The organism is Mesorhizobium sp. CA4, assembly GCF_020165075.1.
In the GTDB taxonomy this organism is placed as follows: domain Bacteria; phylum Pseudomonadota; class Alphaproteobacteria; order Rhizobiales; family Rhizobiaceae; genus Mesorhizobium.
The window spans coordinates 224,898-280,963 of record NZ_JAIUHK010000001.1 but is presented as its reverse complement, the minus strand read 5'-3'; the positions used below and the strand labels follow the sequence as shown (position 1 = coordinate 280,963).

General features: G+C 63.6%; 56 protein-coding genes (2 of these 56 cut by a window edge). 30 read left to right on the top strand and 26 right to left on the bottom strand.

The features are described from left to right. A protein-coding gene (locus LB528_RS01400; protein WP_224713573.1) for a P1 family peptidase crosses the window boundary here: on the top strand, positions 1-162 show its end. It extends 855 nt beyond the left edge of the window; only the last 162 of its 1,017 coding nucleotides appear in the window; its start codon lies beyond the left edge, outside the window; it ends in the stop codon at positions 160-162. An 8-nt stretch (positions 163-170) separates the two neighbouring features. Here the strand turns inward: LB528_RS01400 and LB528_RS01395 are convergent, their stop codons facing one another. Next, positions 171-428 (bottom strand): DUF2171 domain-containing protein, encoded by a 258-nt coding sequence (locus tag LB528_RS01395; RefSeq protein ID WP_224713572.1) that lies wholly within the window; start codon positions 426-428, stop codon positions 171-173. Positions 429-703: 275 nt separating this feature from the next. On the opposite strand from LB528_RS01395, the gene purB reads away from it, so the two are divergent. Further along, positions 704-2,011 (top strand): adenylosuccinate lyase, encoded by a 1,308-nt coding sequence (gene purB, locus LB528_RS01390; protein WP_224713571.1) that lies wholly within the window; start codon positions 704-706, stop codon positions 2,009-2,011. A gap of 248 nt (positions 2,012-2,259) precedes the next feature. Here purB and LB528_RS01385 read toward each other — a convergent pair whose 3' ends face one another. Then, complete coding sequence (locus LB528_RS01385) at positions 2,260-3,072, bottom strand: VOC family protein (RefSeq protein WP_224713570.1); 813 nt, start codon at positions 3,070-3,072, stop codon at positions 2,260-2,262. Positions 3,073-3,261: 189 nt separating this feature from the next. On the opposite strand from LB528_RS01385, the gene LB528_RS01380 reads away from it, so the two are divergent. Continuing rightward, complete coding sequence (locus LB528_RS01380; protein WP_224512121.1) at positions 3,262-3,819, top strand: RBBP9/YdeN family alpha/beta hydrolase; 558 nt, start codon at positions 3,262-3,264, stop codon at positions 3,817-3,819. Between the two features lie 8 nt (positions 3,820-3,827). Here the strand turns inward: LB528_RS01380 and LB528_RS01375 are convergent, their stop codons facing one another. After that, on the bottom strand, positions 3,828-4,601 hold the full coding sequence (locus LB528_RS01375) for an HpcH/HpaI aldolase family protein (protein ID WP_224713569.1): 774 nt from the start codon (positions 4,599-4,601) through the stop codon (positions 3,828-3,830). A 218-nt stretch (positions 4,602-4,819) separates the two neighbouring features. Then, positions 4,820-5,140: a DUF1476 domain-containing protein gene (locus LB528_RS01370; RefSeq protein ID WP_217577192.1), complete on the bottom strand. Its 321-nt coding sequence runs from the start codon at positions 5,138-5,140 to the stop codon at positions 4,820-4,822. Between the two features lie 274 nt (positions 5,141-5,414). Here LB528_RS01370 and purC point away from each other — a divergent pair, with 274 nt between their 5' ends. The 5 genes from purC (at position 5,415) to LB528_RS01345 (ending at position 8,289) form a co-directional block, all read left to right on the top strand. Continuing rightward, on the top strand, positions 5,415-6,209 hold the full coding sequence (gene purC / locus LB528_RS01365; RefSeq protein WP_040995384.1) for a phosphoribosylaminoimidazolesuccinocarboxamide synthase: 795 nt from the start codon (positions 5,415-5,417) through the stop codon (positions 6,207-6,209). Positions 6,210-6,272: 63 nt separating this feature from the next. After that, positions 6,273-6,512, top strand: a complete 240-nt coding sequence (gene purS, locus LB528_RS01360; protein ID WP_224512124.1) for a phosphoribosylformylglycinamidine synthase subunit PurS — start codon at positions 6,273-6,275, stop codon at positions 6,510-6,512. Positions 6,513-6,514: 2 nt separating this feature from the next. Continuing rightward, positions 6,515-7,183 carry a phosphoribosylformylglycinamidine synthase subunit PurQ gene (gene purQ / locus LB528_RS01355; RefSeq protein ID WP_224512125.1) on the top strand — a complete coding sequence of 223 codons (669 nt, stop codon included), beginning with the start codon at positions 6,515-6,517 and terminating at the stop codon, positions 7,181-7,183. 39 nt (positions 7,184-7,222) lie between these two features. Continuing rightward, complete coding sequence (locus LB528_RS01350) at positions 7,223-7,633, top strand: hypothetical protein (RefSeq protein WP_224512126.1); 411 nt, start codon at positions 7,223-7,225, stop codon at positions 7,631-7,633. Positions 7,634-7,641: 8 nt separating this feature from the next. Beyond that, positions 7,642-8,289 (top strand): Pr6Pr family membrane protein, encoded by a 648-nt coding sequence (locus LB528_RS01345; protein ID WP_224713568.1) that lies wholly within the window; start codon positions 7,642-7,644, stop codon positions 8,287-8,289. A gap of 18 nt (positions 8,290-8,307) precedes the next feature. Here LB528_RS01345 and LB528_RS01340 read toward each other — a convergent pair whose 3' ends face one another. Further along, positions 8,308-8,649: a DUF1127 domain-containing protein gene (locus LB528_RS01340; protein WP_318012256.1), complete on the bottom strand. Its 342-nt coding sequence runs from the start codon at positions 8,647-8,649 to the stop codon at positions 8,308-8,310. Here LB528_RS01340 and LB528_RS01335 point away from each other — a divergent pair. From LB528_RS01335 to LB528_RS01310, 6 genes are all read left to right on the top strand, one after another. Then, on the top strand, positions 8,648-10,057 hold the full coding sequence (locus LB528_RS01335) for a PLP-dependent aminotransferase family protein (protein ID WP_224713567.1): 1,410 nt from the start codon (positions 8,648-8,650) through the stop codon (positions 10,055-10,057). The two genes, LB528_RS01340 and LB528_RS01335, sit on opposite strands and share 2 nt — an antisense overlap. A gap of 148 nt (positions 10,058-10,205) precedes the next feature. Further along, positions 10,206-12,437 (top strand): phosphoribosylformylglycinamidine synthase subunit PurL, encoded by a 2,232-nt coding sequence (gene purL, locus LB528_RS01330; RefSeq protein WP_224713566.1) that lies wholly within the window; start codon positions 10,206-10,208, stop codon positions 12,435-12,437. Next, positions 12,434-12,958 (top strand): hypothetical protein, encoded by a 525-nt coding sequence (locus LB528_RS01325; RefSeq protein WP_224713565.1) that lies wholly within the window; start codon positions 12,434-12,436, stop codon positions 12,956-12,958. The genes purL and LB528_RS01325 overlap by 4 nt, the downstream gene beginning before the upstream one ends. Positions 12,959-13,057: 99 nt before the next feature. Next, complete coding sequence (locus LB528_RS01320; protein ID WP_040995401.1) at positions 13,058-13,291, top strand: BolA/IbaG family iron-sulfur metabolism protein; 234 nt, start codon at positions 13,058-13,060, stop codon at positions 13,289-13,291. Between the two features lie 151 nt (positions 13,292-13,442). Next, on the top strand, positions 13,443-13,778 hold the full coding sequence (grxD, locus tag LB528_RS01315) for a Grx4 family monothiol glutaredoxin (RefSeq protein ID WP_040981263.1): 336 nt from the start codon (positions 13,443-13,445) through the stop codon (positions 13,776-13,778). A 188-nt stretch (positions 13,779-13,966) separates the two neighbouring features. Beyond that, positions 13,967-15,187: a multidrug effflux MFS transporter gene (locus LB528_RS01310; RefSeq protein WP_224713611.1), complete on the top strand. Its 1,221-nt coding sequence runs from the start codon at positions 13,967-13,969 to the stop codon at positions 15,185-15,187. 51 nt (positions 15,188-15,238) lie between these two features. Here the strand turns inward: LB528_RS01310 and LB528_RS01305 are convergent, their stop codons facing one another. From LB528_RS01305 to rpsD, 3 genes are all read right to left on the bottom strand, one after another. Further along, positions 15,239-16,066, bottom strand: coding sequence for an inositol monophosphatase family protein (locus tag LB528_RS01305; RefSeq protein WP_224713564.1), 828 nt, complete (start codon positions 16,064-16,066; stop codon positions 15,239-15,241). A 76-nt stretch (positions 16,067-16,142) separates the two neighbouring features. Beyond that, entirely contained in the window at positions 16,143-17,057 is a 915-nt protein-coding gene (gene ttcA, locus LB528_RS01300) for a tRNA 2-thiocytidine(32) synthetase TtcA (protein WP_411962082.1), read from the bottom strand. 160 nt (positions 17,058-17,217) lie between these two features. After that, on the bottom strand, positions 17,218-17,835 hold the full coding sequence (gene rpsD, locus LB528_RS01295) for a 30S ribosomal protein S4 (protein WP_126093607.1): 618 nt from the start codon (positions 17,833-17,835) through the stop codon (positions 17,218-17,220). A 367-nt stretch (positions 17,836-18,202) separates the two neighbouring features. Between rpsD and LB528_RS01290 the strand changes: the two genes are divergently transcribed. Continuing rightward, positions 18,203-18,406 (top strand): hypothetical protein, encoded by a 204-nt coding sequence (locus tag LB528_RS01290; protein WP_224713563.1) that lies wholly within the window; start codon positions 18,203-18,205, stop codon positions 18,404-18,406. A gap of 70 nt (positions 18,407-18,476) precedes the next feature. Here the strand turns inward: LB528_RS01290 and LB528_RS01285 are convergent, their stop codons facing one another. Next, positions 18,477-18,659, bottom strand: a complete 183-nt coding sequence (locus LB528_RS01285) for a DUF3008 family protein (RefSeq protein ID WP_224713562.1) — start codon at positions 18,657-18,659, stop codon at positions 18,477-18,479. Positions 18,660-18,803: 144 nt separating this feature from the next. Here LB528_RS01285 and LB528_RS01280 point away from each other — a divergent pair, with 144 nt between their 5' ends. Then, positions 18,804-20,195, top strand: a complete 1,392-nt coding sequence (locus tag LB528_RS01280) for an RNB domain-containing ribonuclease (RefSeq protein ID WP_224713561.1) — start codon at positions 18,804-18,806, stop codon at positions 20,193-20,195. 3 nt (positions 20,196-20,198) lie between these two features. On the opposite strand, the gene murI is transcribed toward LB528_RS01280, so the two are convergent. The 3 genes from murI to LB528_RS01265 all read right to left on the bottom strand — a co-directional run bounded on the left by murI (position 20,199) and on the right by LB528_RS01265 (position 22,662). Further along, positions 20,199-20,999, bottom strand: a complete 801-nt coding sequence (gene murI, locus LB528_RS01275) for a glutamate racemase (protein WP_224512136.1) — start codon at positions 20,997-20,999, stop codon at positions 20,199-20,201. 390 nt (positions 21,000-21,389) lie between these two features. Continuing rightward, complete coding sequence (locus tag LB528_RS01270) at positions 21,390-21,539, bottom strand: hypothetical protein (RefSeq protein WP_224512138.1); 150 nt, start codon at positions 21,537-21,539, stop codon at positions 21,390-21,392. 274 nt (positions 21,540-21,813) lie between these two features. After that, positions 21,814-22,662: an RNA methyltransferase gene (locus LB528_RS01265; RefSeq protein WP_224713560.1), complete on the bottom strand. Its 849-nt coding sequence runs from the start codon at positions 22,660-22,662 to the stop codon at positions 21,814-21,816. Between the two features lie 207 nt (positions 22,663-22,869). On the opposite strand from LB528_RS01265, the gene LB528_RS01260 reads away from it, so the two are divergent. Then, positions 22,870-24,081, top strand: coding sequence for an NADP-dependent isocitrate dehydrogenase (locus LB528_RS01260; protein ID WP_224512142.1), 1,212 nt, complete (start codon positions 22,870-22,872; stop codon positions 24,079-24,081). Between the two features lie 86 nt (positions 24,082-24,167). Then, positions 24,168-24,794 (top strand): glutathione S-transferase family protein, encoded by a 627-nt coding sequence (locus tag LB528_RS01255; protein ID WP_224713559.1) that lies wholly within the window; start codon positions 24,168-24,170, stop codon positions 24,792-24,794. A gap of 218 nt (positions 24,795-25,012) precedes the next feature. Here LB528_RS01255 and alaS read toward each other — a convergent pair whose 3' ends face one another. After that, positions 25,013-27,682 carry an alanine--tRNA ligase gene (gene alaS, locus LB528_RS01250; protein ID WP_224713558.1) on the bottom strand — a complete coding sequence of 890 codons (2,670 nt, stop codon included), beginning with the start codon at positions 27,680-27,682 and terminating at the stop codon, positions 25,013-25,015. A gap of 439 nt (positions 27,683-28,121) precedes the next feature. After that, on the bottom strand, positions 28,122-29,219 hold the full coding sequence (recA, locus tag LB528_RS01245) for a recombinase RecA (protein ID WP_224512150.1): 1,098 nt from the start codon (positions 29,217-29,219) through the stop codon (positions 28,122-28,124). A 384-nt stretch (positions 29,220-29,603) separates the two neighbouring features. Here recA and LB528_RS01240 point away from each other — a divergent pair, with 384 nt between their 5' ends. After that, a complete protein-coding gene (locus LB528_RS01240) occupies positions 29,604-30,542 on the top strand; it encodes a carbohydrate kinase family protein (RefSeq protein WP_224713557.1) in 939 nt (312 codons plus the stop codon). A gap of 39 nt (positions 30,543-30,581) precedes the next feature. After that, the gene (locus LB528_RS01235; protein WP_224713556.1) at positions 30,582-31,499 is read left to right on the top strand and encodes a pseudouridine-5'-phosphate glycosidase; all 918 of its coding nucleotides are present in this window, start codon (positions 30,582-30,584) and stop codon (positions 31,497-31,499) included. A gap of 207 nt (positions 31,500-31,706) precedes the next feature. Here the strand turns inward: LB528_RS01235 and LB528_RS01230 are convergent, their stop codons facing one another. Beyond that, complete coding sequence (locus LB528_RS01230; RefSeq protein WP_224713555.1) at positions 31,707-32,030, bottom strand: TfoX/Sxy family protein; 324 nt, start codon at positions 32,028-32,030, stop codon at positions 31,707-31,709. A gap of 89 nt (positions 32,031-32,119) precedes the next feature. Between LB528_RS01230 and LB528_RS01225 the strand changes: the two genes are divergently transcribed. Both LB528_RS01225 and LB528_RS01220 read left to right on the top strand, forming a co-directional pair. Then, on the top strand, positions 32,120-32,617 hold the full coding sequence (locus tag LB528_RS01225; RefSeq protein ID WP_224713554.1) for a GFA family protein: 498 nt from the start codon (positions 32,120-32,122) through the stop codon (positions 32,615-32,617). 76 nt (positions 32,618-32,693) lie between these two features. Continuing rightward, the gene (locus tag LB528_RS01220) at positions 32,694-33,077 is read left to right on the top strand and encodes a RidA family protein (protein WP_224713553.1); all 384 of its coding nucleotides are present in this window, start codon (positions 32,694-32,696) and stop codon (positions 33,075-33,077) included. Between the two features lie 91 nt (positions 33,078-33,168). Here the strand turns inward: LB528_RS01220 and sufA are convergent, their stop codons facing one another. The 7 genes from sufA to LB528_RS01185 form a co-directional block, all read right to left on the bottom strand. Then, positions 33,169-33,549, bottom strand: a complete 381-nt coding sequence (gene sufA, locus LB528_RS01215) for a Fe-S cluster assembly scaffold SufA (RefSeq protein ID WP_224713552.1) — start codon at positions 33,547-33,549, stop codon at positions 33,169-33,171. A gap of 146 nt (positions 33,550-33,695) precedes the next feature. Next, the gene (locus LB528_RS01210) at positions 33,696-34,088 is read right to left on the bottom strand and encodes an SUF system Fe-S cluster assembly protein (RefSeq protein ID WP_224587068.1); all 393 of its coding nucleotides are present in this window, start codon (positions 34,086-34,088) and stop codon (positions 33,696-33,698) included. 5 nt (positions 34,089-34,093) lie between these two features. Further along, entirely contained in the window at positions 34,094-35,335 is a 1,242-nt protein-coding gene (locus LB528_RS01205) for a cysteine desulfurase (protein WP_224713551.1), read from the bottom strand. Positions 35,336-35,424: 89 nt separating this feature from the next. Beyond that, positions 35,425-36,696: a Fe-S cluster assembly protein SufD gene (sufD, locus tag LB528_RS01200; RefSeq protein ID WP_224713550.1), complete on the bottom strand. Its 1,272-nt coding sequence runs from the start codon at positions 36,694-36,696 to the stop codon at positions 35,425-35,427. 25 nt (positions 36,697-36,721) lie between these two features. Then, positions 36,722-37,477, bottom strand: a complete 756-nt coding sequence (sufC, locus tag LB528_RS01195; protein ID WP_224713549.1) for a Fe-S cluster assembly ATPase SufC — start codon at positions 37,475-37,477, stop codon at positions 36,722-36,724. Positions 37,478-37,503: 26 nt separating this feature from the next. Next, positions 37,504-39,027, bottom strand: coding sequence for a Fe-S cluster assembly protein SufB (gene sufB, locus LB528_RS01190; protein WP_224713548.1), 1,524 nt, complete (start codon positions 39,025-39,027; stop codon positions 37,504-37,506). A 239-nt stretch (positions 39,028-39,266) separates the two neighbouring features. After that, positions 39,267-40,427 (bottom strand): cysteine desulfurase family protein, encoded by a 1,161-nt coding sequence (locus LB528_RS01185; RefSeq protein ID WP_224713547.1) that lies wholly within the window; start codon positions 40,425-40,427, stop codon positions 39,267-39,269. Positions 40,428-40,692: 265 nt separating this feature from the next. On the opposite strand from LB528_RS01185, the gene LB528_RS01180 reads away from it, so the two are divergent. Next, a complete protein-coding gene (locus LB528_RS01180) occupies positions 40,693-41,367 on the top strand; it encodes an alpha/beta hydrolase (protein ID WP_027166430.1) in 675 nt (224 codons plus the stop codon). A gap of 42 nt (positions 41,368-41,409) precedes the next feature. On the opposite strand, the gene LB528_RS01175 is transcribed toward LB528_RS01180, so the two are convergent. Together LB528_RS01175 and LB528_RS01170 are read right to left on the bottom strand one after the other, a co-directional pair. Continuing rightward, a complete protein-coding gene (locus LB528_RS01175; RefSeq protein WP_224713546.1) occupies positions 41,410-42,264 on the bottom strand; it encodes a phosphatase PAP2 family protein in 855 nt (284 codons plus the stop codon). A gap of 47 nt (positions 42,265-42,311) precedes the next feature. Further along, positions 42,312-43,955 (bottom strand): ArnT family glycosyltransferase, encoded by a 1,644-nt coding sequence (locus LB528_RS01170; RefSeq protein WP_224713545.1) that lies wholly within the window; start codon positions 43,953-43,955, stop codon positions 42,312-42,314. A 284-nt stretch (positions 43,956-44,239) separates the two neighbouring features. On the opposite strand from LB528_RS01170, the gene tyrS reads away from it, so the two are divergent. Continuing rightward, positions 44,240-45,493 (top strand): tyrosine--tRNA ligase, encoded by a 1,254-nt coding sequence (tyrS, locus tag LB528_RS01165; RefSeq protein ID WP_224713544.1) that lies wholly within the window; start codon positions 44,240-44,242, stop codon positions 45,491-45,493. Between the two features lie 11 nt (positions 45,494-45,504). Here tyrS and LB528_RS01160 read toward each other — a convergent pair whose 3' ends face one another. Then, positions 45,505-48,930: a DUF3971 domain-containing protein gene (locus LB528_RS01160; protein ID WP_224713543.1), complete on the bottom strand. Its 3,426-nt coding sequence runs from the start codon at positions 48,928-48,930 to the stop codon at positions 45,505-45,507. 95 nt (positions 48,931-49,025) lie between these two features. On the opposite strand from LB528_RS01160, the gene LB528_RS01155 reads away from it, so the two are divergent. Together LB528_RS01155 and LB528_RS01150 are read left to right on the top strand one after the other, a co-directional pair. Further along, positions 49,026-49,493, top strand: coding sequence for a peroxiredoxin (locus tag LB528_RS01155; RefSeq protein WP_224713542.1), 468 nt, complete (start codon positions 49,026-49,028; stop codon positions 49,491-49,493). A 174-nt stretch (positions 49,494-49,667) separates the two neighbouring features. Beyond that, positions 49,668-50,948, top strand: a complete 1,281-nt coding sequence (locus LB528_RS01150) for a peptidoglycan DD-metalloendopeptidase family protein (RefSeq protein ID WP_224713541.1) — start codon at positions 49,668-49,670, stop codon at positions 50,946-50,948. Between the two features lie 171 nt (positions 50,949-51,119). Here LB528_RS01150 and LB528_RS01145 read toward each other — a convergent pair whose 3' ends face one another. After that, positions 51,120-52,298: a M24 family metallopeptidase gene (locus LB528_RS01145; protein WP_224713540.1), complete on the bottom strand. Its 1,179-nt coding sequence runs from the start codon at positions 52,296-52,298 to the stop codon at positions 51,120-51,122. A 225-nt stretch (positions 52,299-52,523) separates the two neighbouring features. On the opposite strand from LB528_RS01145, the gene LB528_RS01140 reads away from it, so the two are divergent. The 4 genes from LB528_RS01140 to LB528_RS01125 all read left to right on the top strand — a co-directional run. Then, a complete protein-coding gene (locus LB528_RS01140; protein ID WP_224713539.1) occupies positions 52,524-53,690 on the top strand; it encodes an ROK family transcriptional regulator in 1,167 nt (388 codons plus the stop codon). Next, complete coding sequence (locus LB528_RS01135) at positions 53,687-54,451, top strand: ATP-binding cassette domain-containing protein (RefSeq protein WP_224713538.1); 765 nt, start codon at positions 53,687-53,689, stop codon at positions 54,449-54,451. The genes LB528_RS01140 and LB528_RS01135 overlap by 4 nt, the downstream gene beginning before the upstream one ends. A gap of 38 nt (positions 54,452-54,489) precedes the next feature. After that, a complete protein-coding gene (locus tag LB528_RS01130) occupies positions 54,490-55,530 on the top strand; it encodes a sugar ABC transporter substrate-binding protein (protein WP_128257290.1) in 1,041 nt (346 codons plus the stop codon). Positions 55,531-55,631: 101 nt separating this feature from the next. Beyond that, positions 55,632-56,066, top strand: partial view of an ABC transporter permease gene (locus LB528_RS01125; RefSeq protein WP_224713537.1) — the beginning only. Its footprint extends 561 nt past the window's final position; the window shows 435 of its 996 coding nt (coding positions 1-435); its start codon is at positions 55,632-55,634; its stop codon lies beyond the right edge, outside the window.

Sequence of the window (56,066 nt, the reverse complement as noted above, 5' to 3'; positions counted from 1 at the left end):
TTTGCCCTGGCGACCGGCAGGAGCGGCATCGAGCTCGGTGCAGATGCCGCGGTCGACCTGTTCGCAGCGGCCGGCGCGACCATGGCGCGCGCGATCAGCCGCGGCGTCCATGCAGCGACGCCCGCCGATGGTGATCTGTTCCCGGTCTGGTCGTCGCGCTGATCGGCTAATCAGGTCGGATCGGACTTTTCTTCCTCGAAGGTGACGGCGACATCGGAGTTCGCGGAGAGCCATACCTTCTGCCCATCGATTTCCGCGACCAGGGCGAGCGAAATATAATGGTGATGGCCCTTATGTGAGCCCATGCCGCTGTCGGCCTTGGTCAGCTTGATCCGGTCACCCTCGACCTTGTCGACGGTGCCGATATGAACGCCATCGGCGCCGATCACTTCCATATGTCCGCGTATCTTGCTGATGTCGGTCCTCATGCTGGTTCTCCGCTGGATGGCGATGTGCCCTTTCGGATGCGAGACGGCCGACAATAACAAATGAACGCCGGATTGGATGCATCGCACGGCACGTCTCGTTCACCATGACGTGATAGACATGACGCCCATGAGACAGATGACGAACCGACGGCGCCTTCGGTTTTGCGGCACTTGTCGGGGTCAGCATCTGGTTTGCGCGGCAGCGGCGTTGAGCATTGGGCCTGCCTCTGTTAGGACGCGGCCGACGCTTCTCCCAGGCAGGACTTAGAAAACGGATGATCCCTCGCTATTCCCGGCCGGAAATGGTCGCCATCTGGTCGCCCGAAACCCGCTTCCGCATCTGGTTCGAGATCGAGGCGCATGCCTGCGATGCGCTGGCCGAACTCGGCGTCATTCCGAAGGAAGCGGCGAGGACAATCTGGGAAAAAGGCGGCGCAGCCAAATTCGACGTCGCCAAGATCGACGAGATCGAGCGTGTGACCAAGCATGACGTCATCGCTTTCCTGACCCATCTCGCGGAATTCGTCGGACCGGATGCCCGCTTCATCCACCAGGGCATGACCTCGTCGGACGTGCTCGACACCTGCCTTGCCGTGCAGCTGACGCGCGCCAGCGACATTCTGCTTGCCGATATCGACGCCTTGCTTGCGGCGCTGAAGCGCCGCTCCTTCGAGCACAAGGACACCGTCACCATCGGCCGCAGCCATGGCATCCATGCCGAACCGACCACCTTCGGCGTCAAGCTGGCGCAGGCCTATGCCGAGTTCTCGCGCTGCCGCGAGCGGCTGCTGCACGCGCGCGAAGACATCGCCACCTGCGCCATTTCCGGCGCGGTCGGCACCTTCGCCAACATCGAGCCTTATGTCGAAGAGCATGTGGCGGCAAAGCTCGGCCTGAAGCCGGAGCCGGTGTCGACCCAGGTCATCCCGCGCGACCGGCATGCCATGTTCTTTGCCACGCTCGGCGTGATCGCCTCGTCGGTCGAACGCCTCGCCATCGAGATCCGCCATCTGCAGCGCACCGAAGTGCTGGAAGCGGAAGAATATTTCTCGCCGGGCCAGAAGGGCTCGTCGGCGATGCCGCACAAGCGCAACCCGGTGCTGACCGAAAACCTCACCGGCCTTGCCCGCATGGTGCGCGCCTACGTCATGCCGGCAATGGAGGATGTGGCGCTCTGGCATGAGCGCGACATTTCGCACTCCTCGGTCGAGCGCATGATCGGGCCGGACGCGACGGTGACGCTGGATTTCGCGCTGGCGCGCCTGACCGGCGTCGTCGACAAGCTGCTGGTCTACCCCGAGAACATGGAGAAGAACCTCAACAAGTTCCGCGGCCTGGTCCATTCGCAGCGTGTGCTGCTGGCACTGACGCAGGCCGGCCTGTCACGTGAGGACGCCTATCGGCTGGTGCAGCGCAACGCCATGAAAGTCTGGGAACACGGCGCCGATTTTCTCGAGGAACTGCTTGCCGACAAAGACGTGACGGCAGCGCTGCCCGAAGCCGATATCCGCGAGAAATTCGACCTCGGTTATCATACGAAGCATGTCGACACGATCTTCAAGCGGGTGTTTGGGGAGGCTTGAGGCCCAACAAAGGCGCGCGCTGGCGCCCAGCTGGAACACCCCTCATCCGTCTTGTCGCTCCGCGACAAGCCACCTTCTCCCACAACAAGGGGAGCGGGAATTTGGCGCCCGCGCCTCAGCTAATCACCGATGCCGCGATTGGCAGTGGCGCCGGCGCGGTCTTCCCTTCTCCCCCTTGTGGGAGAAGGTGGATCGGCGCGCTAGCGCCGAGACGGATGAGGGGTGCTCCAGCTTGACGCAGCCGTCGCTCAAGCCTTCCCTGGCACGGTCCTGATCACCGTGCCCCACGGGTCCTCTCTGCTCGTCTCTGCCTTGACATTGTCCGAGCGCATCTCGACCCAGGCGAGGCCCGAACGGGACGGATCGCGGCGGCCGGCGCCGGCGCTCTGCCAGGCATTGGCGCCGATATGGTGGTGGTAATGGCCGGACGACAGGAACACTGCCTGGCCGCCATATTTGGCGACGGTGTCGAAGCCGAACTGGTCATGCCACCAGGCCTCCGCGTCCTCCGGCCGGCCGACACGCAAATGCACATGGCCGACAATGGTGTTTTCCGGCGCGCCCTGCCAGCCGGCATCGCCCGCCGGCACGCTTCTCACCACCGCCGGCAGGTTTAGCCGCTCGGTCGCCATGGCGATCTTGTCGCCATTCCATTTCCAGTCCTGCGGGGGGCGGTCGGCATAGATTTCAATGCCGTTGCCCTCCGGGTCGGTGAGATAGAGCGCCTCGCTGACCAGATGGTCGGAAGCGCCCTCGATACTGATGCGATTGGCGGCGGCGTGGCTGATCCAGCGGCCAAGGTCGGCGCGCGACGGCAAGAGAAAAGCGGTGTGGAAAAGCCCGGCGCTGCGCGGGTCCTCCGGCTTGGCCGAAGAATCCTGTTCAAGCACGAGCAGCGGCCGGTTGGCGGCGCCAAGCGTGATCGCGCCGTCGGCGCGGCTCAATTCCTGCAGGCCGACGACGGCGCGATAATAGGCCGCCAGGCTTTCGGCATCGCGCGCCTTAAGCCCGACACGCGACACGCTGACCGGGGTGGTCGCGGCAAAAGGCAGTTCGCTCATCAAACTCTCCATTCGGCGACGCTTCCCAATATGGGACTTTCCAGGCCGCAGCTCTTGCTCCTTCTCCAAATCGTCGATCGCGATCGTTCACACAAGGCGGCAGTTGTCGAACAAGTTGTTCACAATGGTGATCACACCGATATTGGCGACAGGGTTGCGGGCAAGAAGGCCGCTCGCTACATCGGCGCCATGAAAGTCAAAGACGCAGATATTCTGATCGTGCCGGGCTACACCAATTCCGGCCCAGAGCACTGGCAAACCCGTTGGCAGTCGAAACTGTCGACGGCGCGCCGGGTCGAGCAGGCGGAATGGACCAAGCCCGTCCGCGAGGACTGGACGGCGAGCGTGGCCAACGCCGTCAACGAGGCGGAGCGGCCTGTGGTTTTCGTTGCGCACTCGCTTGGCGTCGCGGCGGCGGTGCAGGCCATCCCGCAATTCAGGAAGCCGGTCGCGGGCGCCTTTTTCGTGGCGCCGCCGGACGTCTCCAATCCGGAAATCAGGCCAAGGCATCTGATGACCTTCGGCCCTTATTCGCGCGAACCCCTACCCTTCCCGTCCATCGTGATCGCAAGCCGCAACGATCCGTTCTGCGCCTTCGCGGTCGCCGAGGATATTGCCGCCGCCTGGGGATCGCTCTTCATCGATGCCGGCGAGGCCGGCCATCTCAACCACGACGCCGGCTTCGGCCCGTGGCCGGAGGGTTCGATGACTTTCGCCAAATTCCTGACGGAGTTGAAGGAGCCGTAACGCCGGCGTCAGGAACCGATCGAATCCCGCATGCTCTTCAGCAGCGTCTTTGCGCCGAGCGAGATCAGCGTGTGATCCGAGCCCATGGCGAGCAGCCGGAAGCCCATCGACACGACGCGCCCGGCGATCGCCGGTTCGATGACATAGATCGCCGCATGCTTGCCGGCCTTGCGCGTCCGCTCGGCGATCGACGCAACCGTTTCCATCATGCTTTCCAGCGTCGAGCTGACAGTGGCGCCGTTCGACCACGCGATCGAGAAATCGGACGGGCCGACGAAGATGCCGTCGATGCCGGGCGTATCCAAAATACCGTCCAGCGCCTTGAGGGCCGCCCGCGTCTCGACCATGGCGAAAGCCATGGTGCGCTGGTTCGTATCGCGCAGCCATTCGGCATGGTCGCCCTTGCCGTGACGCGGGAAGGCATAGGTTGGGCCCCAGGAGCGCTCGCCCAGCGGCGGATATTTCATCGAGGCGGCGAACTGCCTTGCATCGGCCACGGAATTCACCATCGGCGCGATCACCGCCTCGGCGCCGAAATCGAGCGCGCGGCTCGCCATGTCGAAGCGCCCGACCGGAATGCGCACCAGCGCCGGCTTGTTGGCCGCCAGCACCGGCACCAGGCCGCGCAGCACGCTGTCTTCGTGGTGTCCGCCATGCTGCATGTCCAGGGTGACCGCATCGAAACCCTGTTTGGCGATGATCTCGACCGTCAGCGCGTCCGGCACGCCCGACCATGCGGTGAAAAGCGTTTCGTCGGCGGCCAGGCGGGATTTGAGGGACATCGGAACTTTCCTTGCTAACAATCCGCAGTTTGGCCGGAAACGATGTGAAGGCAAAGAAAAACCGCCCGGTTTAGCCGGGCGGTCGATTGGTCCAGTCAGAGCAATTCCCGGAAAAGTATGGAACGGTTTTCCGCCCGGAATTGCGTAAAAACAAAGGGATAAAGCACGATGCCGAAAAGCGTGAAGCGGTTTTCGGGAGGCATCATGCCCATACAGGCTCAGCTGTTCTTGATCTGCTCGATCGCCTGCGCCATCAACTCGTCCATGGTGCGGCGAATCTGGTGATCGGACTGGTTGACGCCGGCGGCGTCGAAATCCTTGCGGATCTTGCGGAAGACGTCGTGATCGCCTGCTTCCTCGATATCGGACACCACCACTTCCTTGGCATAGGCTTCGGCATCGGCGCCGGATTTGCCGAGCTTCTCGGCGGCCCAGAGGCCAAGCGCCTTGTTGCGGCGCGCCGAGGCCTTGAAGCGAAGTTCCTCGTCGAAGGCGAATTTGCGCTCAAAACCCTCTTCGCGGTCTTTCATGCTGCTCATTACGTCCCTCCGATCAATCCGATTCGCTTGGCGGTGAATATGTGTGATGGGCAAGCACAAACCAAAAGGCCGCGAGCCGGTCAATATGCTTCGTCGCATGCTGCGCTGCGGCATTTCGGTCCCGAAAGCGGTTGATTCGCGGGATTTGCGGATTGAGCAAACAAGGCGATTGCGATAACACCGGCATTGAACGCCGCCTTCGCCCTACTAATTTAGGCAGACGGGCAGGAACCGGTCACTTGCCGCCTGCCCGCAGATCCAGAGAAAAAATCAAATGAAAAATCGCCGCCGCATTTATGAAGGCAAGGCCAAGATCCTCTATGAGGGGCCTGAGCCGGGGACGCTGATCCAGTTTTTCAAGGACGATGCCACGGCCTTCAATAAGAAGAAGCACGAAGTGGTCGATGGCAAGGGCGTGCTCAACAACCGCATTTCCGAGCACATTTTCAACCACTTGAACCGCATGGGCATCCCGACCCATTTCATCCGCCGGCTGAACATGCGCGAGCAGCTGATCAAGGAAGTCGAGATCATTCCGCTCGAGGTCGTCGTGCGCAATGTCGCCGCCGGCTCGCTGTCCAAGCGCCTCGGCATCGAGGAAGGCACGGTGCTGCCGCGCTCGATCATCGAATTCTACTACAAGGCCGACGCGCTCGACGATCCGATGGTGTCTGAAGAGCACATCACCGCCTTCGGCTGGGCCAGCCCGCAGGAAATCGACGACATCATGGCCCTGGCCATCCGCGTCAACGACTTCCTGTCCGGCCTGTTCCTCGGCGTCGGCATCCAGCTGGTCGACTTCAAGATCGAATGCGGCCGCCTGTTCGAGGGCGACATGATGCGCATCGTCGTCGCCGACGAGATCTCGCCGGATTCCTGCCGGCTGTGGGACGTCGCCACCCAGGACAAGCTCGACAAGGACCGTTTCCGCCGCGACATGGGCGGCCTTGTCGAAGCCTATCAGGAAGTTGCCCGCCGTCTCGGCATCATCAACGAGAACGAGCCGCCGCGCCCCACAGGTCCGGTACTCGTCGCCTCTTCCGAGGCGCCCAAGGGCCTGAAGCACTAATTACTGACGGGCCTGCTCAGGCAGGCCCTTTTTCCTAAAACGACCGTCTGCCCAGGAGTATCGATGAAAGCCCGTATCACCGTGACCCTCAAGAACGGCGTCCTCGACCCGCAGGGCAAGGCGATCGAGCACGCGCTCTCCGGGCTGGGCTTCGATGGCGTCGGCCAGGTGCGGCAGGGCAAGGTGTTCGACATCGAGCTCGCCGAAACCGACAAGGCCAAGGCCGAAGCCGATCTCAAGGCCATGTGCGACAAGCTTCTGGCGAACACGGTGATTGAAAATTACGCGGTGGAGATAGCCTGACAATGAAATCAGCCGTCGTCCTCCTGCCTGGCCTCAACCGCGACCGCGACATGATCGCGGCGCTGACCAAGATTTCCGGCCAGGCGCCGGCGACCGTCTGGCAGACCGACACTGAAATCCCCGATGTCGATCTGATCGCCATCCCCGGCGGCTTCTCCTTCGGCGACTATCTGCGCTGCGGCGCCATAGCGGCACGCATGCCGGTGATGCGGGCGGTTGCCGAAAAGGCAGCCAAGGGCGTGACCGTCATCGGCGTCTGCAACGGTTTTCAGATCCTGGTCGAGGCGGGGCTGCTCCCTGGCGTCCTGATGCGCAATGCCTCGCTGAAATTCGTCTGCCGGCAGGTGAAGCTTGAGATCGCCAACGCCAACACCATGTTCACCCGCCGCTACCAGCCGGGACAGATCATCCGCTCGCCCGTGGCGCATCATGACGGCAATTATTTCGCCGATGCCGAGACGCTTGCCCGGATAGAAGGCGAAGGCCAGGTGGTGTTCCGCTATGCAGACGGCACCAATCCCAACGGCTCGATCAACGACATTGCCGGTATCGTCAACGATAAAGGCAATGTGCTCGGCCTGATGCCGCATCCCGAAAACCTGATCGAAGCGGCGCATGGCGGCAATGATGGCCGGGCGCTGTTCGAGAGCGCGCTCGGCGTCGCGGCTTGATCCTTTAACATCCTATCGGAACGCGGGGGCGGACTGACCATGAGACTGACGATCGCTCGCCTTGCTCTCCTGGCCGCGGCCGGGCTCGCCTTGGTTTCCTGCCAATCCAGCCCCAAGACCACGCCGGTGCCCTCGGGTAAGAGCGCCTCGCTGCTTGCGATGGAACAGGTTGCCATCTCAGCGCACAAGTGCTGGATCGCCAGCAAGGACCCGGCCTTCAAGTCCTACCAGATGGCCAATGAGCTCAATTCCTACAGCGGCACGCCGCGTTTCCTGCTGGTACCCGCCAAGCATTATGGCGGCAAGCCGCTGCTGGTGGTGCAGGCGCAGGGCAATTCCAGCCGCGTCGACGCCTTTGGCCCGCTGATGAATGAGCCGCTCGGCGCGCGCATCAGTTCCGATATCGCCCGCTGGCAGGCCGGCAATCCGTCCTGCGCGGCTGCCGCCTGAAAATTGTCATGGCCCGGTTCCTGCAGACCGCGGGACTGGCTGTCGGGCTGATTGCGCTTGTCCTGCAATTCGCCATCACCATACCGGCGTCGATGGCGGCGGGACGCAGCCTGCTCGGCTCGATCGTCTTCTATTTCAGCTTCTTCACCATCCTCACCAACACCGCGGCGGTGATGGTGCATGCTTCATTGCTGTCACCCACCGGCTATGCCTGGTTTCCGGCCTTTGCCGGACAGCGAATGCGCGCCGGCGTCGCGGTCGCCATGACGCTGGTCTTCATCGTCTATGCGACCGTGCTGGCAGGGCTTTGGCAACCGCAGGGCCTGTTCCTGCTTTGCGACATCCTGCTCCACTACGTCACGCCATTCATCTTCGTCGCGTGGTGGCTCACCGCAGGCGCCGACGGCAGCACGCGCTGGCGCGATATCTCCTGGTGGATGATCTATCCGCTGGCGTATCTCGCCTACGCGCTGATACGCGCGCGCTTCGCCGGCGAAGTGCCCTATCCGTTCCTTGATGTCGCCAAGGACGGCGCGGCCAGCGTCGCCGTTTCGGCCCTGGGCGTCACAGCCCTGTTCATCGGATTGGCCGTGCTTGCGGTGCTTGTCGATCATGGCATCGGCCGGTTGCGGGCAAAGCCCGCAACCCGCGTCTAATCGAGCCGCCGATAGGCATCACTCCCAGAACCCCTTGATGCTTTCGCGATGGGCGTCGCAGCGCGAGATACCGATATCCTTCAACTGATCGTCCGTCATCTCCATGAGCGCGAGACGGCCGCGCCGGCGCTCCAGCATGCGGTCGATCTGCCTGGCGATGGAACGGAGCACAACCGCGATGCGGCCGACGAAGCTGCGATTGGCCATGGGCTCGGCCTGCGCGCCAAAAGCCAGGCGAGTATAGCGAATTGTCTCGATTGTATCCATTGTCATTCTGCCTTGTTCCGATTGTACCTTATCAATCGCGAGATCGATATGAATTGACTCATCGCGCGGTGCAATATAGAAAATTGTCACCATGACAAACTGGCTCCCCGATCTTTCCTCCGGCTCTGGTCCGCTCTACCAGCGTCTTGCTGACAGCATTGAGTCAGATATCGACAAGGGCGTCATCGACGCCGGTGCAAAACTGCCCCCGCAGCGCGACCTCGCCTATGACATCGGCACGACCGTCGGCACCATCGGCAGGGCTTATCAGCTGCTGCGCGAGCGCGGTCTGGTGAGCGGCGAAGTCGGCCGCGGCACCTATGTGCTCGGCCAGCGCACCGCAGACCCGAAACCGGATTTGGAACTTGCTATCCAGGGCACGCGCCCCATCGACGCACCAAGCGGCAAGCTGCGCTTCGACAGCACCGCCGCGCCCGATGTCGGCCAGGGCGCGGTGATCGTCGACATGCTGGCACGCACCGCGCAGGAGCATCCGCACGACATTTCGAGCTATACGCGGGATTTTCCCGAACGCTGGTACGAAGCCGGAAGCCGCTGGCTGGCACGCAATGCCTTCCGCCCCTCGCTCGATTCGATCGTGCCGACGCTGGGCACCCATGCCGCGGTCATGGCGGCGATCGCAGCGCTGACCATGCCCGGCGACTACGTGGTCTTCGAGCATCTCACCTATTCGCAGATCGCGCGCAGCGCCGGGCTGATCGGCCGCCGCACGGCGCTGGTTTCGACTGACGAGGATGGCATCGACCCGGACGATTTCGAGCGCGTCTGCGCGCAGAAACATCCAAAGCTGATGTTCCTGATGCCGACCGCTAAGAACCCGACGCTTGTGACGCTGTCGGCGGAGCGGCGGCAGGCGATCGCCAGGATCGCGCGCGAGTACAATGTTGCGCTGATCGAGGACGATCTTTACGGCGAACTCACCGACGACCCGACACCGCTGCTGGCCGAATATGCGCCCGAGCGCACGATCGTCGCCGGCGGCCTGTCGAAGTCGGTCGCGGCGGGCGTGCGCGGCGGGTGGCTTTCCTGCCCGCCGGCCTACCGCCACCGCATCCGTGTCGCGCACAAGATGATGACCGGCGGCCTGCCCTTCCTGCTGGCCGAGGTCGGCACGCGGCTGGTGATGTCGGGGCAGGCGGGCGAGATCCGCAAGCGCTGCATTGGCGAAATCCAGGCGCGCCTCGCCATCGTGCGCGACGTGCTGGCGGGCTTTGATTTCAAGGCGCGGGACAACGTGCCCTTCGTCTGGCTGACCCTGCCGGACCCGTGGCTATCCGGCACCTTCAAGAACGCCTGCCTGGCGCAAGGCGTGCTCATCGACGACGAGGACGAGTTCAAGGCCGGCCGCTCCGAGCAGGTCTTTCACGGCGTGCGCTTTGGCGTGTCGCAGCCGCGGCAAAGCACGGATGTCGCCGGCGGCGTCGCCGTCATCCGCCGCCTGCTCGACGAAGGCCGCGCCGGCTACGACAGTTTTTCCTGATCAAGCTGGCGAGCTCTAGGCCCCGACCTCCGCCGGCAGGGGCAGTTTCCGGCTTTTTTCGTCATCCGATGGGGTGTATCACGCAAAAGCTTGCGATAAGAGGAGACTCAAAGAAACTCCCCTCTCCCACGGACAAAAATCGCCGCTCATGACCATTCCGAATTCCGTGCCGATCACTCCCGAGCTCGTCGCCGCGCATGGGCTGAAGCCCGACGAATACCAGCGCATCCTCGATCTGGTCGGGCGCGAGCCAAGCTTCACCGAGCTCGGCATCTTCTCGGCGATGTGGAACGAGCACTGCTCCTACAAATCCTCCAAGAAATGGCTGCGCACGCTGCCGACCAGCGGTCCGCAGGTCATCCAGGGTCCAGGCGAGAATGCCGGCGTGGTCGACATCGGCGACGGCGACTGTGTCGTCTTCAAGATGGAAAGCCACAATCACCCGTCCTACATCGAACCTTATCAGGGTGCGGCGACCGGCGTCGGCGGCATCCTGCGCGACGTCTTCACCATGGGCGCGCGGCCTGTAGCGGCGATGAACGCGCTGCGCTTCGGCGCGCCGGATCATCCCAAGACCCGGCACCTTGTCGCGGGCGTGGTTTCGGGCGTTGGCGGCTACGGCAATTCCTTCGGCGTGCCGACCGTTGGCGGCGAGGTCAATTTCGATGCGCGCTACAACGGCAACATTCTGGTCAACGCCTTCGCGGCGGGTCTTGCCAAAACCGACGCCATCTTCCTGTCCCAGGCCAAGGGGGTCGGCCTGCCAGTGGTCTATCTCGGCGCCAAGACCGGGCGCGACGGCGTCGGCGGCGCCACCATGGCCTCGGCCGAATTCGACGACAAGATCGAGGAGAAGCGCCCGACCGTGCAGGTCGGCGATCCCTTCACCGAAAAATGCCTGCTGGAGGCCTGCCTCGAGCTGATGGCGTCGGGCGCCGTCATCGCCATCCAGGACATGGGGGCGGCCGGCCTGACCTGCTCTGCCGTCGAGATGGGCGCCAAGGGCGACCTCGGTATCGAGCTCGATCTCGACAAGGTGCCGGTGCGCGAGGAGCGCATGAGCGCCTATGAGATGATGCTGTCGGAAAGCCAGGAGCGCATGCTGATGGTGCTGCGCCCGGAAAAGGAAGAGGAGGCCGAGGCGATCTTCCGCAAATGGGGGCTCGACTTCGCCATCGTCGGCAAGACCACCGACGACCTGCGCTTCCGCGTCATCCATCAGGGTGACGAGGTCGCCAATTTGCCGATCAAGGAACTGGGCGACCAGGCGCCGGAATATGACCGCCCTTGGGTCGAGGCGAAGAAGCCAGCGCCGCTTGCCGCAAACGACGCGCCGAAGGCCGATGTCGCCGACGCGCTGCTGAAAATGCTTGGCGGACCGGACCTCTCCTCGCGCCGCTGGGTGTGGGAGCAGTACGACACGCTGATCCAGGGCAATTCGCTGCAGCTTCCCGGCGGCGATGCCGGCGTGGTGCGCGTCGAAGGCCACCCTACCAAGGCGCTCGCCTTCTCCTCCGACGTCACGCCGCGCTACTGCGAGGCCGATCCCTACGAAGGCGGCAAGCAGGCCGTCGCCGAATGCTGGCGCAACCTGACGGCAACGGGCGCCCTGCCGCTTGCTGCCACCGACAACCTCAATTTCGGGAATCCGGAGCGGCCCGAGATCATGGGCCAGCTCGTGGGCGCCATCAAAGGCATCGGCGATGCCTGCCGCGCGCTCGGCTTCCCGATCGTCTCCGGCAATGTCTCGCTCTACAATGAAACCAATGGCCGCGGCATCCTGCCGACGCCGACCATCGGCGGCGTCGGCCTGATCGCCGACTGGTCGAAGATGGCGCGCATTGGCTTTGCCGCCGAGGGCCAGATGATCGTGCTGGTCGGCGCGCCGCCGAGTTGGGGAAGCCATCTCGGCCAGTCCGTCTATATGCGCGACATCCATGGCCGAGCCGACGGACCGCCGCCGCCGGTCGACCTCGCGCATGAGAAGCGCGTCGGCGACCATGTGCGCTCGCTGATTGCTTCCGGCATCGTGACCGCCGCGCATGATGTCTCGGACGGCGGCCTAGCGATAGCGCTAGCCGAGATGGCGATGGCCTCCGGCATCGGCGCCACCATCCCGGGCCTCACCGGCACCGACCCGATTCCGGTCTGGTTCGGCGAGGACCAGGGCCGCTATCTGCTGACGCTGTCGATCGACCCGCAAAGCGGCGAATGGGACAGGATCCGCGAGGAGCAGGGCAAGCTCGGCGTCTTCGCGCCTTGGATCGGCACCACCGGCGGGCATGAATTGAAACTGGGTGACGCACGACCGATCCCGGTCAGTGAATTGACCACCGCCCATGAGGGCTGGTTCCCGCGCTTCATGGATCAGGCCAGTTGACGAGGCTGACCGCCAGGGCGCTGGTTGCAGTCGTTTTCTGGCCGTCTTTGTTTTTCTTCTGGTTTCTCGGGCCGTTCGTGCTTTTCCTGCTGTCGACGACCTCGAGCGAGGTCTGCCCGCGGCTGGAAACCCGCGCCGAGTTCCTGGCGGCGGCGAACGGCACGCTGCCGATGCTTATCATGCAGACCCTGATCTACGCGGTTCCGGTCGTCTGCCTCGTGCTGTGGAACAGGCTTTCTCCTGAGCCGGCGCAGGCAAGGCATATCGCGATCTGCATCAAGCTCTTCGCCGTCGCAGCGGTGATCGGGGCGGTTTGGGACTATGGCTCGTCCTTGATCTGCGACGGCTACGGCCAGGCCTTCTTCTCAACCGCATGGCGGATGACGAGCTATCTTCCCATCTTCAGCCTGTTGGTCAACATCCCGCTCTACGTGCTGGTCTTCAGCCTCGGCCGCGCTTATTCGACGCGCGATGACGTCACCGAAGACGGCGTGATTCATCCGAGCCGGGACAATTCCTAGGCTTCATCATCCGACGGAACGGCTTCAACCCGGACCGGAAAGGCTTTAGGCTCACCCGAGTCACATACGTAGCGTGCCCGTTTGAAACAGGATTTTGCCATGGCAATGGATGCCCACGACATCGAAAAGCTGATCAAGGAAGGCATCCCGGACGCCAAGGTGACGATCCGCGACCTGGCCGGCGACGGCGACCATTACGCGGCCGAGGTCGTTGCGGAGAGTTTCCGGGGCAAAAGCCGCGTGCAGCAGCACCAGATGGTCTATGATGCGCTGAAGGGCAAGATGGGCGGCGTGCTGCATGCTCTGGCGCTGCAGACCAGCGTCCCGGACTGAGCGCTGCCGGCCGTCAGGCCTTGGCCCAAATCACGTTATCCCTTGCGCCATTCAAGTAGCGTCACGGCTAACGTCTTGTTTCAGCCACCCTATGGGTTTATTTGAAGGACATGCTTCGAGCCTGACTCCCACAGGCATGAAAGGATTGTCCATGACCGGCATCAGCGACTACATCGACAATGAAGTGAAGAGCAACGACGTCGTGCTCTTCATGAAGGGCACGCCCGGCTTCCCGCAATGCGGGTTCTCTGGCCAGGTGGTGCAGATCCTCGACTACATCGGGGCCGACTACAAAGGCGTCAACGTGCTCGACTCGGCCGAATTGCGGCAGGGCATCAAGGATTATTCGAACTGGCCGACCATCCCGCAGCTCTACGTGAAGGGTGAATTCGTCGGCGGTTGCGACATCGTGCGCGAGATGTTCCAGGCCGGCGAGTTGCAGGACTTCCTCGTCGAAAAGGGCGTCAGCGTCAAAGGCGCCGCCTGATCGGATTGCGTCGGCGACCGGCCGGCGGACACTCGCTTCCGGGGCCGCCCCCACCTCGGCATTGTAGTTCTCGGATCTGAGAACGAGACGAATGGATGCGCCGGTAATCCGGCGCATGTTCGTTTGAAGAATCGGATTTCGCGGTGGACAAGCAGGCAGCAGCGCAGCAATCGGCAACAAGCTTGCCCATTCTGCGCTGGGAATTCATTGCGCTCTGCGCGGCGCTCATGGCGCTCAATTCCTTGGCCATCGACATCATGCTGCCGGCGCTGCAGCAGATCGGCGCCTCGCTCGGCGTCGAGAGCGAGAACCACCGCCAATATGTCATCACCGCCTATATGCTCGGCTTCGGCGGCGGACAGCTTTTGTTCGGGCCCATTTCGGATCGCTTCGGACGCCGCGCGCCACTGGTCATTGGCCTTGTCGTCTATGTGGCTGCGGCTGCCGCCGCCATAGCTCCCAGTTTCGCCCTGTTGCTGACCTGCCGTCTGATCCAGGGCATCGGCGCGGCCGCAACCCGCGTCATCGCCGTCTCGATCGTGCGCGACACGTTCGAAGGCCGGCGTATGGCCGAGGTGATGTCGCTGATCTTCATGGTGTTCATGGCCATCCCGGTCATCGCGCCCGGCATCGGTCAGTTCGTCATGCTGTTCGCCAGTTGGCACTGGATTTTCGTGACCATGGCCGTCGGCGCGTTGATCGTTTCGACCTGGGCTCTGCTGCGCCTGCCCGAGACGCTGCATCCCGAATATCGCCGCCCGCTCACGGTAGCGTCCGTACTCGGCGGCTTCCGCATCGTGCTCACCAACCGGCTCACGCTTTGCTACGCCTTTGCCAGCACGTTCATCTTCGCCGCCATGTTCGGCTTCATCAGTTCGGCGCAGCAGATCTACATCGACATATTCCATGTCGGCGAATTGTTCCCGCTGATCTTTGCCGGCGTCGCCGGCGTGCTTGCCTTCTCCAACTATCTCAATTCGCGGCTGGTCGGACAGATCGGCATGCGCCGCCTGTCGCAGGGCGCGCTGCTTATCTTCCTGTGCATCAGTCTTGCCTGGCTGGTGGTCTCGCTGGAGATGCAGATGCCGCTCTGGCTCTTCGTCACCTTTTTTGCCGGCGCGATGCTGCCATTCGGCGGACTGGGCGCGAATTTCAACGCCCTGGCCATGGAACCGCTCGGCGAGCTCGCCGGGACGGCGGCATCCATTCTTGGCTTCATGCAGACGTTTCTCGGTGCCCTGATCGGAGCGGCGATCGGCCAGGCCTATAATGGCACGGTCACGCCTTTGGCCGCAGGTTTCTGTAGCGTCTCGGTCGCGGCTTTGCTGATGATCCTGATCGCCGAGCGGGGCAGGATGTTCCAGCCCCACAATCCCCCCGTTTCGGGGCACGTCACAGATCTGCACTAGATTGCTGCGGCCGGCAGGCCTGCCGGCCCTGGCCAAGCGCAGGATTTGGTCCTACTCGGCCCAGAGCTCGCGCCGCAACTCGTCCCAGCTTTGCTTGTCCGGCGCAACCAGCAGGCCGCCATCGACATGCGAGGGCAGGTAGGCGCTGCCGTCGACGCGCGCGACATGGCCGCCGGCTTCCTGATGGATCAGCGCGCCCGCCAGATGATCCCAGGGCATCAGCTTGTTGTAGAGCACGAAATGGGCGTGGCCGCTGGCCAGAAGCCGGTATTCATGCGCCGCGCAGCGATAGGCGAATTGCGACAGCGTCTTGGTTTGGTTGCGGGCGAGCCGCGAGCGTTCAGGCTCTTGGAGAAACTGCCACGAAACGGCGCCGGTCATCTGCGACATCGGCACCGGTGCCGCGACGCGAACCTTCTCCAGCGCGCCATGCGCGTGGCGGATATGGCTGCCGGCGCCCTTGGTCCCGATCAGCCAGTCTTTGCCGACCGGGTCATGGATGATGCCGGCGACGGTCTCGCCATTGACGACGACGCCGGCCATGACACCGAACAGCGGCACGCCGGAAGCGAAATTGAAAGTGCCGTCGACCGGATCGATGACGAAGGCAAGCGCGGCATCGCCAAGTCCCGACAGCAGCGCCGGATTGTCGGAGCAGGCTTCCTCGCCGACCACCATGGCGTCCGGATAGCGCTCGAGCAGCCGGGCGGTGATCAGCCTTTCGGCGTTGACGTCCGCCTCGGTGACGAGGTCGGCGGCGGACGTCTTCTGGCGGACGTCGCCCTCGCCCAGCCGGCGGAAGCGCGGCATGATTTCGGCGTTCGCCGCGTCGGCGAGGAGCTCGGCCAGCCAGTCGATCGCATTATCGTCAAATCGCATCGGAAATGTCTTGTCCTGGGTTCGTGCTAGAGCATGATGCCGAAAAGTGTGAAGCGGTTTCGGACGACATCATGCTCTACTTCTTTGATTTAGAGCCGGATTCAGATTTCAGGTCGAACAGACCTGAATCATCCGGCTCTAGCCCCGCGAAGTCGAACAGCTTCCTGTCCAGGAGATGCGAGGGCCTTACATTGGTCATGGCGCGGATCATCGTGTCCTTGCGGCCCGGCATGCGCCTCTCGATGTCGTCGAGCATCGCCTTCATGGCGTTGCGCTGCAGCCCTTCCTGGCTGCCGCACAGGTCACACGGGATGATCGGGAATTTCATCGCGTTGGCGAATTTCTCGAGGTCGGCCTCAGCACTATAGGCGAGCGGCCGCAGCACCATGACGTCGCCTTCGTCATTGAGGAGCTTGGGCGGCATGGCGGCGAGACGCCCGCCATGGAACAGGTTCATGAAGAAGGTTTCGAGTATGTCCTCGCGGTGATGGCCAAGCACCAGCGCCGAACACCCCTCCTCGCGCGCGATCCGATAGAGATGGCCGCGCCGCAGCCGCGAGCAGAGCGAGCAATAGGTGCTGCCCTCGGGCAGCTTGTCGGTCACCACCGAATAGGTGTCCTGGTATTCGATGCGGTGGGCGATGCCGTTGGCGTTGAGAAAGTCGGGCAGGATGTGCTTCGGAAAATTCGGCTGGCCCTGGTCGAGATTGCAGGCGAGCAGATCGACCGGCAGCAGGCCGCGCCATTTGAGGTCGAGCAAAAGCGCCAGCAGGCCGTAGGAATCCTTACCGCCCGACAGCGCCACCAGCCAGCGTTCGCCCGGCTTCACCATGGCGAAATCTTCGATAGCCTGGCGGGTAAGTCTCAACAGCCGCTTGCGCAGCTTGTTGAACTCGACCGAGGACGGCACGTCACGAAACAGCGGGTGGAACCCGCCATCGGCCTCGTCGTCGATCGCCTCGAGGGATTTGACATCTGGCAGCATATTCATGGCGCCGGCTCCGCGTTGTCAGCGCCCGGCTTTAGAGCATTTTGCAGCCGAGTGAAATCACATGGCATCGCATAAATGCGGCCAAAGTGAATAGCCCTGACCGCCAAAGAAAAGGCCGCCTCGAGAGGCGGCCTTGGATGCTGCGGCTGATCGATGTCGATCAGCGCGAGTAGAATTCGACGACCAGGTTCGGTTCCATCTGTACCGCGAACGGAACGTCCGACAGGCCGGGTACGCGAGCGAAGGTCGCGGTCATCTTGTTGTGGTCGGCTTCGATATAGTCCGGCACGTCGCGCTCGGCGAGGCCCACCGATTCCAGCACGATGACGAGCTGCTTCGACTTCTCGCGCACCTCGATGACGTCGCCCGGCTTGCAGCGATACGAACCGATGTTGGTGCGCTTACCGTTGACGTTGACATGGCCGTGGTTGACGAACTGACGGGCGGCGAAGATGGTCGGCACGAACTTGGCGCGATAGACGATCGCGTCGAGGCGCGACTCCAGCAGGCCGATCAGGTTCTCGGAGGTGTCGCCCTTGCGGCGGTTGGCCTCTTCATAGACCTTGCGGAACTGCTTTTCCGAAACGTCGCCATAGTGACCCTTCAGCTTCTGCTTGGCGCGCAGCTGCAGGCCGAAGTCGGAAAGCTTGCCCTTGCGGCGCTGGCCGTGCTGGCCGGGGCCGTATTCACGCTTGTTGACCGGGGACTTCGGGCGGCCCCAGATGTTTTCGCCGAGACGGCGGTCGATCTTGTATTTCGCGGATTCGCGCTTGCTCATCGCATTCCCTTTCAAAACAATATACCCGGAACCCCATGGCTCCGGGCGAAGGAAACGCGCCCTCCTCTGGCCTCCGTTTTCGAGACCTGACAGGGTTTCCCACGCACAGCGACGAAAACCCACGGGACACGTCAAAAGAAACCACCGGGCGTCGCCACCCGGTGTTGGTGGCCTGTTAAACACAGATTTAACCGCTGTCAAGCTTGCGGCTGGCGGCGCCGACGGCAACCCGATATCATCTTAGCGTTGCATGCGGTGCCGGGTGTGGCGGAAAGTTGCACGCCGGCGGTATGGGGGCGGATGCGGCGTCTTCGGACGCGAACGCCCGCACGTGATGAAGTGACTGGAGCAGAGGAGTCCGAATTCCATGAAGAAGTTCTTCCTTACCCTGACGGGAGCCGCCGTGTTAGCCGGATCGATGGCGGTCGTGACGCCGGAACCGGCCATGGCCAGGCACTGGCATGGCCACAAGCAGGTGTGCCGCGTCGTTGTGAAGAAAAAAGTGGTCTGGCGCCACGGCCATCGCCATGTCGTGCGCTACAAGACGCGGCATTGCTGGTGGCGCCGCTAGCTGACCGCTTGGGCTAATCCAGACGAAGCCCGCGGACAGCTCCGCGGCTTTTTGCATCCGATCTCGCGATTTATGACTTCTTGCCGGGCAGGCTCTGGCGCTTGGTCTCGGCGAACTCCTCGAGCTGCTTCTCGCTCATCGATTCATACATTTCGCGCGACGCGCCTTTGAGTTCGCTCTTCTTCGTCTCGCCGCGCTTGGCGGAAAGCGCTGCGCCGGCGGCCTTTTGCTGGGCTTGCGATTTGGCGGGCATGGCGGTTTCTCCTTCGCTGCGGGAGAAACGCCGCGCTTCGGCAGCAGTTCCGGCCTGGGCGGCTAGGTATTTCGTAAGCTTGCGGCAGCGGCGATCTTTAGCGACAGCCTTTCCGCGTCCGGATCGCCAGTGTAGGACGGCGGCATGAAATCGCTGACCGATCCCTCCCAGGCACTCTCCACCGGCCTCGCGAAAATCCGCACCGAGTTCCACGTGCCGGATGGATTTCCGCCGGAGGTGGTGGCTGCGGCGCAGGCGGCTGCCAAGCGTGTGCCCGACCAGCATGCCGATCGCACCGCGGTGCCTTTCGTCACGCTCGATCCGGCGAGCTCGACCGATCTCGACCAGGCCTTCTCGATCGAGGCCAGCGGCGGCGATCTTCTCTTGCATTACGCCATTGCCGACGTGGCCTGGTTCGCCGGGGATGGCGACGCGGTGGATCTCGAAGCCTGGAACCGGGGCGAGACGCTTTATTTGCCGGACGGCAAGGCCGGGCTCTACCCGCCGCTGCTTGCCGAGGCTGCGGCGAGCCTGTTGCCCGATGGACCGCGTCCCGCAGTCATCTTCACGGTCCGGGTTGCCGGAGACGGTGCGGTGAAATTGGATGGCGCGGAGCGCGCCGTCATCCAAAGCCGCGCCAAGCTCGCCTATGACAGCGTCAAAGCTTCGGATGTTCCCGCCGGCTTCGCGGAACTGGCGCGGCGCATAGCGGCTAACGAACAGCGCCGCGGCGCTTCGCGCGTCGATCCGCCAGAGCAGGAGGTGCAGAGGCTCGCCGACGGCACGTTCCGGCTTTCGTTCAGGCCGCTGCTGCAATCCGAGCAGGATAACGCCGCGCTTTCGTTGGCCGCCAATATGGCGATCGCCGATGCCATGCTGGCACACAAGACCGGATTGTTCCGGGTGATGTCGGGGCCGGATGCTTCCAAGGTGCAACGGCTGCGCAACGCGGCACAGGCGCTCGGCCTGTCCTGGCCGGCCTCCACCAGCCTGCGCGACTATCAGCGCACGCTCGATCCGGCCGATCCGAAACAGGCAGCGCTGATGCTGGAAATCCGCCGCGCGGGCAACGGCGCGTCCTACCAGCCCTATCAGGAGGGCGTCGTGCCCTGGCATGAGGCGATGGCCGCGACCTACGCGCATGCCACCGCGCCGCTCAGGCGGCTGGCCGACCGCTACGTCGTGCGCTGCGCGCTGGCAATCGCCAACGGCGAGCCCGTGCCGCAGGCGGTCGCCGACGCCTTTGCCAGATTGCCGAAGGTGATGGGGCGTGCGGATGCCCGCGCGTCGCAGATCAATCATGCTGCCATCGACCTTGCCGAGGCCGCAATGCTCAAGGGACGTGAGGGCGAGACGTTCAAGGCCGTCGTCACCGACTTCGTCGATCATGGCGTGCGCGTGCAGCTTGCCGATATGCCTGTCGTCGCCAATGTAAGGGCCTCCGGGTTCAGGCAGGGAGACAGCCTGATGCTAAAGCTGGTCTCGGCTGACCCGGATCAGCGCAGCATCGTCTTCGAGCCCGCCACCCCGGCTTGAGCACTAAGGTGCGGTCAATCCAAAGCCCTGGATCAGCCGCCTCGTGGCGAAATCCACCTTGCCCGAGGTGAAGACGGCAAGATCGGGCTCGCTGTCGCCGGATTTTTCTCCGACGAGGTCGAGCAGCGACATGGCGCGCCGCGCGATCGCTTCGGCAGGATCGATCCAGTCGACCGGCCAGGGTGCGGTCTTGCGCATGCGGTTGGCGAGAAACGGATAATGCGTGCAGGCGAGCACGACGATATCGGTGCGGTTGCCGTCGCGCTCGATGAAGCAGGGCGCGATTTCGGCGCGCACGGCTTCCTCATCGACGAAACCCTGGCGCATATAGATTTCGGCCAGCCCCGCCAGCCGGTCGCTGCCGACCAGGCGCACATGGCATTTCTGCGCCCATTTGCTGATCAGGTCGCGCGTGTACTGGCGCTTCACCGTGCCGGGCGTCGCCAGCACCGACACCAGGCCGGAGCGGGTGCGTTCGGCCGCTGGCTTGATTGCCGGCACCGTGCCGACGAAAGGATGGCCGGGGAATGTCTCGCGCAGCGCCTCGATCACCAGCGTCGAAGCTGTATTGCAGGCGATCACCGAAATCGCCGGCTGGAGGCGGTCGAGCAATTTGCCGAACAGTGCAAGGATGTGTTCCTTGAGCGCCGGCTCTTCCCAGGCGCCGTAAGGAAAAGCCGCGTCGTCGGCGACATAGACGAAGCGGCGGTCGGGCATGAGCACACGCGCTTCGCGCAACACGGTCAGCCCGCCGACGCCGGAATCGAACATCAGGATCGGGCGCTGGCTTGATCGATCGCTCATTGTCATCCGGTCACAGAGCAATTCCAGGAAAGTGTGAAACGGTTTTCCGTCCGGAGTTGCGTCAAAACAAAGAGAAGCATCCGATCCGTGATTGGATCGACACCGCTTCTATCGCGAATGATCATGGTCTTGAAGAGGCGAATGCGAGCAGCTTTTTCGCAGTCGATAGAGCATGACGCCGAAAAGCGTGAAGCAGCTTTCGCACGACATCATGCTCTATCTTTAGGAATGATTCATATCCCGCGCTTGCCGAAGTCGGCGGGGCGCGGCCTGCCGAATGGCTGCGGCGCGGGCGGGATGCGTGCGGCTGAAGCGGCAACCGCCGCGCGTGGAGCGGCCGGCACGGCGGTGCGTGCAGTGCGTGTCGATGCCGGAAGCGGGCCATCGAACTCAAAAAACATCGGTCAATTCATCGATGTTGCTTCCGGCGACGGGTTTCGCCCACAGGATCGTGCACCAGAGGCCGAATATCGAAAGTGCAAGCAGGTTCAGTCCGCCGGGAATGCTTTCGGGATCGTCGAATTTGACGACCAGCAGCACGCCTGCCTGCAAAAGGGCGTAGACGGCGGAAAGGACGATGTACGCCCACAGGATCCAGCGACGCCCCGTTGGCGTCGCGGGTGCGCCGCGAGGCGATGTTGCCGCGCGGCGCGACAAAGATGAGCGAGGCGACGAGGACGGCGCCCGCCATGCCCTGCCGCGCCGGACCGGGCCCCGAATTGATCAGCCCTTCGAAACCGATCGTGCTGACAATGCAGACAACGATCACCACGGTTTCGGCGACGGCAAGACCGATGCTCACAGCTTATCGATTTTAACTTTCTTCGTCTTTGACGCGACCGCGCGCGCCGGCCGGCAATCGTCTTGGATCATCCCCGGGCGAGCCGTCGCCGCGCGGCATGGCCGGCGAGAACCGGTCGAGCGAGGAGATGATGCCGCGCAGAACCTTGAGCTCGGGTTCGGCGAACCCCGCGCGCGTCAGCACGGCGCGCAGATTGTCGACCATCTTCGGTTTCTTTTCCTCAGGGCGGAAATAACCGCGCGCTTCCAACGCGTTCTCAAGATAGGCGAACAGGCTGTGCAGTTGGTCCTTGGTGGCCGGCACCAGCTCCGGTCCGGAGAAGTTGGTCTGCGTCTCGTCGGCGAGGCCGGACTTCATCCATTCATAGGACATGAGCAGCACCGCCTGGGCGATGTTGAGCGAGGAAAAGCCGGGATCGACCGGAAAGGTGACGATCTCGTCGGCGAGCCCGACCTCGTCATTGTAAAGGCCGAAGCGCTCGCGGCCGAACAGGATACCGGTGCGCAGCCCGGCCTCGCTGCGCGCCCTGAGCGCCCTGCCCGCTTCAACAGGCCCGCGCACCGGCTTGAAGCCGTCGCGCTCGCGCGCGGTCGTGGCGAAGACGAAGTTCAGGTTGGCGACCGCCGAGGGCAGATCGTCGAAGACCCTGGTGGCGTCGATGACGTGGTCGGCGCGGCTGGCCGCCGCGCGCGCCTTCTCGCTCGGCCAGCCGTCGCGCGGGTTGACCAGCCTGAGCTCGGACAAGCCGAAATTCGCCATGGCCCGCGCGACCATGCCGATGTTCTCGCCGAGCTGCGGCTCGACCAGGATAATCGCCGGTCCGGCGGAGGCGGTCTTGGTTGTGTCTTCTATGGCTGGCATGGCTATTGGTAACCGGGGTTTGCGGCGTTTCGGCGTCCCTGCCACATCCGGACCGGAAAATGAAGCATTCACAACAGCGGCGCCCGTCCGCCCCGGCGCGGATCGCGGTTTGCGCGCTGAAAAAGCCTTTGATATACGCTCCGCATCCCCGGCCGAAACCATGCGGGCAAGGCCGTCCAGATCCCCCAGCAACGAGGCATTCTTTCCATGGCGAAGATCAAGGTGGCGAACCCGGTCGTCGAGCTCGACGGCGACGAGATGACCCGCATCATCTGGCAGTTCATCAAGGACAAGCTGATCCACCCTTATCTCGACCTGAAGCTTGAATATTACGACCTCGGCATCGAGCACCGCGACGCCACCAACGACCAAGTGACGGTCGATTCGGCCAACGCCATCAAGAAATGGGGCGTCGGCGTGAAATGCGCGACGATCACCCCCGACGAGGCGCGCGTCGAGGAGTTCAAGCTGAAGAAGATGTGGAAGTCGCCCAACGGCACCATCCGCAACATCCTCGGCGGCACCATCTTCCGCGAGCCGATCATCATGAAGAACGTGCCGCGCCTGGTGCCGGGCTGGACCAAGCCGATCGTCGTCGGCCGTCATGCCTTCGGCGACCAGTACCGCGCCACCGACTTCCGCTTCCCCGGCAAGGGCAAGCTGACGATCAAGTTCGTCGGCGAGGACGGCCAGGTGATCGAGCACGACGTCTATGATGCTCCCGGCGCCGGCGTGGCCATGGCCATGTACAATCTCGACGAGTCGATCCGCGAGTTTGCCCGCGCCTCGTTGAACTACGGCCTGCTGCGCAACTTCCCGGTCTATCTGTCGACCAAGAACACCATCCTTAAGGCTTATGACGGCCGCTTCAAGGACATCTTCCAGGAGGTCTACGAGAAGGAATTCGAGGCCGAGTTCAAGGCAAGGAAACTCTGGTACGAGCATCGCCTGATCGACGACATGGTCGCTTCCAGCCTGAAATGGTCGGGCGGCTATGTCTGGGCCTGCAAGAACTATGATGGCGATGTGCAGTCCGACACCGTGGCGCAAGGCTTCGGCTCGCTCGGCTTGATGACTTCGGTGCTGATGACGCCGGACGGCAAGACGGTGGAAGCGGAGGCCGCGCACGGCACCGTGACCCGCCATTACCGCCAGCATCAGAAGGGCGAGGAAACCTCGACCAATTCGATCGCCTCGATCTTCGCCTGGACGCGCGGCCTCGCCCACCGCGCCAAGCTCGACGACAATGCCGAGCTGAAGCGCTTCGCCGAGACGCTGGAAAAGGTCTGCATCCAAACCGTCGAGAGCGGTTTCATGACCAAGGACCTGTCGCTGCTGATCGGCCCCGACCAGCCCTGGCTCTCGACCACCGGCTTCCTCGACAAGATCGACGAGAATTTGCAGAAGGCGATGGGGTGAGGAGCGGTGCGCGAAGCGCATGAAAAGCCCCGAAATGGGCTTTTCATGCGACGAACGCCCGGAGCCATTGCGGAGGGCCGGGCCTGATGGCCAAACCAACTCTCTACGGCGCGGATTACAGCGTCTATGTGCGCATCGCGCGGATGACGTTGGAGGAAAAGGGCGTCGGCTATGAGCTGGTGCCGCTGGACATCTTCGCCGCCGAAGGCATTCCGGCCTGGTATCTGGACCACCACCCTTTCAGCCGCATCCCGGCTTTCGAGCATGCCGGTTTTCGTCTGTTCGAGACAGGCGCCATCGCGCGCTATGTGGACGAGGCCTTCGACGGTCCCGCGCTACAGCCGGCCGACGCGCGCGGCCGCGCCAGGATGAGCCAGATCACCGGCATGCTCGACGCCTATGGCTATCGCGCCATGGTCTGGGATGTGGCCGTGGAGCGGCTGGAGAAGGCGGCACCGGATGAGGCGCTGATTGCCAGCGGGCTCCGCCAAGCTGAGACGGTGCTCAAGGTGCTGACATCGCTGAAGGCAAGAGGAACTTGGCTGCTTGGCGAGCAACTGACGCTGGCCGATCTGCATGCCGGGCCGATCATCGCCTATTTCCTCAAGGTCGCGGAAGGACGCGATCTGTTGGCGCGGTTTGCGGATATGCGCGATTGGTATGCGCGGATAGCCGGACGGCCGAGCTTCGCGCGGACGGAAAAGGTCGCGTAAATCGCTCAGCGTCGGCGCCGCCCCTCATTGCCCTGCCGGGCATTTCTGCCCGTAAACGGGGAGAAAGAAGCAGTTGCGACGCTGGCGATTGGCGAAAGCCTATGTGACAGCGCCCTTCTCCCCATTCAACGGGGAGAAGATGCCGGCAGGCAGATGAGGGGCAGCGCGGCCTGCGGAGAATGGGAACCGGCCTGAGCTACAGCCGATCGCCCCGACCGTCACGCCGCCTCCAGCGCCGCCTTCACCGCCGCGATCGCATCATTGGCCCTGGAGGCGTCCGGGCCACCGGCCTGCGCCATGTCGGGACGCCCGCCGCCGCCCTGGCCGCCAAGCGCGGCGGACGCGACGCGCACGAGATCGACGGCGCTGAAGCGGCCGGTCAAATCGTCGGTGACGCCGACGACCACGCTCGCCTTGTTGTCCTCGCCGGCGCCGACAAAGACGACCACGCCGGAGCCGAGCGTCTTCTTGCCGGCATCCGCCAGCGGCTTCAGGTCCTTCGGCGCGACACCGCTGACTGCTTTGCCAAGGAAGCCGACGCCGGCGACCGTCTCGTTGGCGGCCGGGGCATCTGCAACGGCCGAACCGCTGCCCAGCGCCAGCTTCTTGCGCGCCTCGGTAAGCTCCTTTTCGAGCTTCTTGCGCTCTTCGAGCAGCGCCTCGACGCGTGATGGCACATCGGCCGGCGAGATCTTCAGGGTCGCCGCCGCGGCTTTCAGCCGCTTGTCCTGCTCGTCGAGGTGCTTGCGCGCCGCCTCGCCGGTCAGCGCCTCGATACGGCGCACGCCGGCCGCCACCGCGCTGTCCGACAGGATACGCACCAGGCCGATATCGCCGGTCGATTTCACATGGGTGCCGCCGCAGAGTTCGACCGAATAGGGACGATTGGCCTTGGCACCATGCAGGCCGGTGCCCATCGACACGACGCGCACCTCGTCGCCATATTTCTCGCCGAACAGCGCCATGGCGCCCTCGGCGATGGCGTCGTCGACCGACATCAGCCGCGTCGTCACTGGGCTGTTCTGGACGACGATCTCGTTGGCCATGCGCTCGACCTCTTCGAGTTCGTCCGCCGAGATCGGCTTGTTGTGCGAGATGTCGAAGCGCAGCCGGTCCGGCGCCACCAGCGAGCCCTTCTGCGCGACGTGGGTTCCCAGCACCTCGCGCAACGCCTCGTGGATGAGATGCGTCGCGGAATGGTTGGCGCGCAGCTTCGAGCGGCGGGCGTGGTCGACCTTGAGCTCGACAGCCACACCCGTCTTGACCGTGCCTTTGGCCACCTTGCCCAGATGCACGAACAGGCCGTCGGCCTTCTTCTGCGTGTCGGAAATCTCGATCGAGAAGCCCTCGCCGGAGATCACGCCGGTGTCGCCCATCTGGCCGCCGGATTCGCCGTAGAACGGCGTCTGGTTGACGACCACGGCGACCGCGTCGCCCTGCGACGCGCTATCGATTGCTTTGCCGTCCTTGACCAGCGCCTCGACGATGCCTTCGGCCTGCTCGGTCTCATAGCCGAGGAATTCGGTCGCGCCGGTGTTTTCACGCACGGAGAACCAGACGGTCTCGGTCGCGGCCTCGCCCGAGCCGGCCCAATGCGCGCGCGCCTCGGCCTTCTGCCGCTCCATCGCGTCGGTGAAGCCGGCGATATCGACCGAGATGCTGCGCTGGCGCAGCGCGTCCTGCGTCAGATCGAGCGGGAAGCCATAGGTATCGTAGAGCTTGAAGGCCGTCTCGCCGTCCAGCATGTCGCCGGCTTTGAGCGTCTCGGTCGCTTCCGACAGCAGGCCGAGGCCGCGCACCAGCGTCTTGCGGAAGCGTGTTTCCTCGAGTTTCAGCGTCTCGGTGATCAGCGCCTCGCCGCGCACCAGCTCGGGATAGGCCTGGCCCATCTCGCGCACCAGCGCCGGCACCAGCTGCCACATCAGCGGATCCTTGGCGCCAAGCAGCTGCGCATGGCGCATGGCACGACGCATGATGCGGCGCAGCACATAGCCGCGGCCTTCGTTGGACGGCAGCACGCCATCGGCGACCAGGAAGGAGGACGAGCGCAGGTGATCGGCGATCACGCGGTAGGACGCCACGTTCTCCTGGTTCGGACCCTGACCGAGCGCCGAGGACGCCACATCGATCAGATGCTTGAAAAGGTCGGTCTCGAAGACGCTCTCGACCCCTTGCAGGATGGAGGCCATGCGCTCCAGGCCCATGCCGGTGTCGATGGAGGGACGCGGCAGGTCGATGCGCTCTTCCTTCGTCACCTGCTCATACTGCATGAACACCAGGTTCCAGAATTCCAGGAACCGGTCGCCGTCCTCTTCCGGGCTGCCGGGCGGGCCGCCCCAGATATGCTCGCCGCGGTCGATGAAGATTTCCGAGCACGGCCCGCAGGGACCGGTGTCGCCCATCGCCCAGAAATTGTCGGAGGTCGGGATGCGGATTATGCGGTCGTCGGAGAAGCCGGCGATCTTCTTCCAGTAACCCGCCGCCTCGTCGTCGGTGTGATAGACGGTGACCAAGAGCTTGTCTTTCGGCAGACCGAATTCCTTGGTGATCAGGTTCCAGGCAAGCTCGATCGCACGCTCCTTGAAATAGTCGCCGAACGAGAAATTGCCGAGCATCTCGAAGAAGGTGAGATGGCGCGCGGTGTAGCCGACATTATCGAGATCGTTGTGCTTGCCGCCGGCGCGCACGCTCTTCTGTGCGGTCGCGGCGCGCGAATAGGGACGCTTCTCCAGGCCGGTGAACACGTTCTTGAACTGCACCATGCCAGCGTTGGTGAACATCAGCGTCGGATCGTTGCGCGGCACCAGCGGGCTTGAGGCGACGATCTCGTGGCCCTCCTTGCGGAAGTAGTCGAGGAATGTCGCCCGGATGTCGTTCACGCCACTCATTGCGTACTGCCTTTTCGCGAGAACCGCCGGCGTTGCCGGCGGCTGATGGGCTTTTGTTTCAGAAGATAGATGGGCCTTTTAGCGATAGCTCCTCACCCTGTCCAGAAACACGGAATTAATGCATGTCGCCCGGAAGTGCGCAGCGGTTCTGGCACAACGACATGTATCAAAACGAAGACCTAAAGCGCGTCACCTGGACCCGTTTCAGCGCGACGCGCTTTGGGCCAATCTTCGTAGGAGCGGCGCCTCAGCACCGCCCGCAAAACGCAAAACCGCCGGCACGAAGGCCGGCGGTTCGGGTACGCAGTACTCAAGAACTCGACTACATAAGCACAAACCGATAAACCAGGATTGTGGCCGAACTCCGGCTGAGCGACGAATTGCTTTCGCTCAATCCCGAACAGGAAACCGCCGCGCGGCCTTCCTGGACGAACCGGCCCTATATGGCGCCGGCTTCGTCCTCGAAACCGTCGTCCCCGCCTTCGGAGCCGCCATTCTCGAGGAATTTCTCGGCGATCAGCCCGGCATTCTGCCTGAGCGCCATCTCGATCTCGCGCGCCGTGTCGGGATTGTCGCGCAGGAACAGCTTGGCGTTCTCGCGACCCTGGCCGAGACGTTGCGAATTATAGGAGAACCAGGCGCCCGACTTCTCGACCACGCCCGCCTTGACCCCGAGATCGACGAGCTCGCCGGTCTTGGACACGCCCTCGCCATACATGATGTCGAACTCCACCACCTTGAAGGGCGGCGCCAGCTTGTTCTTGACCACCTTGACGCGGGTCTGGTTGCCGACGACCTCGTCGCGGTCCTTGACCGAGCCGATGCGGCGGATGTCGAGGCGCACCGAGGCGTAGAATTTCAGCGCGTTGCCACCCGTGGTCGTCTCGGGCGAGCCGAACATGACGCCGATCTTCATGCGGATCTGGTTGATGAAGATGACCATGGTGTTGGAGCGCGAGATCGAGGCGGTCAGCTTGCGCAGCGCCTGGCTCATCAAACGAGCCTGGAGACCGGGCAGCGCATCGCCCATCTCGCCTTCGATTTCTGCGCGCGGCGTCAGCGCCGCAACGGAGTCGACGACCAGAACGTCGATCGCGCCCGAACGCACCAGCGTGTCGCAGATTTCCAGCGCCTGCTCGCCTGTATCGGGCTGAGAGATCAGGAGGTTTTCCAGGTCGACGCCGAGCTTGCGGGCATAGACCGGATCGAGCGCGTGCTCGGCATCGACGAAGGCGCAGATGCCGCCCTTCTTCTGGGCTTCCGCCACGGTGTGCAGCGCCAGCGTCGTCTTGCCCGAGCTTTCCGGCCCGTAGATTTCGATGATGCGGCCGCGCGGCAGGCCGCCGACGCCGAGCGCGATGTCGAGCCCGAGCGACCCGGTCGGCACGGTTTCGATCTCGACCACCTGCTCGTTGGCGCCGAGCCGCATGATCGAGCCCTTGCCGAAAGCGCGCTCGATTTGCGACAGCGCCGCATCCAGAGCCTTTGATTTGTCCACTGCCTTATCCTCTACAAGCCGCAAAGTATTCTGAGCCATGATACATCACCCCTAGGTCATCAATGAAGGCCGGACAATCCGTGATCCCTGCTCTTTTGTACCTTTTTTGTTCTCATTTGGCAAGGGGTGACAAATATCTGAAAAACAAACACTATCTGGATTTGTTCTATTTTTGTCTCGCCAGAGCTGGTGCGGAGCACAACCACTGGTCCAGAAGAGATTTCGATATCCGGCCGTCCGAATCGCGACCCCGATTGCTGGGCGATCTGGAAAACCCTAGAGCAATTCCAGGAAAAGTGCGTAGCGGATTTCCGTCCGGAATTGCGCAGGAAGAAAGATTTTACAGCGGTTCAGCGATTCCGTGAAACGCCGAACCGCTCTAGTGTGCGCAGCCGCACGATCAACGAAAGTCAGCGACCCGAAATGCCGACATCCCCCACTATCCTGGCGCTGGGCGGCGCCCATATCGACCGGCGCGGCCGGGTCTCGGGCATTTATGTGCCCGCCGCCTCCAACCCCGGCATGATGCGCGAGGACGTCGGCGGCGTCGTTTTCAACGCGCTGCGCAGCGTGGTGAAGCGCGGCGTGTCGGCCTCGCTGATATCCGTGCGCGGCGGCGACGCGGCGGCGGACACGGTCGCCTCGGCGATCGACAGCGCCGGGATAACGGACCTCTCGGTCGTGTTCCTCGACCGCACGACGCCGAGCTACACGGCGCTGATCGACGCCGAGGGCGAATTGATCGTCGGCCTGGCCGACATGGCGCTCTATGACCTGGCCTTCCCCAAGCAGATAAGGCGTTCCAAGGTGCGCGAGGCGATCGAAGCCGCCGACGCGATCCTGTGCGATGCCAACCTGCCCACGGCGGCGCTGGAGCGCCTGGTGGCGCTGGCCGGCGGCCGGCCGGTCTTCGCCATTGCCGTCTCGCCGGCCAAGGTCGTTCGGTTGGCTCCGTTGCTCGGGAATTTGTCGCTGCTTTTCATGAACCGCCGCGAAGCTGCCGCCCTGGTCGGCGCCGAAGTCTCAGGCAAGCCCCTTGTCGACGCGCTCAGGCGGGTTGGCCTGAATGCCGGCGTGGTTACGGCCGGCAGCGCCCCCGTGCTGGGCTTCGACGACACAGGCATCTTTGAAATCGATCCGCCCACGCCGCGCCGGGTCGCCGACGTGACCGGGGCCGGCGACGCCCTGACCGGCGCGACGGTCGCCGCCCTGCTGCGCGGCCTGCCGCTGCGTGCCGCGCTGCGCGAAGGCGTTGCGGCGGCAATGCTCGCCATAGAGAGCTCCGATGCCGTGCCGTCCTTCACGATCGCCAATTTCACGCAGGCGCTCGCCCTTGTGCCGGAGGCGCGGGAGGTGGCATAGGGCCACCCACCATCTATTTCCTCCTTGTCGGAGACAGCCATGACGCCGGAAACCGCCCGCCCCTTCGTCGACATCCACCCGCCGGTGGCGGAAGCGCTTGCCGCCGGCCGGCCCGTGGTGGCGCTGGAAAGCACCATCATAACCCACGGCATGCCCTATCCCGACAATGGCGCGATGGCCGCCAAGGTCGAGCAGATCATCATCGACGGCGGCGCGGTGCCGGCGACGATCGCCGTGGTCGACGGGCGCATCAAGATCGGCCTGTCCGACGGCGAGCGCGAATCGCTGGCCATGACGGGCGATGCCATGAAGCTGTCGCGCGCCGATCTCGGCTTCGCGGTCGCTCAAACGCGCACCGGCGGCACCACAGTCGCGGCCACCATGATCGCAGCGCATATGGCCGGCATAAAAGTCTTCGCCACCGGCGGCATCGGCGGCGTCCACAAGGGCGCCGAAAAGAGTTTCGACATCTCTGCCGACCTCGACGAACTGGCGCGCACGCCGGTCATCGTCGTCTCGGCCGGCGCCAAGGCGATCCTCGATATCGAAAAGACGCTGGAAGTGCTGGAAACGCGCGGCGTGCCGGTTATCGGCCATGGCTGCGAGACCATGCCGGCCTTCTGGTCGAGGCAGTCGCCTTTCCGCGCCCCGTTGACGCTCAATGCGCCGGAAGACATCGCGCATTTCTACCGCACGCGCCAAGCGCTGGGTCTGGGTGGCGGCATTCTGGTCGCCAATCCGGTGCCGCGGAATGACGAGATACCGGCCGCTGAGATGGACGGTTACATCCAGGCGGCGCAGAAAGCGGCCCAAGCGCAGAACGTCACCGGCAAGGCGGTGACGCCGTTCCTTTTGTCGAAAATCCTGGAGCTGACTGGCGGCCGCAGCCTCAAGACCAACATCGCGCTGGTCGAGAACAATGCGCGGCTGGCGGCGGAGATTGCCAAGGCGCTGTAGGCGCGGAAGGATCAGCTACCGGCAGCGATAGACAAAGCGAACGCCGCGTTCCGTCACCAGCTCATCCGCTGGCTCTCGTTTTCAATGTCGGCGATTGGCGAATGCCGAGCGACATCCAATCTCCCCCCTTGCGGGGAGATGTCCGGCAGGACAAAGGGGATGCTGTCCCTCGGCATCTCCAAAAGGCCGTCACAACGCCCTCGAAAATTATCTCCCCGCCCTTCGTCCCGCTTCATAAGCCCGCCTCGCCCACACCGCCATTTCATCGGGATCGTCGAAGGCATCGTCCGGCACGCTCCAATAGGGCATCGCCACCTCCTTGCCGTGGCGCGAGCCGGTATAGGTCCACTGGCGGCAGCCCGCGGCCTCGAAATCGGGGACGGTTTCCTCATCCGCCTTGAGCATCAGCTGGCCACGCACGACAACCGCGACGATGACGCCGTCGCAATAGATGCCCTTGCCGCCGAACAGTTTTCGGATGCCGATGGGCCCAAGGCTTTCGAACAACTCTTCAAGGCGGGCATTATCCATGCCGCGATCATCTCACCGGCCACCGGCCTTGTCATCGCCGCAACCAAAAGCATGCTGACAGGTTGAAACCTGGAAACGGAGTTCCCGCCATGCCCGTCCTGCTCAAAGGCTCCTGCCGCTGCGGCGCCGTCCGCTTCGAGCTGGAGAGCCACACGCCTGTGCCTTTCATGCTCTGCTACTGCTCGATCTGCCGCAAGCAGCAGGGCGGCGGCGGGTTCGCCATCAATCTCGGCGCCGACTATGAGACGATGAACATAACAGGCAAGCGCAGCCTTGGCGTCTACCGCGCCGAGATCGAGGATGACGAGCACCCGCATTGCGAGGTCTCGACCGGCGAGCGCAATTTCTGCCGGAAATGCGGCGCGGCACTCTGGCTCTACGATCCGACCTGGCCTGAGCTTGTGCATCCGTTCGCCTCGGCGATCGACACCGACCTGCCGACACCGCCGGAAAAGGTGCATCTGATGCTGAAATACAAGGCGAACTGGGTCGAGCCGGTCGTCAACAGGAACGACAAGGTATTCGACGTCTATCCGGAGGAATCGATCGCCGACTGGCACAAGCGGACCGGGATGTGGGTTGATTAGGTAATTCCGGCGAACTGCGCAGCGGTTTCCCGCCCGGAATTGCGTCAAGACAACCATCCGGCGACAGGAGACCGAAATGAAGCTCACGACGCACAAGAAATTCAAAGGCGATCGTTTGATGCCTTGGGGCAAGGGCACGGTCGTCTCGGACGCCAAGGGATATGTTTTTCTGTCCGGCAACACCGCCACGGTCGACGACTACGATCCGTCGAAACACCAGGGCGGCGCTGTCGGCGACGCGGCAACGCAGTGGCGCGAAATCCTGGCAAAGATCAAGTCGGATCTGGAGGAACTTGGCAGCTCGCTCGACCATCTGGTCAAGGTGACGTTCTACGTCAAAGGGCCTTTTCCGTCCGGCGGCGTTCTCAGCTCACCCAATTTTCGTCTGGACGTGTTGGACGAATTCTTCGCCGAAGCCCAAAGCACTGCAGCTACAACAATCCGCCGCCATCGGAGGTAATCGGGGTCGCCGCCCTGGCGCAGCCCGATCTTGTTGTCGAGCTTGTCGTCATCGCCGCGCTGCCCGACTGAGCGGGAGCGTTGGCGCCTGATCAGACCGAGGCGCGTGCCTCGGCAAGTGCCTTGAGGTCGGCAGGCTTCAGCTCGACGGATTCGCCGCAGCCGCAGGCCGAACTCTGGTTCGGATTCTTGAAGGTGAAGCCGGTGCGCAGCGTCGTCTGCTCGAAATCCATCTCGGTTCCGAACAGAAAGAGCGCGGCTTCGGGCGCGACATAGACATGCGCGCCGTCGCGTTCGATATGGTCGTCCTTGGGGTTCGGCTCGGTCACAAGGTCAACCGTGTATTCCATGCCGGCGCAACCGCCCTTCTTGATGCCGAGCCGGATACCATGCGCACCTTCGCGCGTGGCGACGATCTCGCGCACCCGGTCGGCGGCCTTTTCGGTCATCGTGATGACGGCGAAGGGTCCCATGTCATTCTCCACGTTCACGCGGGTTCAAGACCCGCGGAATGAGTCTGCCCTTAAGATGGTGAAGTTTCACCTAGCGTGCAAGTCAACCAATCTTTTGCTGTCGCATCGGCTTGTCCGAACACCGCTCCACATTTTCGGGGCCGATGCTAATACCACCCGACCGCGACCTGCGCCTCTTCCGACATCCGGTCGGGCGTCCATGGCGGATCGAACACCATGCTAACCTCCACGCCGGAAACGCCTTCGACCGCGCCGACGGCGTTCTCGACCCATCCGGGCATTTCACCCGCCACCGGGCAGCCCGGCGCGGTCAGCGTCATGTCGATCTTGACCGAACGGTCGTCCTCGATATCGATCTTGTAGACGAGGCCGAGCTCGTAGATGTCGGCCGGGATTTCCGGGTCGTAGACGGTCTTCAGCGCCGAAACGATGTCGTCGGTCAGCCGCGCCAGCTCGTCAGCGGGGATCGCCGAGGCCGTGACGATACCGTTCGCTACCGTTTCCGGCGCTTTTTCTGCGGTGGTGCTCACGTCATCCATCATCGTCACCCGAAGAACTTTCGCGCCTTTTCCAGCGCCTCGGCCAAAGCGTCGACTTCGGCCCTGGTATTATACATGCCGAACGATGCCCTGCATGTGGAGGTGACGCCGAAGCGTTTCAACAGAGGCTGGGCGCAATGCGTTCCGGCCCGTACCGCGACACCTTGCCGATCGATCACCATCGACACGTCATGCGCATGAATACCCTGCAATTCGAACGAGATGATGGCGCCCTTGCCGGGCGCGTCGCCGAAGATGCGCAGCGAGTTGATCGCGCGCAGCCGCTCATGCGCGTAAGCCTTGAGGTCCGCCTCGTGCGCGGCGATACGCTCGCGGCCGATCTTCTCCATGTAGTCGAGCGCAGCGCCCAGGCCGATTGCCTGCACGATCGGCGGCGTGCCGGCCTCGAAGCGGTGCGGCGGCTCGTTGTAGGTGACGATGTCCTCCGTCACCTCCTCGATCATCTCGCCGCCGCCCATGAAGGGGCGCATCTCCGCCAGCCTGTCCTTCTTGCCGTAGAGCACGCCGATGCCCGACGGGCCGTAGACCTTGTGGCCGGTGAAGACGAAGAAATCGCAGTCGAGATCCTGCACGTCGATCGGCATGTGCACGGCGCTCTGGCTGCCGTCGACCAGCACCGGAATTCCGCGCGCATGCGCGATGCGCACAATCTCCTTGATCGGCGTCACCGTGCCCAGCGCGTTGGACATCTGGGTGATGGCGACGAGTTTTGTGCGCGAGGTCAGCCGCTTCTCGAATTCCTCGATGTGGAAGGCGCCCAGATCGTCGACCGGCACCCAGACGAGCTTGGCGCCCTGGCGCTCGCGGATGAAATGCCAGGGTACGATGTTGGAATGGTGCTCCATGATCGACAGCACGATCTCGTCGCCCTCGCCGATCCGCGGCATGCCCCAGCCATAGGCGACCGTGTTGATCGCCGATGTGGTGTTGGAGGTGAAGACGATATTGTCGGTGCTTGGCGCGTTGAGAAACCGCTGCACCGACTTGCGCGCATTCTCATAGGCGTCCGTCGCAGCATTCGACAGGAAATGCAGACCGCGATGCACGTTGGCGTATTCCTGGGAATAGGCGTGCTGGATGGTGTCGAGCACCACCTGCGGTTTCTGCGCCGAGGCGCCATTGTCGAGATATACCAGCGGCTTGCCATAGATCTGGCGCGACAGGATCGGGAAGTCGCGGCGGATCGCCTCGACGTCATAGGGGGTGGTTTCGATCTTCTGGTCCATTTCGAAGTCCTTGCCGGCCAAGGCCGCGATCCTCATCCGTCCGAGCTTCGCTCGGCCACCTTCTCCCACAAGGGGAGAAGGAAAGGCGCTTACCCGTGCGTCGAAAACCAGCCGTCGAGCCGCGCTTCGAGCGCTTCGACCAGCGCCTCGTCGTCCAGTTCCTCGATCACTTCGGCGACGAACGCCTTCACCAGAAGACCCCGCGCCGACTTCTCGTCGATGCCGCGCGCCATCAGGTAAAACAGATGGTCGTGGTCGATCTCGGTGACGGTGGCGCCATGGCCGCAGACGACGTCGTCGGCGAAGATCTCCAGTTCCGGCTTGGTCGAGAACTCGCCGTCATCAGACAGGAGCAGCGTGTTACAGGCCATCTTGGCGTTGGTCTTCTGCGCGTATTGATGCACGTTGATGCGGCCCTGGAAGACGCCGCGCGCCTTACCCGTCACCACATTGCGGATCACCTCGGTCGACGTCGTGTGCGGCACCGCATGGTCGAGCACCATGGTGGTGTCGGTATGCGTGTCGCCGGCCAGAAGATTGATGCCGCGCAGCTTGAAATCGGCGCCCTCGCCCGTCGTCCTGACGACGACTTCCTGGCGCACCAGCCTGCCGCCGGCGTTCATCACGAACAGCGTCAGCTTCGCGTCCTTGCCGATATGTGCCTTGAACTGCGCCAGATGCGTGGCCGTCTCCGGCTGCTCCTGCACGATCAGCCAGGTCACTTCCGCGCCGTCGCCAACCACGAGCTGGCTGACCGAAGAGACGAGTGCCTCGTCGCCTTCGCCTGCCTGGCGCTCGACGATGACTGCCTTGGCGCCAGCGCCGACACGCGCCAGCAGCCGCACATGCGACTGGCCGCCGGCCTGCAGGTTCTGCAATTCGATCGGCTTTTCCAGCACGGCGCCGTCGGCGATGTCGACCAAATAGCCGTCGGCGACGAAAGCCGTGTTCAGCGCGCCGATCGCGTCGTCGCTGCCATAGGGATCGAGCCCGGGCGCGACGCTGCCGTCGGTGAGCTTCTCCGACAGGCGCTGGACGGTGACGCCGTCGATCTCCGGCAGCTTCGTCTGCGAGACGCCGTTCAGCACCGGCAGGACCGCCGACCCTTCAAGAACGGGCGCAAGCGCCTTTGTGACGACGCCGGCCTCGAAAGCCGGCACCGAAGTCAGCAGCCGGCGCAGGTCCGTATAATGCCAGGATTCGACGCGCCGCGTCGGCAGGCCGTGCTTGATCGCCTCGATCGCATCGTCGCGCTTGACCATCACCGCGCCGTCGCCGGGCAGCAGCGACAGCCGCTCGCCGAAGGCATCGATCAGCGCCGTCTCGGCCAGGGTCCGCTGGGGCTGTGCGTGCATGTTCATGACTTTTGCCTCGACTGCCCCCATCTCACGCGGCTTGCCCGATCACGCCGGCGTAGCCGTTGGCCTCGAGGTCGAGCGCCAGCGACTTGTCGCCAGACTTGATCACCTGGCCTTTGTAGAGCACGTGCACCGAGTCCGGCACGATGTGCTCCAGCAGGCGCTGGTAGTGGGTGATGACGACGATGGCGCGCTCCGGCGAGCGCAGCGCGTTGACGCCGTCCGAGACGATCTTCAGCGCGTCGATGTCGAGGCCGGAATCGGTCTCGTCGAGCACGCAGAGTTTTGGCTCCAAGAGCTTCATCTGCAGGATCTCGGCGCGCTTCTTCTCGCCGCCCGAGAAGCCGACATTGAGCGGCCGCTTCAGCATGTTCATGTCCATGCTGAGCGAGGCGGCAGCCTCCTTCACCCGCTTCAGGAATTCCGGAACCTTCAGCGGCTCCTCGCCGCGCGCTTTGCGCTGCTCGTTCATCGCGACCTTCAGGAATTCCATGGTGGCGACGCCCGGTATCTCCATCGGATACTGGAAGGCGAGGAAGATACCGGCGGTGGCGCGCTCGGCCGGATCCATTTCGAGGATCGACTGGCCGTTATAGAGGATGTCGCCTTCCGTCACCTCATAGTCCTCGCGGCCGGCGAGGATATAGGACAGCGTCGACTTGCCCGAGCCGTTCGGCCCCATGATGGCGGCGACCTCGCCGGCTTTCACCGTCAGGTTCAGCCCGCGGATGATCTCGGTGCCATCGTCGACGATGCGGGCGTGCAAATTCTTGATCTCAAGCATAATTTCTTCCTGAATGTCTTTTGCGGTCAGCCGACCGAACCCTCTAGGCTGATGCCGATCAGCTTCTGCGCCTCGACGGCGAACTCCATCGGCAGCTGCTGGATGACGTCCTTGACGAAGCCGTTGACGATTAGCGCGATCGCTTCCTCTTCGGGGATGCCGCGCTGCATGACGTAGAACTTCTGGTCCTCGGAGATCTTCGAGGTCGTCGCCTCGTGCTCGAACTGCGCCGTCGAATTCTTGGCTTCCATGTAAGGCACGGTGTGCGCGCCGCACTGGTCGCCGATCAGCAGCGAGTCGCAATTGGTGAAGTTGCGCGCGTTGGCCGCCTTGCGATGCGCCGAAACCTGGCCGCGATAGGTGTTCTGCGAGAAACCGGCGGCGATACCCTTGGAGATGATGCGGCTCGACGTGTTCTTGCCGAGATGGATCATCTTGGTGCCGCTGTCGACCTGCTGATAACCGTTCGACACCGCGATCGAATAGAATTCGCCGCTGGAATCGTCGCCGCGCAGGATGCAGCTCGGATATTTCCAGGTGATCGCCGAACCGGTCTCGACCTGCGTCCACGAGATCTTCGAGCGGTCGCCGCGGCAATCGCCGCGCTTGGTGACGAAATTGTAGATGCCGCCCTTGCCCTCGGCGTCGCCGGGGTACCAATTCTGCACCGTAGAATATTTGATCTCGGCATCGTCGAGCGCGATCAGCTCGACCACCGCGGCATGCAGCTGGTTCTCGTCGCGCTGCGGTGCCGTGCAGCCTTCCAGATAGGAGACATAGGCCCCCTCCTCGGCGATGATCAGCGTGCGCTCGAACTGGCCGGTGTTCTTCTCGTTGATGCGGAAATAGGTCGATAGCTCCATCGGGCAGCGCACGCCCTTGGGCACGAAGACGAACGAGCCGTCGGTGAACACTGCCGAATTCAGCGTCGCGTAGAAATTATCGGAGGTCGGCACGACCGAGCCGAGATATTTTTTCACCAGCTCCGGATGCTCGCGGATGGCTTCCGAGATCGAGCAGAAGATGACGCCCGCCTGCGCCAGTTCCTTCTTGAAGGTGGTGACCACCGAAACGGAATCGAACACGGCATCGACCGCGACGCGGCCCGATTTGTAGACGTTGTCACCGACCTCTTCTTCTTCCGCGTCAGCCGCACCGGTCTTCTGCACGCCCGCGAGGATCTCCTGCTCCTTGAGCGGGATGCCGAGCTTCTCATAGACCTTGAGCAGTTCGGGATCGACTTCGCTCAGCGACTTCGGCCCCGGCGTGCTCTTCGGCGCAGCATAGTAGTGGATGTCCTGGAAGTTGATCTTCGGATAGTGGACGCGCGCCCAGGTCGGCTCTTCCAGCGTCAGCCAGCGGCGATAGGCCCCCAGACGCCATTCCAGCATCCAGTCCGGCTCGCCCTTCTTCTCGGAGATCAGACGGATGATATCTTCGCTCAGGCCCTTGGGGGCCTTGTCCATCTCGATCTCTGTCTGGAATCCGTATTTATACTGGTCGACGTCGATCTTTCGAACCCGATCGATCGTCTCCTGCACAGCAGGCATAAGCGTTCTCCATCCACGCCGGGGTCAAGGCCCGGCAGTTTTCAAACTATGGCACCGCCGAAATCGCGCCCCAGGGAGGGACTCGCGGCCGAGTAAGCTCCATATAGTGCGTGTCCGCCGGAAATTCACCCGGCCAGGACAAAACGCACGGCTCTACCAGGCCCTAAAGCCTGAATTCGTTATCGAGCAGCGGAAATCCGGGAAACGCGAGGCGTTTCCCGCTCCGATGCTTTGCCGCGTCAGGCGGCTTCTTCCTTGCCCGCCCGGCGCGCGACGATGCCTGCCAGCGCCGCCCGGAACGTCGCGATATCCTCGGCGCCTGTCGCACGGCCGATCGAGACGCGCAAGGCTCCCAGGCTGTCGCCATGGCCCATCGCCTTGAGCACATGGCTTGGCCCGACCTTTCCCGACGAGCAGGCCGAGCCCGCCGACAGCGCGACGCCGGCAAGATCGAAAGCGATCTGCGCCGTCTCGGCCTTGATGCCGGGAATAGCGAAGAATGTCGTGTTGGCAAGCCTTGGCGATGCTGCTCCAAAGATTTCCGCGTCGGGCGCCAATTCGGTCACTATGGCCTCGATCTCGTCGCGCCGGCGCGCGATGGCTACCATGTCGGCGAGACCGGCCAGCGCGGCACGCGCTGCGGCGCCGAAACCGGCGATCCCGGCGACGTTTTCCGTTCCGGCGCGGTGCCCTTTTTCCTGGCCGCCGCCATTGACCAACGACCGCGGCATCATCAGGTCGGACGCGGCGACGATCGCGCCGACGCCCTTCGGACCGCCGATCTTGTGCGAAGACAGGATCAGATAATCGGCATAACGGCCTGACATATCGATCGGAATCCGCCCGGCGGCCTGCACGGCGTCGATGACCAGCACCCCGCCCGCTTCCTTGATGATTTCGGCAATGCGCCCAACCGGCTGGACCACGCCGGTCTCGTTGTTGGCGGCGTGGATCGCCACCAGCGGCAGGCCGGCGGCCTTGTCATGCGCGGAGAGCGCTGCGGCAAGCGCTTCGAGATCGGCAATGCCGTTGCGATCGACACCGATCCCCGTCACCTGCGCCGGTGCGAAGCGCCCACCATTCAGGACGCAGGGATGGTCGGCCTCAGAGACGTAGAGATGGCTCATGCGGATGGCGCCGCGTCCCATCTGCCAGTCGGGCGTAAGCAGCGTCGAGGCGGCTTCGGTGGCGCCGGAGGTGAAGACGACATGTTCGGGCCTGGCGTTGACCAGCCGCGCCACGTCGCGGCGCGCGTCTTCGACCAGTCGGCGCGAGGCCCGGCCCTCGGTGTGGACTGATGAAGGGTTGGCGGCATCGAGCGCCGCGACCATCGCCGCGCGCGCTTCCGCAAGGAGCGGCGCGCTGGCATTGTAGTCGAGATAGGCGCGAGTTGCGGCCATTTTCGCTCAGTTCGTCCTTTCGCCAACTATCCCGCGAGGATAGCGCGTTATTTCCTTGAAATTGCAAGGCAAGCCGTCCTATTTACGCGGCTTGCGGCGCGGGCGGCCGGACCATCGGGTTTTGGCCTCCCAGTTTTGAACAATTCTAAACTAGCTTCTAGGAAGACGCTCGCCCGGCGTCAAGGCCACAGAAGATGTGGGGCCGCACGAGAGTTGGGCCGAAGAGTTCCGGGCTAGCGCATTCATATGCCACGTGGAGTATTTTATGCCTGAGGTCATTTTCGCCGGTCCGGCTGGTCGCCTGGAGGGACGTTATCAGCCCTCGAAGGAAAAGAGCGCCCCGATCGCCATCGTGCTGCACCCGCACCCGCAATTCGGCGGCACGATGAACAACAAGATCGTCTACGACCTCTTCTACATGTTCCAGAAGCGCGATTTCACCGTGCTGCGCTTCAATTTCCGCGGCATCGGCCGCAGCCAGGGCGAGTTCGACCACGGCACCGGCGAATTGTCGGACGCGGCCGCGGCGCTCGACTGGGTGCAGTCGCTGCATCCGGATTCCAAGAGCTGCTGGGTCGCCGGCTATTCCTTCGGCTCGTGGATCGGCATGCAGCTTCTGATGCGCCGGCCGGAAATCGAGGGCTTCATCTCGGTCGCGCCGCAGCCCAACACCTATGATTTCTCCTTCCTGGCGCCCTGCCCGTCATCCGGCCTGATCATCCATGGCGATGCCGACAAGGTGGCCCCGCCGAAGGACGTACAGGGCCTGGTCGACAAGCTGCACACGCAAAAGGGCATCACCATCACCCAGAAGACGCTGCCCGGCGCGAACCATTTCTTCGCTAACGATTCCGAGCTGCTGATCCAGGAGTGCGCCGACTATCTCGACCGGCGCCTCGCCGGCGAGCTCGCAGATCCGAGGCCGAAGCGCCTGCGCTAAGCACGGCAGGCCGCCAGTCCAGGCGTCTTAAGGGGTCTGGATTCAGTCGGCGCCGATCTCGTCGCTTTCGACCGGGACGGACATCGAAACCATGCCACTCGGCGCGCGGAACGGTCCCAGCCGGAATGTCCGCTTGCGCACCGGCAGCTTCGAGCTTGTCTGGCCGAAGATGAAGCCGAGCCGGGCAAACACCAGGCCCGAGACCACCGCGATCGCCAGCCCGAGGCCGAAGCCCGCGACCGTGTCGCTCGGATAGTGCGCGCCGACGAAGACGCGTGTCGAAGCGATGCAGGCGGTGACTGCCAGCGCGATATACCAGCGTCGCGGGAACAGCAGCAGCAGGATGCCGAACACCGCGCCCATCGTCGTGGCATGGCCGGACGGAAAGCCGGCAAAGCGCGCGTCCATGGCGAAAGGATGCAGCGACAGGACCCCGAGACTGTCGAAATAAAGCGGCCGGGCCCGGCCGATCCCGTATTTCAACAGGTTGACCGCAAGACCGGAGAGGCCGACCGCGCAAAGCACCAGGAACGCGAAACACGTCCAGTTATAGACGATCATCCGGCCATGCCGGGAAAGGCCGCGCCAGTCCGTCAGATTGGCGGCGACGAGGCAGAGTGCCGCCGGAATGAGATACCAGCCGCCGAGGCCGAACTGCGTGAAGAAATCGGTGAAGCGCGCAAAGCCGGGGGACCATTCGCCGCGCATCTCGCCCGCGCCGGCGTCGAGGCGCAGGAAGATCGCCACCGTCAGCAACATCCAGGCCATGAGCCAGACGCTCCACAGAATTCGCGGATAGCGCGCTGGCCGCACGGCAAAGCGTCGCTTCACGATCGACATCGTGTCGCGGAAATTGCCGAGCGAGCGGCGGTAAAGGGCAAGTGGCGCGGCGGACATGGCTTCAGCGCGTGCTTGTAGGGACATTCGATGCCCGACGCTATTCATCACGGAGCCACCCGGTAAAGCCCAAGCGACAACTTGTCTCCTGACGAATAATTGATGCCATCGATCTCGGTCAGCCGCTTCGCCGACTTGCCCTGGGCGGTCACCACGTCCGAAAGCTTCTGCTCGTCCTTGATCGGCGCCAGCCCAAGCGCGCAAGATGGATCGTTGAGCAGATGCCGCGCCACCCCCTCGACATCGGTAAGCACGGTCTTGGTGCCGACCAGGAAGACCAGGCTCGGCTCCTGGAATTTCGCCGAGGCGAGCACCGTGGTATCGCAGCGCCGGTTGGCGTCGACGGCGGCTTTAATGGCGGGGCTGAGCCAGATCGGTTTCAGCGAAGGCGCGATGACGCCGAACAGCAGGCTGAAGGTGATGCCGGCGCCGATCGCGATCGCGGCAATCCGCGGAAGCGGCACCTGCAGTTGTTCGGGGAAGGCAAGATAGCCTGTGACCAGAGCGGCGATCGCCGCCGGTATGCTCCACCAGGAGAAGGTCTTTGTCAGATAAAGCGGCGCGCCGACGCAGACCACGGCAAGGCCGATCGCCACAACGACAAGGCCGAACGCGGTCGCCCGCCAAAGCCATGTCTGCCACCGCTTCAGCGGCGCGTTAGCTTTGTCCGCCGGCAAGGTGAGCAGCCAGCCGACCAGAAGCGCCATGCCCGGATAGGCAGGCATCACATAATGCGGCAGCTTGGTCGGGATCGCCTCGAACACCAGCCAGAACGGGATATACCAGGCCAGGCAGAAGCGCAGGCGCGGATCGTCCCAAAGACGGTTGATGGCCTGGAGCCCGGCGCCGACCGCGATCAGCCCGAAGGGCCACATGAACAGCGAATAGGTCAGCATGTAGAAGCCGGGCGGCAGGCCGTGCGATTCCTCGCCCTGCGCCACCTTGTTCAGCATGTCCTTGCCGACCGCTTCTTGGAAGAAGGCGCCGCCGCTCTTCCAGGTGATGAGAATGAGCCACGGCAACACGATCGCCAGCACGATCAGGACGCCGCGCACCAGCTTCATCTTGAGGAGCCAGCGCCAATCGCGGTCGAAGGCAAAAAGCGCAGCGGCGGTCAGCAGCGACAGTAGCGGCGAAACCGGGCCCTTGATGAGGATGCCGAAGCCTTGCGCGATCCAGAAGATCCACGGCAGATGCCCCGGAACCGGTTCGTTGCGCTTGGCTGCCCAATAGACCTGCGCCAGCGCGCCTTGCGCCATCACGCAGCAGGCAAGCAGTATGGCATCGGTCTTGGCGTCGCGCCCCTCGAAGGCGGTGGCGAAGATCGCCGCCATCATCAGGCCGGCGGCCAGCCCGGCATTGGCGCCGAAGAGTTTCGTCCCGGTCCAGCCGATGCCGACGACCGCGAGCGCGATGCCCAGCATCGAGACCAGGCGATAGACCCAGATCGGCGCCGCGGCCCCCTCGCCGCTCAACGCCACGGCGGCCGACTGCAGCCAGTAGATGCCGATCGGCTTCTTGTAGCGCGTGACATCCTGCAGGCGGATATCGACATAATCGCCGGTCTCGACCATCTGCTTCGTCGACTGGACGAAGCGGGATTCATCGCGGTCGACCGGCGGCAGGCTGGCCAGCCCGCTGACGGTCATGACGATGCTGAACAGAAAGAGGAAGAGGTAGTTCCTGTTCATCGCGGGAGCTCGTCCGATCTGAAACTGCGGGATGGCCCCGTCGCGGCGCATTGCGCCTGTCTTTGCGCGGCGCCTCATTACGCCAGCAAAAAGGACGAAGCAAGGATATGCGGCTTCACCTGAGGACCCCAAGACCGGAAACCGCTTTTGTTGATAGCGGTCTTTCGTTTGGCGGGCGATCGGACGCAAAGCCCGAAACCACTTTTGCTGATCGCGCTTGGATGCTAAACGCGCGCCTTCATATCAAGTATGGCCAAGTGCCCGGCGACTTCCAGGAAGAACAAATGTCCGCCTTCAAATCCGATTTCCTGCGCATCATGAGCGAGCGCGGCTTCATCCACCAGATTTCGGATGAATCGGCCCTCGACCAGCTTTTTGCCAAGGAGACGGTCAGCGCCTATATCGGCTTCGACGCCACCGCCAAGAGCCTGCACGCCGGATCGCTGATCCAGATCATGATGCTGCACTGGCTGCAGCAGACCGGTCATCGTCCGATCGCGCTGATGGGCGGCGGCACGTCGATGATCGGCGACCCGTCCTTCAAGGACGAGGCGCGCAAGCTGCTCACTCCTAAGGACATCGAAGACAATCTCGTCGGCATCCGCCGCAATTTCGCGCCTTACCTGAAATTCGGCGGCGGTCCGGGCGATGCGGTCATGGTCAACAACGCCGACTGGCTGATGCAGATCAACTACGTAAACTTCCTGCGCGATGTCGGCCGGCATTTCTCCGTCAACCGCATGCTTGCCTTCGATTCCGTGAAGCTCAGGCTCGACCGCGAGCAGTCGCTGTCCTTCCTCGAGTTCAACTACATGATCCTGCAGGCCTACGACTTCGTCGAGCTCTACAAGCGTGTCGGCTGCCGGCTGCAGATGGGCGGCTCGGACCAGTGGGGCAACATCGTCAACGGCATCGATCTCGGCCACCGCATGGAGGGCGTGCAGCTCTTCGCCATGACCACGCCGCTGCTCACCACCTCGTCCGGCGCCAAGATGGGCAAATCGGCCTCGGGCGCCGTCTGGCTCGATAGCGACATGCTCTCGCCTTACGAGTTCTGGCAGTACTGGCGCAACACCGAGGACGCTGATGTCGGACGCTTTCTGAAACTCTACACGACCCTGCCGCTCGACGAGGTGGCGCGCCTTGAAAAGCTCGGCGGCTCGGAGATCAACGAGGCGAAGAAGATCCTCGCGACCGAGATCACCGCCATGCTGCATGGCCGCGACGCGGCCGAGACCGCAAGCGAGACGGCGCGCAAGACTTTCGAGGAAGGCGCGCTCGCCGACACTCTGCCCAGCATCGAAGTAGCCAAATCGGACCTCGAAGCCGGCATCGGCATTCTGGTGCTGTTCGTAAGCGCCGGGCTTGCCGGCTCGAACGGCGAAGCGCGCCGGCATGTCCAGGGCGGCGCCGTGCGCATCAACGACCAGCCCCTGACCGACGACCGCCGCGTCGTCACGCTTCAGGATCTCGGCCCGGAAGGCGTCGTGAAGCTTTCGCTCGGCAAGAAGAAACACGTGCTGGTCCGGCCGATCTGATCGGCCGCGGCTTACTGCCCACTTTGGGACGGTTGCTGCCTGTACTCGAAGATCGAGCGGAATATGCCTGGCGCGACCACCGATAGCGGATTGATGTTAAGCGTCGGCTTGTTGGCGTTGCCGCGCAAACGGTAGGTGACGCCGATCAGGCCGCGGTCACGCCCGTTGCCGAGCAGCGGCCCGAACAACGGCAGTTCGCCGAAGATACGGTTGAGACCATAGACCGGCATGAAGGTGCCGGTCATATCCATGTTGTTGTTCGCATCGTAGAGCGTGCCCTGGAAAGTCGTGCCGATGCGCGGGCCCCGCAACAGGCCGTTCGCCAGTTTCAAATAGCCGGAACTCTTATCGATCTCGGCGAAGCCGCGCTCGAACTGCACCCTGGACGTGTCGATGTTGCTTTTGACGGCCTGGTTCAGGCTGCGTGTATCGCCGGCCGGAGTCGTCGATACGATCGAGGCCAGCTTTGGCTCGTTGACCACATAGAAGTTGCGCGCATCCACCTGTCCCTTCATCGGCCCGTCGGCGGCGCCCGAGAGCGACAGCGTGATCGCGCCGCCCTCCATATGCTCGTAGACGTTGAGGAACCGCAGGATGGCGCCGGCATCGGCAGATTTCACCCTGAGCACGCGGCCGCCTTCGCTTGTGGTGTTGTTGATCGCGATCGCCGCGCCGGAGCTTGCCGCGGCCGTGACGTTGAGCCCGTTCACGCGCGATCCGGCGGCGCTGTATTCGAGCCTGAGATTGGAGAGCACCTCGTCGTGGAAGCCGGTCAGCGATGCCACGTCGGCCCTCACCGAGACGGCATCGCTGCCCGCGCCCTTTGTCGCGGTGTCGACATCCGAGGTGAACTGCTTGATCAGCGAGCGGGCGTCGAGCGACGCGCCGCTGACGTTGACGGCATAACTCTTGCCGGAGCGCTTCACCGAAACGGCGACGTCGTCGCCCCGGTTCAACGAAACCTTGCTGAAGCGGGCCGTTGACAACGTCCCGTTGACCAACGTCACATTGCCGTCGATCGAAAAGCTTTTTCCGCCGAGATCGAAATCCGACAGCGTGGTGGTGCTGCCGGACTTTGCCATGTTGAAAGCGACCTTGGCGGGAATGCCGGCGCCCTTGCTCCAGCCGGCCCAGGGAATGTCGAGCCTGGCATTGGTCAGGTCCGCCGAAACCTGCTGGGCGCCCTGGCCGCTCTTGTCGATCGCCACCTTGATGGTTCCCGAAAGCAGGTCCGACAGTCCAGGCATGCTGGCATTGCGCGTCTTGTCATCGAGAACCAGCGTAACCTTGCGGCTTCGCGCCGGCCCGTCGTCGGCTAGCGGCTCGACCAGATCGAGCTCGGCCGGAATGCCGTTGAGCTTGGCCTCGGCGGAAATCACCGCCTGCTTCGGCCCGACGGTGATCGAGCCAGTGGCGTCGGTGACCGTCTGGTCCTCGAAAGGCTTGGCCAACGACAGATCCTGATAATCGAGCGAAACCAGCCAATCGAGCTTCGAGGTATCCATGCCCTTCGTCAGCGGAATGTCCGCCCTGACATGGCCGGTGACGGTGCCGGACAGATCCTCGGGTGCCAATCCGACATGGCGCATGGCGTTGATCGGCTCGTAGGAGGCAAGCTCGGCGATAGCCGGGGCCTCACCCGCAACGTCGATGTCGAGCCCGCCAACCACAATCGGCAAATTGGCGTTCTTGATCGTCAACGTGCCGCCGCTTGCCGCCACGGTGCGGCCGCTCGGCATATAGACGCTGCCGGAGGAGAGCGCGATGTCGACATCGTTGCCGTGGAACCCAACGACGCCAACGGCGTCACGGACCGGCGGGATGCGCCCGGCGGTATCGAAGCGCGATCCTTCGACCCGGAAACGGCCGAACACTTCGTCGCCGGTAAGCGGCACGCCGTTGCCCAAGCGCCCCGGCGCGACCTGGAACTGCAGGTTGGCATCGGTCACCGTGCCGCCGAACAGGTTGCCCAGCACCCAAAGCCGCGCGTTGCGGGCCGAGAACCACGGCCACAATTGCTTGACATGCGAGACCGGCATGTCGTGAACGTTGAGCGACAGCGATACTCCTGGAGGACCGTTGTCGATGAAGGCGACCGTGGCGGCCCCCAGCACCTCGCCCGGTCCGCCCGAGCGCACGCCGATCTGCTCAGCGACAAGCTTGCGGCTCCTCGGCTGGTAGACGCCGGCGATACGGGCCAGGAATTGAAGTGCCGGTTCCGGCGATTCCGAGGGCGCCAGCATCGAGCCGTCGCTGGTGAGATCATAGCGGTAGGCAGGCTCCTCCCCCGCGGCTGCCGGCTTCGGTCCGATCGATCCGGCAAAGTCGAAGCTGGAGCGGCCGCTTCTGATCAGCAGCCGGTCGACCGAGATCTTGTTCGAACCGGCCACCAGCGTGGCATCGGCATCGACATCGGTCGGCAACAGCCCGCGTTCGTCCAAGTCGAGCACAGAACCGTTGAGCGAGAGTGATGCCGCCAGGCGCGAAGGGTTGTCGCCCGATGCTTCCGAGCCCGAGAGCTTCAACGCGATCGAACCCAGTTTAGCGCCGTCGGCCGCCGGGCCGAGTCCTGTCGAACTGTTCCCGCCGGAGGGGCCGGCTATCTCGAGATTGGCGTCCAGCGACGAAATGCGTTTTGCTGTCGCATCGCGCGTCGCCGAGGCGATCAACGTCGCGTGCCGGCCGTCGACATCGGCATCGTACGAGAACTGCATGCTTCCCGTACCGGTTTGCGCGATGGTCGCCGAGGCGACGGTCACGCGCTTGACCGGCCCGGTGTCCGGCAGCTCGAACTCGACATTGCGCAGATCGATCTGGCGCATCGAGTCCTCGCGCACGGCATCCAGCGCGTCATTGACGCCTGAAAACACCGCCGCCGACACTTTCTCCGGGTCGATAAGGCCGTTCTCGTTGCGCAACGCCGCCGTCCAGTCGCCTCCGCCGGAGGGCATGGCGGCCACCACGATATGAGCATCGGAAAATCTGGCGGCGGTCAGCCGGACATCGCCGGAAAGCAGCGGCAGCAGGCGCATGCCGAAACGCACGCGCCCGATATCGGCCATCGGCTTGCCGTCGGCCGTCTTCAGGCTGACATCGTTCACCTGCAGGGCGACAAAGCTCGACCCGTCGAGCGTCAGCCGCGCCGCGCCGACGGCGACGTCGACGTCGACGCCCGCCAGCTTCTCGATGGCGGTCTCAGCCTCGGCCCGGAGGCGCTCCGTGCCTATGCCCGAGGCCCCGAGGACATAGACGCCTGCCGCCGCCACGAGCACGAGCGCGCAAAGCCCGGCAAACACGCGACCGAGAATGCGGAAGCGCCGGCGCACCGCCGCGCGGCCGAGCGGCGGCACGCTGCACGCGGACGGAAGCCTTGCCAGGTCGGTGATCTCGTCACGCCTGAACCTGATCTTCTCGTGCTGCGGTTCTTCCTGATCCAAGCAATATTCCGTTGTGACGAACTCGTCGTGGACGAATCCCCGCTTCACGTTATATCGATGATTTCCCGCGCGTAACCGCTAACAAGGGCATCGATATGGCTGATCTCGACGTGGGCGACACAGCACCCCAATTCGATCTCCCGCGTGACAGCGGGGGCTCACTCAGCCTTGCTGCGCTCCGGGGCAAGCCGGTCGTACTCTACTTCTATCCGCAGGACGACACCACAAGCTGCACCAACGAGGCGATCGGCTTCTCGCAGTTGAAGCCGGAATTCGAAAGGGCGGGCGCCGTGGTGATCGGGCTCTCACCCGATAGCGTCAAGAAACACGACAAATTCAAGGCGAAGTACAATCTCACCGTCGATCTCGTCGCCGACGAGGAGCGCAAGGTGATCGAGGCCTATCATTTGTGGGTCGAGAAGACGATGTACGGGCGCAAATATATGGGCGTCGAGCGCGCCACCTTCCTGATCGGCAAGGACGGTCGCATCGCCCGCATCTGGCGCCAGGTTCGCGTCAAAGGCCATGCCGAAGAGGTGCTTGAGGCGGTGCGCGCGCTCTGACGGGAGCGCGTGGGTTTCGCGATCGCGGGCCGCTCGCCGACCCATCTCCGTTGCAACCGGCCACCCGCAAAGCGCGAATTGGTTTGCGCGGATATTGCGGGCGGCAAAACTTTGTTAACCTTAATAATGTGTAGTCGAGCTTGTCGTTGGTCTCCGTAATGAAAGCTCGGTCCCGTGAAACAAACCGGTCAGTCAGCGGTCTTCGGCAAGCGCAAGGAACCGCATACGGTCATCATTGCCCGGGGCAATGAGATCAAGCATTTCACCATCCGCCCCTGGCTCGCCGCCTTCATCGGCTCGGCCCTGGCGGCGATCGCCATCGGCTATCTGCTCGCGACGTCCTATCTGGTGCTGCGCGACGACCTGATCGGCGCCACGACGGCCAGGCAGGCGCGCATGCAGCAGGCCTATGAGGACCGCATCTCGGCCCTTCGTGCCCAGGTCGACCGCATCACAAGCCGCCAGCTTCTCGACCAGCAGCTGATGGAAACCAAGGTCAGCGAGTTGCTGGCCAGGCAGACCCAGCTCAGCGAGCGCCATGGGCGGCTTGGCCCGATCCTTGAACGCGCCGAGAACGAGGTCGGCGACCCACCTGCAACGGGCGCAGCGGCACCCAATCCCGACGAGCACGCTGAGGTCACCGGCAGCCTCTCGCAGGCGCCGGCCTATTCCGTCGCATCCTTGAGTGCTGGCGACACACGGCCCTTCTCGCTTTGGTCGACAAGGTCCGATCCGCTCGACGGCGAAACGGCCGCCGACCGCGCCGACAAGCTGTTCGTCTCGATCAATGCGTCGCTCAAGGCCATCGAGAACCAGCAGCTTTCGCGCATCACCACGCTTGCCGACAACGCCTATAAGAATGCCGATGCCATCGCCCAGGCACTGGAAGCGGCCGGCCTGCCGGTCGACAGCGAGCTTGACAAGAGCGATGTCGGCGGCCCGCTGGTTCCGCTCGATCCCTCGATGGTTTTCGACAGCAAGGTCAAGGAGCTGGACGAGGCGCTAGATGCGCTCGACGAGGTCAAGAAAGAGGCGAGCAAGCTGCCGCTCGCCAACCCGGCGCCGGGCCATACGGTGACCAGCCCGTTCGGTGTGCGCACCGACCCGATCCTGGGCAGCGCCGCCTTGCATACGGGAATGGATTTCAGGGCGCCGATCGGCATGCCGGCCAAGGTCACCGCCGCTGGCACCGTCACCAAGGCCGGCTGGGCCGGCGGCTACGGCCGCATGGTCGAGGTCGACCATGGCAACGGCTTTGCCACACGCTATGGGCATCTGAGCGAGATCGATGTGAGCGTCGGCCAGAAGCTTGCCGCCGGCGACGTCATCGGCAAGACCGGCAGCAGCGGCCGCTCGACCGGTCCGCACCTGCACTACGAGGTGCGCCACGACGGCGAGGCGGTCGACCCGCTGCGCTTCCTGACCGTCGGCAAGAAGGTCGCGCAGTATCTTTGACCGGCTGATCCAGCACCGGCGCCCGCGAATTCGCTAAGCGCCGGGATTCTCCTGCCCTGCCAGATACATCGTTGCCGCCGAACCAAAGTAAGGACGCCGTTCTTCAACGCGGCCTCGTCGATACGGAACTTGGCGTGGTGAAGCGGATAAACCGATCCGACCTCCGGCCGGTCAGGCGTTGACATGGACATCCCGCGGGAACTTCGTCAGCGTCTCGTTGCCGGTATCGGTCACCAGAATGGTCTCGCTGATCTCGATACCCCAGCCGTCCATCCACATGCCCAGGATGGAATGAACGACATTGCCGGGTTGCAGCACCGTCTTGTCACCCGGCCTCAGGCTGATCGTATGCTCGCCCCAATCCGGCGGATAAGCAACGCCGATGGAATAGCCGATGCGCGATTCCTTCTTCAGCCCGTGACGCTCTATGACCTTGCGCCACGCGGCTTCGACCGCTTCGGCGGTCGTGCCCGGCCGCACCGCATCGAGCACCGCATCCATGCCTTCGATCACCGCCTTTGCCGTGTCCGCGACGCGGGTCGGCGTCTTGCCGAGTTGCATGGTCCTGGCAAGTCCCGCAGCGTAGCGGCGGCAGACGCCGGCAAGCTCGAGCGCGATCGTTTCGTCCTTTCCGAACCGCCGGTCGCTCCACATGATGTGCGGCGCGGAAGCATTTTCGCCGCCGAGGATCGTCGGCGGCAGCGCCGTGATATCGCCGGCGAAATCCGGGCTGCCGGCGATCTGCGCCGCCTGGATGGAAGCGATCGCGTCGCATTCGCGCACGCCCGGCGCAATGACTTCGTAGGCTCGCGCAACAGCCGCTTGCGCCAGCCTCGACGCGTTGCGCAGATAGGCGATTTCCGGCGCTGATTTCACCGCGCGGATCCAGTTCACGAGCAGATCGGCATCATGCCATGTCGCATCGGGCAATCCGGCGACGAGCCGCGCATGCGCCTTCGGCGAGAAATAGTAGGCTTCGAGCTCGATGCCGATATGGCGGCTGCCCCAGCCCTTGGCGACGATCCACGCCGCGACCCAGTCCATGGGATGACGGTCGGCGCGCTGCACGTGGTCTTCCGGGAAGCCGACGATGTTTTCCGGCTTCATCCAGGCCGTCAGCAACCCGCCGGGCGCATCCATGGCGCGGCCGATCCAGACCGGCTCGACCTCCTCGATCGGAACAAGCACCACCTGTGGCGTGTAGAACGACCAGCCGTCATAGCCGGTGATGTAATGCTGGTTGGCGACGTCGTTGACGATCAGTAGTTCGATGCCGCGCATGGCCATCTCGGCGCGGATTTTTCCGAGCCGCCGCTGGTACTCTTCGCGGGCAAAAGGCAGTTCAATCATCTTTTCTCCTCGCCGGACCTATCTGATCGGGGGCGAGCCGCGGCTTCCCCTCCGCCCACCATCGCGATGGTTTTGACGGCCGGCAATCGGCCAGGACAATGCACAAGCATGGCCTAGCCCGGCTTGGCTTAAGCCACCTTGGTGATCGCGGTGGGTTTTTTGAATTCCATTTGACTGAATAAATTTTCTCTGCAAGTCTTGCCGCAGGGATGGGATGCGCAAGCCATGGCGTTGCGGGGGACCAATCAGGAATTCGGGCGGCCGTACAACCGGCGCATCGTACTTGAGTCCATCCGCCGCTTCGGCCCCATCGCGCGCGGCGATATCGCCCGGCATGTTGGACTGACAGTCCAGACCGTTTCGACCATCGTTCGCGAGTTGGAGGAACAAGGTTACATCCTGTCGGTTCGCGAGGAGCCGAAGGGTCGTGGCCTGCCGCCGGCGAGGCTGCGCATCAACCCAGACGGCGGATATGCCGTCGGCATCCACCTCACTCCGCTCGGCATCGACGCGGCGCTGATCAACCTCAGCGGCGACGTGGTAGAGGGTGCGCACCGCAGCGCGCCCAATGCCGCTCCCGATGACGCGTTCGAAGCAATCGGCGCCATGGTCGCCGAAATGACAGGGCGTCGCCCGGGCAGCCGCGTCATCGGCATCGGCATGGCGCTTCCTGGCCCGTTCGGTGTCGAACCCATGAGCTTTGTCGGCCCGACGACCATGGTTGGCTGGCGGGACGTTTTGCTACGCGAGCGGCTGTCGGCAGCCACCGGCCTGCCGGCCTTCTTCGAAAACGACATGGCGGCCGCCGCCATGGGCGAACGCCTCTATGGTTTCGGCGCCAAGCATTCCGAATATTACTATCTATATTTCGGCGTCGGTCTTGGCGGCGCCATGCTGCATGATGGCAGCGTCTTGCGCGGCGCCTGGGGCAATGCCGGCGAGATCGGGCATATCCCCGTCGTTCCGGGCGGCGAGCCGTGCCCCTGCGGCAATCGCGGCTGCCTCGAACGCTATATTTCGCTGGACGCGCGAAGCCGCTGGAGCGGCGACGATGCCGGCTGGGTGGCCGAGGTCGCGCCCGTATTCCGCAACGCGATCGCCATCATCGAGAACCTCTTCGATCCCGAAACCATCGTCCTTGGCGGATTGGCCTCGCCTGGCCTGCTTGAACGGCTGGCGGCATCGCTGGAGCCGCTGCTGAATTCGGTTTCGGCGCGCAAGGATCGCACCACACCGCGTATCCTGCTGGCGCAAGGTGGCCAGCACGCGGTGCTGCGCGGAGCGGCGGCACTTGCCGTTTCGGGCGTGCTTTCCCCGCGCTTCGGCCAAATCTTCACCGCCAAGCGGCAGCGCGATGGCGACCTTTTGAAGGGTGGAGACATCGCAGCATGAGCGAACCGCTTCTGGTCCTCGACAACGTCGCCAAGAACTACGGCGCCATCCAGGCGCTCCGCGGCATCAGCTTTTCGATCGGACGCGGCGAGGTTGTAGCCCTTCTCGGCGACAACGGCGCCGGCAAGTCGACGCTGGTCAAGATCATCGCAGGCGGGCTTGAACCGACCTCGGGCCGCATGCTGTTCGAAGGCAAGGACTTCCTCGCCAGGTCTCCGGCTGAGGCCAAGGCCGCCGGCATCGAAACCGTCTACCAGGACCTTTCGCTCTGCACCAATGTCGATGTCGTAGCCAACTTCTTCATGGGACGCGAGATCACCCGCAAGGTGCTGGGCGTTCCGGTCCTCGACGAGCGCGCGATGGAAGCGGTGGTCGGCAAGGCGCTGGCCAATGCCGGCACGCGTATTCCTTCGCTGCGCACCAAGGTCGAGCATCTCTCGGGCGGCCAGCGGCAGGCGATCGAGCTCAACCGCTTCGTCCATTGGGGCGGCAAGCTGGTGCTGCTCGACGAGCCCTTCGCCGCGCTCGGCGTCGAACAGACCCGTCGCGGCCTCGACATGATCCGCCAGGTGGCAAGGCAGGGTATCGGCGTCGTCATCATCACCCACATCATGCAGCAGGCCTTCCAGGTCGCCGACCGGATCGTGGTGATCCGCCAGGGCGTCGTGGCCGGCGACGTTGCCCGCAACAAGACAAGTCCCGACGCGGTGATCAACATGATCACCGGGGAGACGCTCGCCGGTGCCGGACCGGCGGGCTGAAAAACAATGAGGGGTCCGGCGCAAGAGGAGCGAACGACATGAAGCGACTGCTACTTTCTGTCTTCGGTATCCTGGCACTGGCCATTGCCACGCTAACGCCGGCATTCGCCCAGTCCAAGGGTACCGTTTATTACCTGGTGCCGACATTGCTTGACGAATTCCAGACCGGCTCGGTGAGCGCTCTGGAACTGTTCCTGAAGCAGGTCGGCTATGAGATGAAAACGCTGAACGCTGACAACAAGACCGACGCTCAGCAATCGCAAATGAATGATGTTATCGCGCTGAAGCCCAAGGCGATCATTCTCGCCGCGGTCGATTTCAACGCATTGAAGCCGTCCGTTGAAGCCGCCCGCGCTGCCGGCATTCCGGTGGTCGAGTTCGACCGCCAGATCACCGCAACGCCGTCCGACTTCACCTCGGTCGCAGGCACGGTCGAGATCGGCCACATCGCGGCCGATCAGGCCGAGGCCCTGCTGAAGGCCAAAAACGGCTCGGTCAAGGGCAAGATCCTCCAGGTGCTCGGCGATCCAGGCGATCCCTACACGCTCGATATCCAGAAGGGTTTCGAGGAGAAAATGAAGGCGTTTCCGGACGTCAAAATCATTTCGCTGCCGGCCATGCAGTGGGAAGCGAGCAATGCCGGCACCATCGTTGCCGACCAGATGCTGGCCAATCCAGACATCGACCTGATCTTCAGCCATGCAGCCCACCTCTCGGTCGCGGCGGTCGCTTCGCTCGAAGCCGCCGGCAAGAAGCCGGGCGATGTCATGCTGATGAGCTCGAACGGCGCGCCGGTCGGCCTCGACCTCATCCGGAAGGGCTGGCTGAACGTCGAGGTCGAGCAGCCGCTTTACGCGCAGGCCGCAGCCGTCGCCATGTTCATGGATAAGGTCGCCAACAAGCAGGAGATCAAGCCCGGTGACTACGACGTGCTCGGCCTGAAGTCGGTGGTGACCAAGGAAGCCTGGGGACCCAACATCAAGATCCCGGGCGCCGCGATCACCAAGGCAAACGTCGACAATCCTGCCTTCTGGGGCAACCAGAAGCCGCCGACGGATACGGTCAAGTCCGTCGAATAGGCTTTCCCAGCAGAGCTCCGGGCCGCCGTGGCCCGGGGCCTTGCGGTGCGTCCGCGCAGAAGCGGTCGCGCATCTCATCCTGACGCCAACCGGATCGCCCCATGAGTCCGCGCACTCGCCATAGTCTCGAGCTCGTGCTCGACAATCTCGTCTGGTTCATGCTGGTTTTCGTGCTGGCGGTGTTCTCGATGTTCATTCCGAACTTCTTCCAGCTCGGCATTTTCGCCAACATCGTCGAGGCTTCGAGCGTGCTGGGCGTCATGTCGATCGGGCTGGCGCTGGTCATCATTGCCGGCCACATGGACCTTTCGGTCGAATCGGTCGCCGCGCTCAGCGCCATGGCGGTCGGCATCATGTTCTGCTCGTCCGGCATCGGCCTGGGCGTGCAACTGCATCCGGATTGGCTGATGGTGCCGGTATCGCTCGCCATCGCGCTGGCGGTGGGCGCGATCATCGGTGTTATCAACGGGCTCCTCATCGTCAGATTGAAGATGAGCGCCTTCATCATCACGCTTGCTTCCTACATCTGGGTGCGC

Coding starts and splice junctions, on each gene's coding strand:
- LB528_RS01395 (WP_224713572.1), bottom strand. CDS start 428: ATGAGGACCGACATCAGCAAGATACGCGGACATATGGAAGTGATCGGC.
- purB (WP_224713571.1), top strand. CDS start 704: ATGATCCCTCGCTATTCCCGGCCGGAAATGGTCGCCATCTGGTCGCCC.
- LB528_RS01385 (WP_224713570.1), bottom strand. CDS start 3,072: ATGAGCGAACTGCCTTTTGCCGCGACCACCCCGGTCAGCGTGTCGCGT.
- LB528_RS01380 (WP_224512121.1), top strand. CDS start 3,262: ATGAAAGTCAAAGACGCAGATATTCTGATCGTGCCGGGCTACACCAAT.
- LB528_RS01375 (WP_224713569.1), bottom strand. CDS start 4,601: ATGTCCCTCAAATCCCGCCTGGCCGCCGACGAAACGCTTTTCACCGCA.
- LB528_RS01370 (WP_217577192.1), bottom strand. CDS start 5,140: ATGAGCAGCATGAAAGACCGCGAAGAGGGTTTTGAGCGCAAATTCGCC.
- purC (WP_040995384.1), top strand. CDS start 5,415: ATGAAAAATCGCCGCCGCATTTATGAAGGCAAGGCCAAGATCCTCTAT.
- purS (WP_224512124.1), top strand. CDS start 6,273: ATGAAAGCCCGTATCACCGTGACCCTCAAGAACGGCGTCCTCGACCCG.
- purQ (WP_224512125.1), top strand. CDS start 6,515: ATGAAATCAGCCGTCGTCCTCCTGCCTGGCCTCAACCGCGACCGCGAC.
- LB528_RS01350 (WP_224512126.1), top strand. CDS start 7,223: ATGAGACTGACGATCGCTCGCCTTGCTCTCCTGGCCGCGGCCGGGCTC.
- LB528_RS01345 (WP_224713568.1), top strand. CDS start 7,642: ATGGCCCGGTTCCTGCAGACCGCGGGACTGGCTGTCGGGCTGATTGCG.
- LB528_RS01335 (WP_224713567.1), top strand. CDS start 8,648: ATGACAAACTGGCTCCCCGATCTTTCCTCCGGCTCTGGTCCGCTCTAC.
- LB528_RS01340 (WP_318012256.1), bottom strand. CDS start 8,649: ATGGTGACAATTTTCTATATTGCACCGCGCGATGAGTCAATTCATATC.
- purL (WP_224713566.1), top strand. CDS start 10,206: ATGACCATTCCGAATTCCGTGCCGATCACTCCCGAGCTCGTCGCCGCG.
- LB528_RS01320 (WP_040995401.1), top strand. CDS start 13,058: ATGGCAATGGATGCCCACGACATCGAAAAGCTGATCAAGGAAGGCATC.
- grxD (WP_040981263.1), top strand. CDS start 13,443: ATGACCGGCATCAGCGACTACATCGACAATGAAGTGAAGAGCAACGAC.
- LB528_RS01305 (WP_224713564.1), bottom strand. CDS start 16,066: ATGCGATTTGACGATAATGCGATCGACTGGCTGGCCGAGCTCCTCGCC.
- ttcA (WP_411962082.1), bottom strand. CDS start 17,057: ATGAATATGCTGCCAGATGTCAAATCCCTCGAGGCGATCGACGACGAG.
- rpsD (WP_126093607.1), bottom strand. CDS start 17,835: ATGAGCAAGCGCGAATCCGCGAAATACAAGATCGACCGCCGTCTCGGC.
- LB528_RS01290 (WP_224713563.1), top strand. CDS start 18,203: ATGAAGAAGTTCTTCCTTACCCTGACGGGAGCCGCCGTGTTAGCCGGA.
- LB528_RS01285 (WP_224713562.1), bottom strand. CDS start 18,659: ATGCCCGCCAAATCGCAAGCCCAGCAAAAGGCCGCCGGCGCAGCGCTT.
- LB528_RS01280 (WP_224713561.1), top strand. CDS start 18,804: ATGAAATCGCTGACCGATCCCTCCCAGGCACTCTCCACCGGCCTCGCG.
- murI (WP_224512136.1), bottom strand. CDS start 20,999: ATGAGCGATCGATCAAGCCAGCGCCCGATCCTGATGTTCGATTCCGGC.
- LB528_RS01265 (WP_224713560.1), bottom strand. CDS start 22,662: ATGCCAGCCATAGAAGACACAACCAAGACCGCCTCCGCCGGACCGGCG.
- LB528_RS01260 (WP_224512142.1), top strand. CDS start 22,870: ATGGCGAAGATCAAGGTGGCGAACCCGGTCGTCGAGCTCGACGGCGAC.
- LB528_RS01255 (WP_224713559.1), top strand. CDS start 24,168: ATGGCCAAACCAACTCTCTACGGCGCGGATTACAGCGTCTATGTGCGC.
- alaS (WP_224713558.1), bottom strand. CDS start 27,682: ATGAGTGGCGTGAACGACATCCGGGCGACATTCCTCGACTACTTCCGC.
- recA (WP_224512150.1), bottom strand. CDS start 29,219: ATGGCTCAGAATACTTTGCGGCTTGTAGAGGATAAGGCAGTGGACAAA.
- LB528_RS01240 (WP_224713557.1), top strand. CDS start 29,604: ATGCCGACATCCCCCACTATCCTGGCGCTGGGCGGCGCCCATATCGAC.
- LB528_RS01235 (WP_224713556.1), top strand. CDS start 30,582: ATGACGCCGGAAACCGCCCGCCCCTTCGTCGACATCCACCCGCCGGTG.
- LB528_RS01230 (WP_224713555.1), bottom strand. CDS start 32,030: ATGGATAATGCCCGCCTTGAAGAGTTGTTCGAAAGCCTTGGGCCCATC.
- LB528_RS01225 (WP_224713554.1), top strand. CDS start 32,120: ATGCCCGTCCTGCTCAAAGGCTCCTGCCGCTGCGGCGCCGTCCGCTTC.
- LB528_RS01220 (WP_224713553.1), top strand. CDS start 32,694: ATGAAGCTCACGACGCACAAGAAATTCAAAGGCGATCGTTTGATGCCT.
- sufA (WP_224713552.1), bottom strand. CDS start 33,549: ATGGGACCCTTCGCCGTCATCACGATGACCGAAAAGGCCGCCGACCGG.
- LB528_RS01210 (WP_224587068.1), bottom strand. CDS start 34,088: ATGGATGACGTGAGCACCACCGCAGAAAAAGCGCCGGAAACGGTAGCG.
- LB528_RS01205 (WP_224713551.1), bottom strand. CDS start 35,335: ATGGACCAGAAGATCGAAACCACCCCCTATGACGTCGAGGCGATCCGC.
- sufD (WP_224713550.1), bottom strand. CDS start 36,696: ATGAACATGCACGCACAGCCCCAGCGGACCCTGGCCGAGACGGCGCTG.
- sufC (WP_224713549.1), bottom strand. CDS start 37,477: ATGCTTGAGATCAAGAATTTGCACGCCCGCATCGTCGACGATGGCACC.
- sufB (WP_224713548.1), bottom strand. CDS start 39,027: ATGCCTGCTGTGCAGGAGACGATCGATCGGGTTCGAAAGATCGACGTC.
- LB528_RS01185 (WP_224713547.1), bottom strand. CDS start 40,427: ATGGCCGCAACTCGCGCCTATCTCGACTACAATGCCAGCGCGCCGCTC.
- LB528_RS01180 (WP_027166430.1), top strand. CDS start 40,693: ATGCCTGAGGTCATTTTCGCCGGTCCGGCTGGTCGCCTGGAGGGACGT.
- LB528_RS01175 (WP_224713546.1), bottom strand. CDS start 42,264: ATGTCCGCCGCGCCACTTGCCCTTTACCGCCGCTCGCTCGGCAATTTC.
- LB528_RS01170 (WP_224713545.1), bottom strand. CDS start 43,955: ATGAACAGGAACTACCTCTTCCTCTTTCTGTTCAGCATCGTCATGACC.
- tyrS (WP_224713544.1), top strand. CDS start 44,240: ATGTCCGCCTTCAAATCCGATTTCCTGCGCATCATGAGCGAGCGCGGC.
- LB528_RS01155 (WP_224713542.1), top strand. CDS start 49,026: ATGGCTGATCTCGACGTGGGCGACACAGCACCCCAATTCGATCTCCCG.
- LB528_RS01145 (WP_224713540.1), bottom strand. CDS start 52,298: ATGATTGAACTGCCTTTTGCCCGCGAAGAGTACCAGCGGCGGCTCGGA.
- LB528_RS01140 (WP_224713539.1), top strand. CDS start 52,524: ATGGCGTTGCGGGGGACCAATCAGGAATTCGGGCGGCCGTACAACCGG.
- LB528_RS01135 (WP_224713538.1), top strand. CDS start 53,687: ATGAGCGAACCGCTTCTGGTCCTCGACAACGTCGCCAAGAACTACGGC.
- LB528_RS01130 (WP_128257290.1), top strand. CDS start 54,490: ATGAAGCGACTGCTACTTTCTGTCTTCGGTATCCTGGCACTGGCCATT.